Genomic DNA, 56981 nt, shown 5'->3' with positions numbered 1-56981 from the left:
TTACGCCGTGGCCGGCGCGAAGCCCGCCAGGAAAGCGTCAAGACCGCGCCCGATCGCCTCGACCTCGTAGCCGCCCTCCTGCACGACGACCGTGGGCAGGCCCAGCGCGTGGATGCGCTCGCCGATGCCGCGGTAACCGTCCATGCTCACCTTCAGCACGCTGATGGGGTCGTTCTCGTAGGTGTCGAAGCCCAGCGCCAGGACCACCGCCTGCGGACGGTAGTCGCGCAGCGCGTCGAGCGCGCCGTCCAGCGCCGCCAGGAACGCGTCGTCGCCGCTGCCATGCGGCAACGGGAAATTGAGGTTGTAGCCATACCCCGCGCCATAGCCGCGTTCGGTGGCATAGCCCGTGTAGAAAGGGTAATAGCCGGCCGGATCGGCATGCAGCGAGATCGTCATCACGTCGCAGCGGTGATAGAAGATCTGCTGCGTGCCGTCGCCGTGGTGCGCGTCGACGTCCAGCACCGCCACCTTGCCGAAGCGGTTCAGCAGCGTCTGCGCCGCGATGGCCGAGTTGTTGACGTAGCAGAAACCCGCAGCGCGGTCGCTGTGGGCGTGGTGGCCGGACGGACGGCACAGTGCATAGGCCATGCCCGCCCCGTCCTGCCGCTCGCATACATGGCGCGCGGCAGCCACCGCGCTGTGCGCGCCGCGCAGGATCGCGCGCCAGCTGTCCGGCCCGAGCGGACAACTGAGGTCGCCCAGGTAGTAGCCGGCCTGCGCGATGACCGAATCGGTCGGACACACGGGCCTGCGCGGTTCGCCCACCTTGCCGTTGTGGTATGGGGAAAGATTGGGCAGCACCTCGATGCCAGGCTCGAAGCCCGGACGTGCCAGTTCCTGCCAGCGCGCATACGCGCCGGCGAGGAAATCCAGGTAGCCCGGACTGTGCACCGCCTCGAGCGGCGCGCGCCCGCAATCGGGCGGCTCGGCCAGCCCGATGCCGCGCGCGGCCAGCGCGTGCTGCAGCGCCGCCGCGCGGGCCGGCACGTCGGTCGGCTTGCACAGCCGGCCCGCGCGCATGAACTGGCGGGGTTCATGCAGCAACTGTTCATCCGAGAAGAAGGCACGCATGGTCTTGGTATGGTGGTAGAGGGAAGCCCGGCTTATCCGGCACTCATCCGGCACTCATCCGGCGCTCATCCGGCAGCCTGACGCGCCAGCGCCGCGGCGCGGATGCCCGACAGCGTCATGCCCGGCGCAATGCCGTCCGGGTCGTAGCGCAGTTCGAGCAGCGCCGGCATGCTGTGCGTGGCCGCGAAGTCGAGCGCGCGGTCCAGCGCGGGGCCGAATTCGGCGTCGCTGGCCACCACCTCGCCATAACCGCGGTACGCGCGCGCCAGTTCCGCGAATTCCGGGTTCTCGAAGCCCAGCGCAATGGTGCGGCCCGGGAACTCGCGCTCCTGGTGCGCGCGGATGGTGCCCCAGATGCCGTTGTTGAACACCAGCACCACGATGCCAAGGCGGTATTGCATGGCCACGCCCAGCTCCTGCAGGTTCATCTGGAAGCAACCGTCGCCGGCGTAGCAGACCACGGTGCGTTGCGGATGCTCGAGCTTGGCCGAGATGGCCGCCGGCAGGCCGTAGCCCATCGAGCCCACGGTCGGCGCCAGGCTGGTGCCAAGGCCCTTGTAGCGGTAATAGGTATGCGGGAAGACGGCGTAGTTGCCGGCGCCGACGGTGATGCAGGCATCCTCGGGCAGGCGTTCGCGCACATGGCAGGCGGCCTGGTTCAGGTTCAGTGGCCCGGGCGCGGCCTGCGCCGTCTGGCTGTCGAGGTAATCGCGGCGCGCGCGTTCCACCAGCGCCGCGCGGTGGTGAGCCCGCGCCGGGCGCAGTCCATCCACGGCGGCCGCGAACGAGACCACGTCCGCGACGACCGGCAGCTCCGCGCGGAACACCCGGCCCAGTTCCTCGGGGTCCGGATAGACGTGCACCAGCCGCTGGCGCGGCAGCGGGCTTTCCACCACGGTATAGCCTTCGGTGGTGGCCTCGCCCATGCGGGTGCCCACGGCAATCAGCAGGTCGGACTCGCGGATGCGCGCGCGCAGCGCTTCGCCCATGCCCCAGCCGACGTGGCCGGCGTAGTTGGGATGGTGGTTGTCGAAGCACTCCAGGCGGCGCCACGCCAGCCCCACCGGCAGGCCGAAACGTTCGGCAAAGCCCTCCATCTGGCGCTGCGCTTGCGCAGTCCAGCCGGAGCCGCCGATCATCAGGAACGGGCGCTCGGCCTGTTCCAGCAGGCCCGCCAGCGACGCCAGCGCCTGCGGCGTCGGGGCGGCGTGGCTGCGCACGTAGCGCGGCATGTCGGGCACGGTGGCCTTGCCCCACAGCGTGTCCTCGGGCAACGCCAGCACCACCGGGCCCGGACGGCCGCTGGTGGCGACCGCGAACGCACGTGCGATGAACTCGGGAATGCGGTCGGTACGGTCGATCTGCGCGACCCACTTGGCCATCTGGCCGAACATGCGGCGGTAGTCGATTTCCTGGAACGCCTCGCGTTCGTAGAAATCGTTGCCCACCTGCCCCACGAACAGGATCATCGGCGTCGAGTCCTGGAACGCGGTATGCACGGCGATGCTGGCATTGGTGGCGCCCGGGCCGCGCGTGACGAAGCACACGCCGGGCTCGCCGGTCAGCTTGCCGTGGGCCTCGGCCATGTAGCCGGCACCGCTTTCCTGGCGGCAGACGATCGGTGTGATGGCGTCCTGGTGGTCATACAGCGCGTCGATGCACGGCAAGTAGCTTTCGCCCGGAACCAGGAACACGCGCCGCACGCCCTGGATGCGCAGCTGCTCGACCAGGATCTGCCCGCCATTACGCTCGCGCAGGGCGGGATTGGCTTGACTCGTGGCGCTCATTGGCAACTTCCTCCGCCCGCGGCGCCCGCCGCCGGCTTGATCTCGATCTCCACGAACACGCATTCGCCTTCGTGGGCATTGATGACGTTGTGTTCGACCCCGGCCGCACGGTAGTAGGCCTGCCCGGCGACCAACTGGCTGACCGCCTCGCCAGCCGGCGTCTGCAGGCGCAACGCGCCAGTGGTCATCGGCACCACCACGTAGTCGTAGCCGTGGCGGTGGTGCCCGGTCTGCGCACCGGGCGCGAAGCGCCACTCGGTGACGACGACGCGTTCATTGTCGACCTGCACCGTGCCGACGGCCCTGGGCCGGTCTTGCGCTTGTGTGTCGCTCACCGGTCCACGCCCCCCATGCACAGGTATTTGATCTCCAGGTATTCGTCGAGGCCGTACTTCGAGCCTTCACGGCCCAGGCCCGACTGCTTGACGCCGCCGAACGGCGCCACCTCGTTGGAGATCAGGCCAGTGTTGATGCCGACCATGCCGTATTCGAGCGCCTCGGCCACGCGCCAGACGCGGCCGATGTCGCGGCTGTAGAAGTACGAGGCCAGGCCGAACTCGGTATCGTTGGCCATGGCGATCGCCTCTGCGTCGCTGGAGAAGCGAAACAGCGGCGCCAGCGGGCCGAAGGTCTCCTCGCGAGCCACGCGCATCGCGGGCGTGACGTCGGCCAGCACGGTGGGCTCGAAGAAGGTGCCGCCCAGCGCGTGGCGCTTGCCGCCGCTCAGCAGGCGCGCGCCCTTGCCGAGCGCGTCGGCAATATGCGCCTCGACCTTGGCCACCGCCTCCGCGTTGATCAGCGGGCCCTGCAGCACGCCCGGCTCGACGCCATGGCCGACCTTCAGCCTGGCGACCGCTGCCACCAGTTTCGCGGCGAACGCGTCGTAGACCTTGTCGTGGACGTAGAGCCGGTTGGCGCAGACACAGGTCTGGCCGGCATTACGGTACTTGGAGGCAATGGCGCCCTCCACCGCCGCGTCGAGGTCGGCGTCGTCGAACACGATAAAGGGCGCGTTGCCGCCAAGTTCGAGCGACAGTTTCTTGATGGTGTCGGCGGACTGCCGCATCAGGATGCGACCGACCTCGGTCGAGCCGGTAAAGCTGAGCTTGCGCACCACCGGGTTCGCGGTCAGCTCGCCCCCGATGGCAATGGCGTTGCCGGTGATCACGCTGAACAGGCCCGCGGGCAGGCCGGCGCGCTCGGCCAGCACCGCCAGCGCCAGCGCCGACAGCGGCGTGTCCTCGGCCGGCTTGAGTACCATGGCGCAACCGGCGGCGAGCGCCGGCCCGGCCTTGCGCGTGATCATGGCGAGCGGGAAATTCCACGGCGTGATCGCCGCGCACACGCCTACCGGCTCCCGCACCACCACGAGCCGCTTGTCGCTGGCCGGCGTGGCCAGCACGTCGCCGCTGACGCGCTTGGCTTCCTCCGCGAACCATTCAAGGAAGGACGCGGCATACACGACCTCGCCTTTGGCCTCGGCCAGCGGCTTGCCTTGCTCGGTGGTCATCAGCAGCGCGAGATCGTCGGCATGCGCGAGCATCAGTTCGTACCACGCACGCAGCACGGTGGCGCGCTCGCGCGCCGTCTTGCGGCGCCAGCCGGCCTGAGCGGCCTGTGCGGCGTCAATCGCGCGCCGGGTCTCGGCCGCGCCCATGTCGGGCACGGTACCGACCAGGGCGCCGCTGGCGGGGTCGGTGACGGCAAAGGCGGCGCCGCTGTCGGCGTCCTGCCAGCTGCCGGCGAGATAGGCCTGCGCGCGCAGCAGGCCGGGATCCTTGAGTTGCATGGGTAGCCTCGTCGATGTCGGTGAAATGGGCTATCGGTGAAATGGGCGCGGGATGGGTCAGCGGGTCAGTGACTCGGCCAGAATTTCCAGGCCCTCGTTCATCACCTCGTCCTGGATCGTCAGCGGGAACAGGAAGCGGATCACGTTGCCATGAACGCCGCACGACAGCAGCAGCAGGCCATTTTCCAGCGCCCGGTTCTGCACCGTGCGCGTAAAGTCGGCATCGGGGCTGCCGTCGGCCTGGCGGAATTCCACCGCCACCATCGCGCCCACGCCGCGCACCTCGGCAATCTGCGGCACGCGCGTGCGCAGGCTTTCCAGGCGCGCCATCAGGCGCTGGCCCAGTTCGGCACCGCGCTCGACCAGCCTCTCGCCTTCCAGCACGTCCAGCACCGCCAGCGCCGAAGCCACCGCCAGCGGGTTGCCGGCGTAAGTGCCGCCGAGCCCGCCGGGCGCGGGGGCGTCCATCACCTCGGCGCGGCCGCACACGGCCGACAGCGGCATGCCGCCGGCCAGGCTCTTGGCCATGGTGGTCAGGTCCGGCGCCACGTCGTAGTGCTCCATCGCGAACAGCTTGCCGGTGCGGCCAAAGCCGGTCTGCACTTCATCGGCGATCAGCAGGATGCCGTGCTCGTCGCACACCGCGCGCAGCGCGCGCACGAATTCGGCCGGCGCCACGTTGAAGCCGCCCTCGCCCTGCACGGGCTCGAAGATGATGGCGGCGACGCGCTTGGGATCGATGTCCGCCTTGAACAGGTGCTGCAGCACCTTGAGCGAGTCCTCGGTGCTGATGCCATGCAGCGGGCACGGGAACGGCGCGTGGTAGACCTCGCCCGGGAACGGGCCGAAGCCGATCTTGTACGGCGCGACCTTGCCGGTCAGCGCCATGCCCATCATGGTCCGGCCGTGGAAGCCGCCAGAGAAGGCGATCACGCCGGGACGGCCGGTCGAGGCGCGGGCGATCTTGATCGCGTTCTCTACCGCTTCGGCCCCCGTGGTGAAGAAGGCCGTCTTCTTGGCGGAACGGCCCGGCGCGCGCTGGTTGATCTTCTCGGCCAGCTCGATATAGCTGGCGTAAGGCACGATCTGGTAGGCGGTATGCGTGAAGCGGCCAAGCTGCTTCTCGATGGCCTCGACCAGGCGCGGATGGCGGTGGCCGGTATTGAGCACGGCAATGCCGGCGGCGAAGTCGATATAGCGCTTGCCTTCGACATCCCAGATCTCCGAGTTCAGCGCACGCTCGGCGTAGAAATTGCACATCACGCCCACGCCGCGCGGGGTGGCGGCATCCTTGCGGCGGACCAGTTCGGCGTTCTTCATCACTTCTCTCCAGTTTTCTTGGCTTTGGCTACGGTAGAGGCCCGCGCCGCTCAGGCAGCGGCGCGGATCAGCGTCGGGTCCCAATCCTTGCCGGGAATTGCCCCGATCAGGCGCTGGGTGTAGGTGTGCTGCGGGGCGTCGAAGATCTGCCCGGGCGGCCCGGACTCCACCACGCGGCCCTTGTGCATCACGATCACGTGGTGGCAGATCTGTGCCGCCACGCGCAGGTCATGGGTAATGAAGATCAGCCCGATGTTCAGGCGCTTCTGCAGGTCGTCCAGCAGCTCGAGCACCTGCGCCTGCACCGAGACGTCGAGTGCCGAGACCGATTCGTCAGCCACCAGCAGCTTCGGTTCGAGCGCCAGTGCGCGCGCGATGCCGATGCGCTGGCGCTGTCCGCCCGAGAACTGGTTGGGATAGCGGTCGAAAGCCGAAGCCTCCAGCCCCACCAGTTGCAGCAGTTCGCGTGCGCGTGCCTGCGCCGCGGCCAGCGGCACGCCGCTGGCGACGGGGCCGTCGGTGATGATGCGGCCGACGGTATGGCGCGGGTTGAGCGAGGCGAACGGGTCCTGGAAGATCATCTGCACGTCGCGGCGCAGCGGGCGGAACTGCCGCTCGGACAGCTTCGCGATGTCCTGGCCGTCGAACAGCAATTCGCCGCCATCGATGTCGGTCAGGCGCAGCAGGCACTTGCCGATGGTGGACTTGCCAGACCCGGATTCGCCGACGATGCCCAGCGTCTCGCCACGCCGCACGGTGAAGCTCACGCCGTCCACCGCATGCACCACGCGCTTCTTCGTGAACAGGCCGCCGCCGGTGACATAGGTCTTGCGCAGCTCGCGCACCTCCAGCACGGTCTCGGCCCGGTTGCGCGCGCGCTCGCCAGCGCGGCCGTGCGGCACGGCGCCGATCAGGCGGCGCGTGTACGGATGCTGGGGATGGTTCAATACCTGGTCGGCGCTGCCCATCTCGACCAGCACGCCCTTTTCCATCACCGCGACGCGGTCCGCGATCTCGGCCACCACGCCGAAGTCGTGGGTGACGAACATCACCCCCATGCCCTTCGCGGCCTGGATGCGGCGGATCAGTTCCAGGATCTGCGACTGCGTGGTGACATCGAGCGCCGTGGTCGGTTCATCCGCGATCAGCAGCGACGGTTCGAGCGCCAGCGCCATCGCGATCACCACGCGCTGGCGCTGCCCGCCCGACAGGCGGAACGGATAGGCGTGCATCAGCGTGGCCGGATCGGGCAGGCCCACGAACTCCAGCAGCTCCAGCACGCGGCGCGCGCGGGCCTCGCCGGGATAGGCGCGGTGCACGCGCATGACCTCGGCGATCTGGTCGCCCACGGTCATCACCGGGTTGAGCGCGGACAACGGCTCCTGGAACACCATGGCCATGTCCTTGCCGCGCATGCCGAGCAGCGTGGGCTCGTCCTGCGCCAGCAGGTCGCGGCCCTTGAACAGGATCTTGCCGGTCTCGGGCTTCAGGTAGGAAGGCAGCAGGCCCATGATGGCGTTCGCGCTCATCGACTTGCCCGAGCCCGATTCGCCGACGATGCAGAGGATCTCGCCGGCATGCAGGTCATAAGAGATATCGCGCACCGCGTAGGGGCGGTCGCCGCCCGCGGGGAGCGCGATCGAGAGCTCGCGGATCGACAGCAGGGGCGCTTGGTCACTGGCTTTCATCACGGTTTTCCTTGGCTAGTCCGGACGGGCGCTCACTCGCCGCGGCGGCGAAGCTGCGGGTTCATGGCGTCGTTCAGGCCCTCGCCGATCAGGTTGATCGACAGCACCGTGAGCAGGATGGCCACGCCTGGCCACACGCTCATCCACCAGGCTTCGCGGATCATGGTGCGCGCCGCGCCGATCATGAAGCCCCAGCTCATCATGTTGCGGTCGCCCAGGCCCAGGAACGACAGCGCGGATTCCGTCAGGATCGCGGTGGCCACCATGAACGAGGCGGACACGATGATCGGCGACATGGCGTTGGGCAGGATCTGCGTGGCGATGATGCGTACCGGCTTCTGCCCGATCACGACCGCGGCCTGCACGAACTCGCGCTGCTTGAGCAACAGGAATTCACCACGCACCAGGCGCGCCACCGGCGGCCACGACACCACCGAAATGGCGGCGACGATGGAGTAGATCGATGGGTTGAAGATCGCCACGATCACCACTGCCATCGCGAGTTGCGGGATGGTCTGGAAGAACTCGGTCACGCGCATCAGCACATCGTCGATGCGGCCGCCGCAATAGCCGGCCACCGCGCCCACGGCGATCCCCACGGCCAGCGCCACCGCGGTGGAGATCACGCCGACCAGCAGCGAGACGCGGGCGCCGTACAGCATGCCGGCGGTGATGTCGCGGCCCAGCATGTCGGTGCCGAATGGCATGGACGGGTCGGTGAATGGACGCACCAGCGGGTCGGCCACCATCAGCCACGGCGACTCCTGGTAGAACACGGGCGCCAGCAGCGCCAGTGCCAGCACCGCCAGCAACACCAGCAGGCCGATCACGGCGCCGTAGTTGCGGCAATAACGTTGCAGGAAGGCTTTCATGCTGCGGCTCCCGTGGCGCCCGCGGCGATGCGGGGGTCGATAAAGCGGTAGATCACGTCCGTCACCAGGTTGAAGAACACCACCAGGGTCGAAGTCACGAAGAAAATGCCGAGCAGCAGCTGGTAGTCGCGCTGCAGCAGCGCATCGAACATCAGGCGGCCGATGCCGGGCCACGAGAACACGGTTTCGGTCAGCACGGCGCCACCGGCCATCTGGCCGAGCTGGATGCCGGCGAAGGTGATCACCGGCAGCAGCGCGTTGCGCAGCACGTGGACGCGGATCACCCGGCCGGCCGGCACGCCCTTGGCGCGCGCGGTCTTGACGTAGTCCATGCCCATCACCTCCAGCATGGAAGCGCGCGTCAGGCGCACGTACACGGCCATGAAGAAGCAGCCCAGCGACACGGTCGGCAGGACCAGGTGCAGCGCCACGTCCTCGACGCGGTCGAGCCCGGTGTAGCCCGCGCCGATGGTTTCCATGCCGAACGCGGGCAGCCAGCCCAGCACCACCGAGAACAGGATGATGGCCATCAGCGACAACCAGAACAGCGGCGTGGCATACAGCAGCAGCGCGCCCGACATCACCGCGCTGTCGATCCAGCGGCGGCGGTTCTCGTAGCGGGTGCGCGCCGAGATCACGCCGAGCAGCACGCCCAGCACGATCGAAAAGAGAAAGGCACCGCTCATCAGCAGGAAGGTCGCGGGCAGCCGGTCGACGATCAGGTCCAGTACCGGCAAGTGGTTGCGGTAGGAGTAGCCCAGGTCAAGCTGCGCCACGCCCTTGAGGTAGATGCCGAGCTGGGTCAGCACGGGCTGGTCCAGGCCGAACTGCTCGCGCAGCTGGCTGACGAAGGCGGCGTCGCCGGCACCGGCCTCGCCCGCCATCACGGTGGCCGGGTCGCCCGGGGCCATCCGGATCAGGAAGAAGTTGATGACGACCACGCCGAGGACGACCACCACGGCCTTGCCGAGACGGGCGCCAAGAAAGGATAGAAAATTCACGGCTTGCTCCACGCTGGCGGCCGGCGCTGGCGACCACGACACTGGGATGCGGCTGCCATCGCCGCCCCCCGTGCAGGGGCTGCGGCGATGGCAGCAGTCTGGGGCGGACCGCCCGGCCGGTTCAGGCGCGGGCGGTATCGGTCGTCTCGCTCAGTTCTTCTCGATCGAGACGTTGTCGAAAGACTCGTTCAGGCCAATCGCGGTGGTCACGAGGTTCTTGACGTGCTTGCGATACAGCGTCGGGAATTCGACCTCGAACAGGTTGGCGTTGGCCACGTCGGTCACAAGGATCTTCTGCAGTTCGCTGTACAACTTCTGGCGTTCCGCAGGATCCATGGTCGAACCGGCCTTGGACCACAATTCGTCCGCCTTCGCGTTGCTGTAGCCCTGCACATTGGCAAACGGCGTGCCCTTGACGATATTGCGCGTCACGTACAGCCGCTCCACGCCCAGCGCGGGGTCGCCGTACTGGTAGGTGTAGGTCGATGTCAGGTCGAAGTCCCAGTTGCTGACGCGCGCCGACCAGGTGCCGGCGTCGGCGGACTCGATGCTGATCTTGAAGCCCAGCTGCTCGAGCATCTGCTTGACGTACTCGTCCAGGCGGTCCCAGTTGGCGCCGTAGGAGGTCGACAGGATCTTGACCGGATACTTGCCCACGTCCACGCCCGACTCCTTGATCAGGTCGCGGGCCTTCTTCAGGTTGAAGTCGTAGTCCGGCATGTTCTTGTCGAAGAACAGCGTGGTGGACGAGAACGGGCTGACCGCGGGCTTGCCCATGCCGAAGAAGATGTTGTTGACGATCATCTTGCGGTTGAGCGCATGCATGACCGCCTGGCGCACCTTGACGTTGTCGAACGGCGGCTTGCGCTCGTTGAGCAGCATGCTGGCCATGGGCGAAAACATCTCCCAGCCCTTGGTGGTGTATTCCACGTTGGGGAGCGCGCGCAGGCGCTTGACGTCGACATTGTCGACATCGCCGCCGCGCAGCACCTGCACGTCGCCCTTCTCGAAGGCCACGGCGCGCGAGGCCGAATCCGGGATCACGTAGAACACCAGCTCATCCAGGTAGGGCTTGCCCTTCTTCCAGTAGTTCGGGTTCCTGGCCAGCTTGATGTAGGCGCCCTTCTTCCACTCCTTGAACATGAAAGGCCCCGTGCCGATCGGCTTCTGGTTGGCCGGGTTGTTGCGGTAGTCCGTGCCGTCGTAGATGTGCTTGGGCATCATTGGCATGGTGCCGGTCTCGAACATCGAGATGAACGGCGGGAACGGCTCCTTGAGCTTGATCTCGACCGTGCCGTCGTTGACCGCGCGGATCGAGGCCATGTACTTGTTGAGGACCGCGCGCGTGCGCACGTGCACGTCGCGCAGCATCTTGTCGATCGAGAACACCACGTCCGCCGAGGTGAAGGGCTTGCCGTCGTGCCACTTGACGCCCTTCTGCAGCTCGAAGGTATAGGTCAGGCCGTCCGGCGAGATGGTCCACGATTTGGCCAGTTCCGGCTGCGGCTTCAGGTCCGCCGTGTAAGTCAGCAGGCCCTGGTAGATCTTGCCGGCGATGTACTGGGTCGGCGCCTGCGAGTTCATGGCGCTCACCAGGATCGGCGGCTCGGGCTGGACGATGCCGGACAGCGTACCGCCCCTGGTCTGGGCAATGGCGTTGCCGGCGGGCACGGCCAGGGGCAGCAGCGAAAGGCCGGCGGCGGCCAACGCCATCGAACATGCGCTCCGCGTCAGGCGCATCGTGAATCGGTTCATCGGGCAGTTCCTCAGTTTGGTGTGGACATCGGGATGGCAATGCCGGTTGTGCTTGCGCACGGCTTCTTCAGGCCGCGTCGCCGGCCGGTTCCACGCCGCACCAGTCCACCAGGAACTGGGCCAGCGTCGTGGTCACGCGCACCATGCTCTCCAGCGACACCGATTCGTCGATGCCGTGGATATTGCGGGCCTCGGGGCCGTAGCAGGTCACGGGGGTTTCCAGGCCGATGCGGAAATGCCGGGCATCGGTGGTCGCCGTAGTCGCCGCGCGGCGGATCGGCACGCCGTTGACCTTGCGGTGCGCTTCGCCCAGCGCCTGCATGCTGGGCACGTCGAGATCGAATTCGCAGCCGGGGGCATGAAAGCCCTCATAGCGGATGCGCAGTTCGAGGTTGCTGGCCAGGCGCTCGACGGTGGCGCGAATGCGCGCTTCGACGGTGGCCTTGGCCTCGTTGATGTCCATGTCGGGGAAGAAACCGATGCGCACGCCCAGCGTGCAGGTGCACGGCACCGACGAATTCCACTCGCCGCCCTGGATCTGGCCGAGATTGAAGTTGATCGGGTGCGCATGGTCGCGGTACGCGGCCGGCCGGCGTTCGGGGCGGTTCCATTCGGCTTCGAGCTGGCGCAGGTCTTCCATCACCGCGATGCCGGCTTCGACCGGGTTGACACCGCTGGTCATGTAAGCGGCATGGGCGGGCTTGCCAGTCAGGTCGATGAACATCCAGAACACGCCCACCTGCGCGCTCATCAGGCTCTCGCCCAGCGGCTCGGGGATGATCACGGTGTCAAAGGAAGCCAGCTTGCCGGCGCCCACCGCGCTGCGCAACGCCGCCACCGTGGCCAGCGCGCCGTTGCCGGTGTTCTCCTCTTCCAGCACGGCATTGAAGCCGACCGCGCCGGCCGGCTGCAGGCCCAGGCTGGCCAGCGCCTTGAACGCCGCCAGCGTGCAGACGATGCCGCCCTTCATGTCGCCGGCGCCGCGGCCGTACAGCCATCCGTCGCGCACTACCGGCTCGAACGGCGGCTGGCTCCACATCGACGCCGGCCCGGTCGGCACTACGTCGAGATGGCCATTGAACAGCACCGAGCGCCCGCCCTTGCGGCCTGGCCGGTGCGTGGCCAGCAGGTTGTAGCGGCCGCCATCGGGGCAGCACGCCGGCGAATACATCGGCAGATGGCGGATGTCCTCGGTCCTCAGCGCGATGCGCTCGGATTGCAGGCCCAGGTCCGCCAGCGCCGCTTCGATGAATTCCGCGGCGGGCTGCTCTTCGCCCGACGGGCTCCTGGCCGCCACGAAGCCTGACAGCGTCTCGACCATATAGGGCACGAGCGCGCGCACGGCGCCGGAGAGTTCGTCGGTGGTCGGCACGGCGACCTGCTTGGCGGACGGGCTGAAGGAATCAAGACCTGACACGGGAGCTCCTGGCGAGGGGGACGCACGAGGCGCCAGGCATTACTGCCCGCTGGCGCCATCCATGAGTGGAAAATTAAACGATCGTTGGTACCATACATAGGTCCAAGTTCGAGACCATTGCTGGAGCCACTTTGAAGGAAGTCATTCTGTCCGAGCTGTTGCTGCAGCGCCTGGAACGTCCGGCGGGAGCCAAGGCGGATAGCGGCGGCGCGCATATGAATCGCCAGCTCTACGAAATCATCCGCCAGGAAATCCTTGCGGGATCTATGCCGGCAGGCTGCAAGCTGCCGGCGTCGCGCCTGCTCGCCAAGGAACTAGGGGTTTCCCGCAATACCGTTCTTTACGCTTACGAGCAATTGCTGGCAGAGGGCTATGTCACGGCATCCACCGGAAGTGGCACCTTTGTGTCGCAGACTTTTCCCGACCATAGTGCGTTGCACAAGCCCGGGGCCCGAAGTGGCACCATGGCAGTGCCCGCGGTGCAGCAAAGCCTGAACCGCTTCGACCTGTCACGGCGCGGCATGCACCTTGTCGCGAACGCCGGGGCCTCGGACCGGCAATGGGGGGCATTCATGGCAGGCGTGCCCGATGTCTCGCTGTTCCCGCATGCGGTCTGGGCGCGGCTGCTGAACAAGCACTGGCGCAACCCGCGCCCGGAGTTGCTGACCTATGCCCACCATGGCGGCTATCTGCCGCTGCGGCGCGTGCTGGCCGAGCACCTGCGGCTCGCACGTTCGGTGCGCTGCGAGCCGGAGCAGATCATCCTGACCACCGGGATCCACCAGGCCATCGACCTGATCGCACGCCTGCTGGCCGATCCGGGCGACAAGGCCTGGATGGAAGACCCCGGCTACTGGGGCACGCGCAGCCTGCTGACCAATGCCGGCGTGGACGTAATCCCGGTGCCGGTCGACGACGAAGGCATCGCGCCCGACGCTGCCACGCTGCAGAACCCGCCGCGCTTCATCTTCGCCACGCCGTCGCACCAATACCCGCTGGGCACGGTCATGAGCCTGACGCGCCGGCGCATGCTGCTCGAGTACGCGCGCCAGCGCGGCGCGTGGATCGTCGAGGACGACTACGACAGCGAATTCCGCTTTGAAGGCCGTCCGCTGGCTTCGCTGCAGGGCCTTGACGAGCACGACCGCGTCATTTACATGGGGACCTTTTCCAAGACGCTCTTCCCCGGGCTGCGCATGGGCTTCATGGTGCTGCCAAAACCGCTGGCACCGCATTTCGCAACCGGCCTGTCCGAGTTGTTCCGCGAAGGCCAGCTCATCCAGCAGGCGGTGCTGGCGGACTTTATCGAGGAAGGCCACTACGCCACGCACCTGCGCCGCATGCGGCTGCGCTATGCGCAGCGCCAGGGCCTGCTGCGCGAAGCCATTGCCGCGCGCTTCGGCCAGGACTGGCCAACCTCCACCCATGAAGCCGGGCTGCACCTGGTGATGCACCTGCCGCCGGGCGCCGATGACCTCGGCATCAGCATGGCCGCGCGCACGCAGGGCCTGTCGGCACGGCCGCTCTCGCGCTACTACGCTGACGAAGTCCGCGCGCGGCAGGGCCTGTTGCTGGGCTATGCCTGCGTACCCGAAGACGATATCAGCCCCGCCTTCCACAAGCTGGCCGAGGTCATCGAACCGGCCATGGAGCACCTGGCCCGCACGCGCCAGCCGCCGCGCGAGTTCCGCGCGCGCATCAACACCGAAGCATGGAGCGGCGCATGAGCCTGGCGCCCGGCGTGGCGCCACCGTGCGGGCGCCGATTGGCTCTTATCATCCGCCGCCGGCTTGCATAGGATTCCTGGCTTGCCTGCCGCGGCCCCACGCGAGGTCCACTCGGCTCCCACGCGGCTCCCTCTTCACGCAAACGGAAAGGTCCCCCAATGGCAACACCGCTAAGTACCCCGCCCCTGCTGGACGAACTGGCAGCCGTCCTGGACGCCGCTGGCCTGCAGACCGGCGACGCCATCGAGACCCGCTTCCGCAAGGACTGGTACGCGCCGCTGGATGCCGAGTCTCCGCTGGCCGTGGCGCGGCCGCGCAGCACGGCCGAGGTATCGGCGGTGCTGGCCATCTGCAATCGCCACCGCCAGCCCGTGGTGCCGCAAGGCGGCCTGACCGGCCTTGCGGGTGCGGCCACGCCCGCCGGCGGCGAGCTGGTCCTGTCGCTCGAGCGCATGCGCGGCGTGGAGGAGATCGACCCGCAGGCAGGGACCATGACCGTGCTTGCCGGCACCACGCTGCAAGCCGCGCAGGAAGCGGCGCGCGCCGCCGACTGGCTGTTCCCCGTGGACCTGGGCGCGCGCGGCAGCTGCCAGATCGGCGGCAACATTGCCACCAACGCGGGCGGCAACCGGGTAATCCGCTACGGCATGATGCGCGACCAGGTGCTCGGCCTCGAAGCGGTACTGGCCGACGGGACCGTGGTCAGTTCGCTCAACAAGATGCAGAAGAACAACGCCGGCTATGACCTGCGCCAGCTCTTCATCGGCAGCGAAGGCACGCTGGGCGTGATCACGCGCGCGGTCCTGCGGCTCGCGCCGCTTCCCGCCGCCACGCAGACCGCGCTATGCGCGCTGGGCAGCTACGACGATGTGGTAGCACTGCTGCGCCATGCGCAACGCCGATTGTCGGGGCGTGTTTCAGCGTTCGAGGCAATGTGGGCGGACTTTTATGAACTGGTGACGACCCGCGTGGCTGGCGTGCGCGCGCCACTGCCGGCCGGAGCGCCCTTCTATGTACTGATCGACCTGCAAGGCAATGACGCTCGCCTGGATGGCGCAGCCTTCGAGTCGATGCTCGAAAGCGCGATGGAAGCGGGCCTTGTCACAGACGCCGCGGTGGCATCCAGCGAGAAGGAAGCCGAGAGCTTCTGGAAGCTGCGCGACGCCGTCGCCGAGTTCCCGGTAATGTGGGCACCGAATGCCGCCTACGACGTGAGCCTGCCGATCGGCCGGATCGGTCGCTTCGCCGAGAGCCTGCGCAGTGCCGTGCTCGCGCGCTGGCCGCATGCCGAACTCGTCAACTTCGGCCATGTGGGCGACAGCAACCTGCACGTCAGCGTGTATCTTCCTGGCGCGACCGCCGCCGACTTCCCCGAGCACGAGATCAGTGAAGTGCTCTACCCGAAAGTCAGCGAGTTCGAAGGCAGCATTTCCGCCGAGCACGGTATCGGCACGCACAAGAAGCCATTCCTCGGCCACTCCCGCACGCCGGATGCGCTCGCGCTGATGCGCCTGCTCAAGCGCTCGCTTGATCCCGGCAATATCCTATGCCCGGGGCGCGTGATCGACGTGGATTGACCTGAGACACCGCTAGCCGCCCAGCACCTCCGCCGCCAGTTCGCTCTCCAGCCATTCGCGAAAGCGCCGCACGCCGCTGCGCGCGCCGGGCGACTCCACGATGCGATAGGACATGCCATCGGACACGTGCTGCGGCAGCACCACCTCGAGCCGTCCGCTGCCGAGCAGCGGCAGCACCAGCGGCGTGCGCCCGATGGCCACGCCCGCGCCCTGCGCCGCGGCGTTGAGCACGTGCTCGTATTGCGAAAAATACAGGCATGGCTGCCGCGCCGACTGCGCCAGGCCTAGCCGCCCATACCACTGCGGCCACGACATCCACGGGAAGCGCCCGGCCGGGTCATGGAACACCAGCAGCGGCTGGCGCACGAGGTCCCCCACCTCGCGCACACGGGCCGCCACGGCCGGCGCCGCCACCAGCATCAGGCGTTCGCGCAGCAATGGGGTTTCGTCCGGAGTGGGCGGCGCCAGGCGGATCGCCAGGTCGAAGCCTTCCCGCTCAAGGTTGGCGTTGGCTTCCGATGCATCCACGCGCACGTCGATCCCTGGCGCCACGGCCTGGAAGCGCGCGAGCTTGGGCACCAGCCACAGCGACGCGAACGACGGCGTGGTGGTCACGGCGATCGACACGCGCTCCGTGGACAGCAGGCGGTCGACCGCGTCGCCAAGCTGCGCGATCGCGGCCCGCGCGGCCTCATAGAGCTGGCGGCCTTCGCCGGTCAGGGCGAGCCCCTTGCCACCCCGTACGAACAGGGCCACCCCGAGCACGTCCTCCAGGCTCTTGACCTGCTTGCTCACGGCCGACTGGGTCAGGCACAGCTCCTGCGCGGCGGCGGTAAAACTCAGATGGCGCGCGCTGCTTTCGAAGCCGCGGATGGCATCGAGCGAGATCGCACGCAAGGCGTTGGCACTGGCCTGGCTCAAAAGGGTCATGACGGGCAGGAATACCTCGGATGAAAACACTTCCGGCCACGCCGGCCGGATCGCGCCAACAATGATGTCACGGACTTGCCTGCTCGTCAGGCTGCAAGGAGATCGCCGTGACCACGATGCAAATGTGGCGCCTGGCCGGCGCCGCGACCTACACGATCACGCTGCGCGAAGGCGACTGCCTGCGTTGCCTGGACGGGCAGGTCTGGATCACGCGCGAATGCGCGAACCGCGACGAATCGGCGCGCGACATCGTGCTCGACACCGGCGAGCGCTTGTGCGCCAGGACCACCATCACCTGTTTCGTTTCAGCGTTGCGCCGCCGGCCCGCCTGTATTGCGGTCAACGCCGAAGCACCAGCCGGGCGCTCGCCCGGCGCTGTCATCCATCGCTTCCTGGAGGAAATCTGCATATGACGGACCTGATTGAAGCCGAACGCCATGGCCAGCACACGCTGCTGGTCCTGAACCGGCCCGACAAGCTCAATGCCCTCAGCTATGCGCTGATCGATGCGCTGATGGCGCGGCTCGACGCCGCCGAGGACGACGACACCGTGCGCACCGTGATCCTGACCGGCAAGGGCACGCGCGCGTTCAGCGCGGGCGCCGACATCGCCGGTTTTGCGCCGGACCTGGAGGCCTCGCCGGAACAGGCGCTGCGCCGCTTCCTGATGCGCGGACAGGCACTGACGCGCCGGATCGAGAACTTCCCCAAGCCGGTGATCGCCGCCATCAACGGACTGGCGTTCGGTGGCGGCTGCGAGGTGATGGAGGCCTGCAGCCTGGCGGTGGCGGCCGAGCACGCGACCTTCGCCAAGCCGGAGATCCGGCTCGGCTTTCCGCCGACGTTCGGCGGCACGCAGCGGCTGCCGCGGCATGTGGGACGCAAGCGTGCCAACGAGATGATCCTGACGGGCGACGCCATCGGCGCCGACGAGGCAGCGCGCATCGGGCTGGTCAACCGCGTGGTGCCTGCCGATGCGCTGCTGCAGGCATGCATCGATCTCGCGGAGCGCATCGCCCGGCATTCGCCGATCGCCGTGACCGCCTGCCTGCGGGCGGTCACACGCGGCATCAATGTGCCGGTCGATGAGGGGCTGGCGATCGAAGCCATGCAGTTCCGCGCCGCCGCGGCCAGCGCGGACGCGCGCGAAGGCACGCGCGCGTTCCTGGAGAAACGCGAGCCGGCTTTCGCCGGCCGCTGAATCCCGATCGCTTCAGGCCTCGAGCTTTGCCGCAGCGTCGCGCAAGGCCGTACGCAGCCCCTCTTCCACCACCGGATGGTAGAACGGCATGGTCAGCATCTGCGCAATGGTCAGGCCCTGCTGGTAAGACCACGCCAGCAGGTGCGCGATATTCTCCGCGCGCGGACCGGTCCATTCGGCGCCCAGGAAGCGGCCCGTCGCCTTGTCGGCATACACATGCATCAGGCCGCGGTTCTTCAGCATGACGCGGCTGCGCCCCTGGTCCTCGAAGCTGACCTCGCCGGTGACGAAACTGCCTTCGGCCAGGTCGGCAAAGCGCTGGCCGACCATGGCGATCTGCGGGTCCGAGAACACCACCGCGATGGGCGCGCGGCGCGCGAGCGGCTTCACCTGCGGATACGCGGCAGCGTTCTCGCCGGCCGCCTTGCCTTCATCGGCGGCTTCATGCAAGAGCGGCAGGATGTTGTTGGCATCGCCGGCAATGAACACCGGCGATGCGCCGCACTGCAGCGTGGCCGGGTCGAACACCGGCACGCCGCGCCCATCGAGTTCCAGGCCGGTGTTCTCCAGCCCCAGGCCGCGCACATTGGGCTCGCGGCCGGTCGCGGCCAGCACGTAGTCGAAGGTCTCCGTGACGGACTTTCCGTCGCCGTCGGTGTAGGTGATGCGGGCCAGGTCGCCATCGCGCGCCATGTCCGTGACATTGGCTGCGGTATCGAGGAAGAACTCCTTGCGGAAGGTCTCGTCCGCATAGCTGCGCACGACCGGGTCGGTCAGCGGGCCCAGCGAGCCCCGCACGCCGAATACGCGGACCCGCACGCCAAGGCGCGACAGCGCCTGGCCCAGCTCCAGTCCGATCACGCCGGGGCCGAACACGACCACGCTGCGCGGCAGGTCGTCCCAGGCAAACACGTCGTCGTTGACGATCAGGCGATCGCCGAACACCTTGAACGGTGCCGGCACCACCGGACGCGAACCGGTGGCAATCACCACACGGCTGGCACGCACGGTGACGTCGCCATCGGCGGCAGCCACCTCCAGCGTGGTGTTGTCGATGAAGCGCGCATAGCCTCGGACGCGGTCCGCCTCGGGGATCGTCTCCACGCCGCGTACGACGAAGCCGACAAAGCGGTCGCGTTCGCTGCGCACGCGGGCCATGACCTCGCGGCCGTCGATGCGGATATTTCCATCCACGTGTACGCCGAACGGGGCCGTGTGGCGCAGCTCGTGCGCGGCTTCGGCGGCGGCGATCAGCAGCTTGGACGGCATGCAGCCCACGCGGGCGCAGGTGGTGCCATACGGGCCGCCTTCGATGATCACGGCGCGCTTTCCGGCCGCGATGGCGGCGCGGTAGGCAGCGAGGCCGGCGGTGCCTGCTCCGATGACGGCGACGTCGGTCTGGATGGTCTTCATGGTGTACGGTTCCTTCCCTTCAGTGATGGTTCGAGATCGATCTGGCATCAATCGGCGGACTGGATGGCGCCACGCGGACAGCGAGGCGCCATCGGGTCCGGCGACTGCCGGACCGCGCAATGGCGGTCTTGAGCTACGCGGAATTACTGGCCCAGGTACTGCTCGAGCGCGGCGGCGCCGCCGACCAGCTTGCCGTTGATGAACACCTGCGGCGCGGTCATTTCACCGGACACGGCGCCCAGCACCCTGCCGCGCACCTTGTTGTCCAGCGGCACCTCGATGTATTCGTAGCCGGCATCCGAGAGTTGCTGCTTGGCCTTGGCGCAGAACGAGCAGCCCACCTTCGAGAACACCACCACCTGGTCCGGACGCTTGGCGCCGGGGGCAATGTGGTTCAGCATGGTGTCGGCGTCGGAGACCTTGAACGGGTCGCCCGGCTCTTCCGGCTCGATGAACATCTTCTCGACCACGCCGTCGCGGACCAGCATCGAATAGCGCCAGCTGCGCTTGCCGAAGCCCAGGTCGGCCTTGTCCACCAGCATGCCCATGCCTTCGGTGAACTCGCCGTTGCCGTCGGGGATCATGGTGATGTTCCCGGACTCCTGGTCCTTGGCCCACTCGTTCATCACGAAGGTGTCGTTGACCGACACGCACAGGATCGCGTCCACGCCCTGCTTCGCGAACGCCGGTGCCAGTTCGTTGTAGCGCGGCAGGTGGGTCGACGAACAGGTCGGCGTGAAGGCGCCGGGCAACGAGAACACGACGACGGTCTTGCCGTCGAACAGTTCGCCGGTGGTCACGGTCTTCCACTCGTTGTCCTGGCGGATACGGAAAGCGACATTGGGAACGCGTTGGCCTTCACGGGATTGCAGCATCGGGATCACTCCTTGGTTTCGGTGGTTGCTGCGTGCAGCAGCGATGAACCACATTCTGTCGATCCGGATGTGATTTGTACAATTCATCATTTAAACCATTTCGATTAGCAATTACTATCGAATGGTGGTCAGGCTCTCCTTCCGGACGGTCATAAAGCGTCTCAAAGATCACCCTTAATCTACAACGCAAGCCAAAAGTGCCCTATCATGCTGCCATCTCCCGATATCACTCGGAATCACCCATAGGCGCCGATGACCCGCCCTGTCTCTCTTAGCTCCCGCCGCCACGGCCGGTTGGTCTCCCTGCTTGTGTTGTCGCTGGCACTGGCCTGCCCGGCCGCCGCCGAAACGCTGCGCAAGCCCGCCCTCGACATGCTGATCGCCGCCCACAAGTCCGGTGCGCCAGGGAGCCTGGAAACGTTCCTGGCCAACGCGGCCAGGGCCGAGCCCACTGTGGCGCCCGCCGTGGCCGCGTGGCAGGCGGGAACGCCGCTCAGTGGCGACAACCTCGTCAACATGGGCCGCCTGCTTGGCGTCTATAACCGGTTGCACAACGAGGCGGCAGTCATTGACGTCCTTGGCAAGATGGTCGCGCTGCGCACCGTTCGCGATGAAAAGATCCCGCAGCACGAGAACCCCGCCATCATCGAATTCGGCAAGCTCGTCGAAGGCAAGGCGAAGTCCTTCGGGCTGGTCTACCGCAATATCGACAACCGCGTGTTCGAAGTCACGCTGCCGGGCACCGGCCTGGACACCTTCGGCATCCTGACCCATGCGGACGTGGTGCCCGCGGTCGCCGACGAATGGGTGCTGGAGGATGGCACGAAACTCGATCCGTTTGCCGTCACGCGCGTGGGCGGCTACCTGTACGGGCGCGGCACCATCGACGACAAGGGCTCGATTGCGGCGGCGCTCTACGCCATGAAGACCGTCAAGGAAAGCGGCATTGCGCTGGAGCGCAGCCTGCGCCTGATGATCGAGACCACCGAGGAAACCGGTGGCGACGGCATGAAGTACTACCGCGAACACAACGCGCTGCCGGACTACAACATCGTGCTCGACAGCAAGTACCCGGCCGTGGTGGCGGAGAAGGGCGCGGGCGCGCTGCGCGTCAAGTTCCCGGCGCTTGGCACGAACACCAAGCGGCCGGCCATCGTGAGCATGCGCGGCGCGGCATCGGCCAGTACCGTGCCCGAGACTGCCGTCGCGCGCATCGCCGGCGGCGATCCGGCATCCGTCATGGCGGCGCTCGAAGGCGCCCGCGCGGCCTTCATCCGCAAGTACACGCCGCAGGGCGGGAAATTCGCGATCGACGTCAGGCGTGACGGCAACGACGTCGAGGTCAAGGTAACCGGCGTATCGGCGCACGGATCGCGCCCCGAAGAAGGCGTCAACCCGCTGCCCAGGCTCGCGCTGTTCCTGCAGTCATCCGGCCTCCAGCTCGCCGACAACCAGTACGTGCGCGCCGCGCGCTATATCGGCGACCTGTATGGCGTGGGCTATCTCGGCGAGAAGATGGGGCTGGCCTATCGCGATCCGTTCATGGGCCCGCTGACGATGTCGCCAACCCAGGTCCGCGAGCTGGGCGATTTCGTCGAGGTCACCACCAATGTGCGCATGCCGCGCGGCAGCACGCCGGAGGCGCTCAGCGGCAAGGCCGTGCAGCGCATCTACAAGTGGGCGGCGTCCTCGGGTTCCACGGTCGAGATCAAGTACGACCAGGACAACTGGATGGCGCGCGAGTCCAAGGGTGCCTGGATTTCCACCTTGCTAAACATCTTCGGCGAAACCACCGGTCTGGAGGCCAAGCCCGTGGCCACGGCCGGCAGCACGACTGCCAAGCTGCTGCCCAATGCCATCAACTTCGGGCCGGCGATGCCGGGCAAGAAATACACCGCCCACAACGCGAAGGAGTACAAGGAAATCATCGACCTGGACCTGGATCTGCAGATGTTCACGGAGATGATGGTGCGGATCGGGAATCTCGGAAAGATGCAGTAGGCGCAGGCCGGATGCCGGCAGCAGCGGGATAGCCATTGTCGCCTTTTGCCGCTGTCCCAGGCTGTGCAGCCAGTTCCCGGGTCGGGGAACGCCTTGGCGTGCGCCTGACCCAGCGCTCGACGCGACGCTTCGCCGTCACCGGGATCGGGCGCATCTACTACGAGCACTGCAAGGCCATGCTGGTACAGGCGGAGGCCGCGCAGGAAGCCATCGAGGTCACGCGCGCCGAGCCGGTCAGGATGCTGATCGACCACCTGGCCGACCGCTTTGGACACATGGACGAGGAGTAAGAGTAGCTGCGGCCGTCTGCATGGGCAGGCGAGCCGTTCAGGCCGCCTGCGTTGCCGGCAGCCCGGCCAGGTAGCTGTGGATCTGCGCGACCACGGCTGCGCCCTCGCCTACCGCCGCGGCCACGCGCTTGGTCGAACCCGAACGCACATCGCCAATCGCGAACACGCCCGGCACGCTGGTCTGCAAGGGATATGGCACCGCCGAAGCGCAGCCCAGCGTGCCCCCACCCGTGCGCACGAAGCCTTTGTCGTCGGTCTCCACATGGCAGGTACGCAGCCACGACGCATTCGGGTCGGCGCCGATGAACAGGAACAGGTGGCGCACCGGCAATGAAACCAGCGCGTCGCTCTCCGCGGGCGCGTGATAGCTCACGCCGGAAAGCCAGCCGTCGCCGTGCAGCGCACGGATTTCCGCATGGCTGTGAAGCTGTACGTTGGGCAGCCCTTCGATCCGGTCGATCAGGTAGCGCGACATGGTGGCGGCCAGCCCCGGGCCGCGCACCAGCATATGCACCTGCGCCGCATGCGTCGCCAGGTAGACCGCGGCCTGCCCCGCCGAATTGCCGCCGCCCACGAGCATGACAGGCTCGTTCCGGCACAGCTTGGCTTCCACGGGCGAGGCCCAGTAGTACACCCCGCATCCCTCGAAGCGTTCCAGCGCTGGAATCGCCGGCCGCCGGTATTGGGCCCCAGTGGCGATCACCACGGTGTGGGTGGGGATCATGCGGCCATCGGCCAGTTCCAGGCGGATCGGGTCCGCGCCGCATTGCAGTGCCTTTACTTCGAGCGGAATGGCAATATGGGCGCCGAACTTGAGCGCCTGCACAAACGCTCGCCCGGCCAGCGCCTGGCCCGAAATGCCGGTGGGAAAGCCAAGGTAGTTTTCGATCCGCGCACTGGCACCGGCCTGCCCGCCCGGCGAGCGGCAATCGATCACCGCCACCGACAGGCCTTCCGACGCGGCATAGACGGCCGTGGCCAGGCCGGCGGGACCCGCCCCCACCACGATCACGTCATACACGTGCGCCGGGTCGAATTCGGGCAGCAGCCCGAGGCAGGAGGCAAGCTGTCCCTCGTCGGGCGCGCGCAGCACGCGGCCGTCCGGGCAGATCACGAGTGGGAAATCCGAGGCCGGCGCGTTGGCGAACTCGCTCAGGCAGGAGCAGTCGCGCTCGGTGTCCATGTCGATCACCGTATAAGGGTGACCATTGCGGCGCAGGAAGGCCTGCAGCGCCAGCAGCAGCGGCTCCGTGCCGTGTCCGACCAGCACCGGGCCGCTGCCGGACTCGATCAGCCCGACGCGGCGCAGGATCAGTGCGCGCATGATGCGCTCGCCCAGCTCGGCCTCCGCCACCAGCAGCGCGCGCAGCCGGTCGGGCGGAATGACAAACCCCTCGGAATCCGTCAGCGCGCGGCCGTCCACCAGCGACGGGCGCCCGGTCAGGGTGCCGACTTCGGCCGAGAACATGCCCGGCCCGAGATCGGTGACCAGGTGCTCGCGCCCGAGCCCATCGCGGCGAATGATCCGGATACAGCCGCTCACCACCACGCACATGCCCCGACCCACCTGCCCGACCGAAAACAGCTGCTCGCCCGCGCTCCAGCGTTGCGGCTCGCCGAAGCGGCGCATCCGCACGACCTCATCGGCACTCAGCGTCGGGAACATCTGGTGCGCCCGGGTTTCCAGCGTGGAATATGGCGCGTCGAGGCTGGCTGCCGCTTCCGTGCCCTGCCCTTCAACGCCCGCCGTCAGTTCCGCCTGCGCCATTGCTTGCCTCCGGTCATCAAGAAGGGATGTGTCGGTTGCTTCGCACACCCGTAGCTGCCCGCCATCACACCTCATCGATAGTAGTCTGCGGCGACACGAATGCGAGGGAGAGGCCGCGCGGCGGCCAAAGGCAGTTGCGCATTGGGCCAGCTTGCGCTTGAATGTCCGCCTTGCCGGCTCCGGCCCAATACAACTCGACACGAACCTCCTGATGAGCTCCACGTCCGAATCCCCTTCGCGCCCGCCAATCCGCACCCTGACGCCGATCGAAGGACGCGTGCTCGGCGTACTGCTGGAAAAGCAGCACACCGTGCCCGACACCTACCCGCTCTCGCTCAACGCGCTGACCGCGGGCTGCAACCAGAAGACGGCCCGTTCGCCGGTCATGAACGTTACGGAAGCGGAAGTGGTGGTGGCCATCGACGGCCTGAAAGGCCTGAGCCTGGTATTTGAAGGCAGCAGCAGTCGCGTGCCGCGCTTTGAACACAATATGGGCCGCGTGCTGGGCGTGCCATCGCAATCCGCGGCGCTGCTCGCCATGCTGCTCCTGCGCGGGCCGCAGACCGCGGCCGAACTGCGCCTGAACACGGTGCGCCTGCATGCCTTCGCGGATGTCTCGTCGGTCGAAGCCTTCCTTGACGAGCTGGCGGAACACGAGCCGCCATATGTCGTGAGGCTGCCCCGCGCTCCGGGCGAGCGCGAGCATCGCTGGATGCACCTGCTTGGCGGTGAAATCAGCGTGGAAAGCCTTGCGGCGAGCGCGCCAGGCGCTAGCGAAGAGTCCGTCTCGCCGTCTGAACTGGAGCGGCTGCGCGCCGAGCAGCGCGAGCTTGCCAACCGGGTCCAAAGGCTGGAGGCGCTGGTCGAGCACATGGCCAGCCAGCTCGGCATCGACCCGGATGCGCTGACCAGCTGACCATGGATAGTCCGGGCCGCGGGGGCCTGGCCCCGGCAATCGCAGGGGCTTAGCCGACGAACTCAGCGGTCCGAACTGCGGGGTCACGTAGCTGCCGTATTCATCCTTTGCCGCGATACGACCGTAGGTCGCTTCAAAGGTCAGGCAGCTTGTCGGTTAATTGCGCAATTGCGCAATTGGGGCACCCAGGCCCGGGATGCCTCGATGAGGGACGAACCGAACACCGCTTACTCCAGCGTGATATTGGCGGCCTTGGCCACGCGGCTCCACTTGGCGATGTCAGCCCTCTGGACCTCGGTCAACTTCTCGGGCGGACCACCCACGATCCTGATGCCGAGCTTTCCTAGCTGCGCCTTGACCTCCGGGTCCTGCAACGCACGATTGATCTCGGCATTCAGCCGCCGCACGATGGCGGGCGGTGTGCCCGCGGGTGCGAATACGCCCTGCCATTGCTCGGCCTCGAAATTCGGCACGCCCGCCTCGGCCATTGTCGGCACATCCGGCAGGCTCGGCACGCGCGCAGCCGTGGCTACCGCCAGCGCACGCAGCTTGCCGGCCTTTACATGCGGCAGGATCGGCGCCGTAGGTGCAAACATGAAATCGACATGGCCGGCCATCACGTCCTGGATCGCCGGAACATCGCCCTTGTAGGGCACGTGGGTCATCCGCACGCCCTGCTGCTCCTTGAGCAGTTCGGCGGACATCTGCAGGATGGTGCCGCTTCCACCCGACGCGTAGCTGACGGCGTCGGGCTTGCGCTTTGCGGCCGCGATCAGGTCGCTGACGTTCTGATAGGAGCTGTTCGGCCCGACGATCAGCACACTCGGGATCGTTCCATACAGCGCCACCGGCGTGAACGCCTTTACAGCGTCATACGGCAGCTTCGGGTTCAGCGCCGGATTGATCGCGTGCGATGCGGTGGACGCGCCCAGCAGCGTGTAGCCATCTGGCGCGGAGCGCGCGACGAATGCCGAGCCAATGGCACCCGTGGCACCAGGGCGGTTCTCCACGACGATGGTCGTATGGAGCGCCTGTCCGACTTTCTGTGCGATCAGTCGCGCCAGGATGTCGGTCGTGCCGCCCGCCGGATATGGCACGATGTAGTTGATCACCTTGTTGGGCCAGTCCGTCTGTGCACGCGCGGTCGTTGCGCACAGCGATGCGGCGGCGATGAGCGCGACGGCACAGAACGTTTGCATGCGCATCGGCTGGAACAGCTTGTGGAACATATCTTTGTCTCCAATACTTTCTTGCTATCTGAATTGGCCGCACTCTGGCCGACCGAAGTCATGCAGGTTTGGCGTCGGGGAACCCGTAGAGCACCTGCGGATTGCTGACCAGCACGCGCTGGGCGGCGGCCTCTATCGAATCGCACCAACGCAAGAACGTTTGCAGCACCGTCCGGTCGTCGATCGGTTCCCCTCCTTTTGCATGCACGGAGGGGTGCGGCCAGTCCGATCCCCAGACCACGCGCTCTGGTGCCAGCGCCATGTAGCGCACGGCCAACGTACGCATATCGCCGTAATCCGGCGCCCCTTCGCGGGACTCAAGGTACGGCCCGGACAACTTGACCCACGCCTTGCCCGCCGACACCAGGTCGGCAATCACGCGGTATGCCGGTTCGGCTCGTGGCGTACCCAGCGGCAGATGACCGTAGTGATCGAAGACGAGCGGCACCGGCAGGCTGGCCAGTTTTCCGCCGATGTCGGGCAACCATTCCGCCGGCAAGTTGAGCTGGACATGCCATCCAAAGGCAGCGATCCGGGCGGCGAGCGTTGGCAGATCATCCAGCGTAAGCGGAGCCGGCAGCCTCAGGTTCAGGCGAATGCCGCGAATGCCTGACCGATGCAGGCGATCGAGTTCTGCATCGGTCACGCTTGCCGGGACGACCGCCACACCGCGCGCGCAGTCGCCAAACGCCGAGATGGCATCGACGGTGCTGGTGTTGTCCGTCCCGTAGGTCGACGGCGTGACGACGACGACCCGTTCAGTGCCGAGCACACGCTGAAGTTGGCGGTAGTCGTCCACTGAAGCATCGGGGGGGCGCAGCTGCGCCCCCGGCGCCACCGGATAGTGGCTGCCATAGACGTGCATGTGGCAGTCGCATGCGCCTTCGAAGCCGAGGACAGGGAGGACAGGCCTGCGCGTCGCGCTCATGCCGGTTGTCCTTCGTACACCGGCGCACCGCGTTCATCCATCTCTGCGCACAGGATCGTGCCCGTGGTGGATTCTGTCATCAGCAGCGTCTTGCCATCGACACCGCCAAAGCACAGGTTGGTCAGGGACGCCCCGCTCGGGCTGCGCAGCACTTCGACCGGCTCCGCGCGATGGTTGAGCACCCATACGTAACCCAGCCCCGGATTGGCGACCAGCAGGAAGCCGTCGGCACGCATGGCCAGCCCGTCGGGACCGCTCGGTCCGTACGACGTGAAGAACTGGCCGACCTTGCTGACCGAGCCGTCGGCCTGCAGCGGCACGCGCCACACGCAGTTGCCGCGCGTCATGGCGACGAACAGTACTTTCTCGTCGGGCGACAGCACGAGCCCGTTCGGGCTGGGGCAGTTGTCCAGCAACAGGTCAAGCTTGCCCGCCGGCGCCAGGCGATAGACGCGGCCGGAGGGGTCATGCATGCCGGTCTGCCCCTGGTCCGTGAAGTACAGGTTGCCGGCCGAATCGAATGTCAGGTCGTTGACGCCACGAAAGCGCTCGGAATTCCGGCGCTCGAGGAAAGGCGTGACCGCACCGGTCCTGGCGTCCAGCCGCATCAGCCCGTTGCGGTAGTCGGTGATCAGGAAGTCGCCGCCGGCCAGGTGCTTCATGCCGTTCGGCTCGCCGTCGTACTCGGCCACGAGTTCCCAGTCGCCCTGCAGCGATACGCGGAACACGCGGCCGTATGGAATATCGGTCACCCACAGATGGCCGTCCGCCCACACGGGGCCTTCCAGGAACGAGTCGGTTACCGCGCCACCACGGTTGGCCAGCGACCAGGCATTGTCCAAATCCCTGCGACGAAACGATTCCGGCAGCCGGGTGAGCATCTTGGCGTCACGGACGGTGGGTTGCTGAAGCAGCAGCATCATGGCTCTCCGCGAGGCATCCGGTTATTGCTTTTCAATATTGGCCTTCATTGCAACGGTAGCCCACTGCGCGGTTTCTCGCTGGATCAGTTGTGCAAACGCGGGACTGTCCAGATTGCCCGGCTGCGCACCCATCTGCGCCAGGAATTCCTTCATGTCGGGCGCCTGGAGGGCCCTCTGGATTTCAGCCTGCAGACGAGCGACGACCTCCTTGGGCGTGCCCTTCGGCGCGGCCAGACCCGACCAGTTGAACAGGCTGAAAGCCGGTACGCCCGCTTCGGCAAATGTCGGCACGCTCGGGAACACACCGACGCGGCTCTTGCCGCTGATGGCCAGCAGGCGCATCTGATTGCCCTTCACCGACGCCAGTGCGGTCGGCGTGGAGACCACCAGCAGATCGACGCTGCCGCCCAGCAGCCCAACCATGGCTTCGCCGGCGCCCTTGTACGGCACGTGCATCAGCTTGATACCGGCCGCTTGCTGAAAGGCCTCGGCGGCAAAGTGCGGCGAGCTGCCGGGGCCGCCCGTGCCGAACGTCACTTCACCGGGATGCGCCTTGGCGTAGCTCACCAGCGAGGCCAGGTCCTTGAAGCGCGAATCGGCCTTGACCCCTAGCACGACCGGCGAGAATGCGAATGGCGCGATGGGAACCAGCGCGCTCTGGTGATCCCAGTTCAGCTTCTTGAACACATAAGGCAGCGTCGCGTACGAGTTGTCGTTCGCCAGCAGCGTGTAGCCGTCAGCCGCTGCGTTGACCACTTGCGTGGTACCGATGGTGCCCGACGCACCCGGCTTGTTCTCGACGACAAAGCTCTGCCCCATCTGCACGGTAAGCTTCTGCGCGATCTTGCGCGTCACCACATCGACGGCGCCGCCGGGCGGGTTGGGCACGACGATGCGGACGGGCTTGTCGGGATAGGCCGCGAACGCGGGTAGCGTGCCAGCGCCCAGCAGCGTCGCGACGGCGGCAAACAGAGGGATTGCGCGATGAAACATCGTTGTCTCCTGCTGTCGCGGTGGTTGCCTGGGCCAGACCACCAGGTCGGACCAGCCCCGCGACGATCGTTATCTCAATTCAAGCGGGCGCCGCAGCACCCTGCAGCACCGCGATCACGTTCTTCGCCGCGCCCACGCCCATGTTCACGTAGGCCGCGTCGCTGACGCCACCGATGTGCGGCGACAGGATCAGGTTGGGCACCTGCTGGAACGGATGCGGCACGGGCATCGGTTCGACCGCAAAGCTGTCCAGCCCCGCGGCGTACAGCTTGCCGTTCTGCAACGCCTCAACGAGCGCTGGTTCATCGATCAGGCCGCCACGCGCGGTGTTGACCAGGATGGCGCCGTCCTTGAACGTGGCGAGCGTTTCGCGGTTCAGCATGCCGCGGTTCTCGTCGGTCAGCGGGCAATGCAGCGACACGACATCCGACTCGCGGAACAGTTGCGCCAGATCGACCAGCGTGACGCCTTCGGGTACCGTCTTCGCAAACGGATCGAAAGCGATCACGTGCATGCCCAGTGCCACACCGGTCATCGCCGCCCGACGCCCAATCTCGCCGAGGCCGACGACGCCCAGCGTGCGGCCGTTCAGCTCGATGGTCTTGTGCGTCGACTTATCCCAATGGCCGCCGCGCATGCGGTCGTTCAGGTGAGGCACGGCCTTCGCGCACGCCAGGATGAGCGCCCAGGCGTGCTCGGCCACGGCTGCGGCGTTGGCGCCAACCGCGGCTTTCACCGCGATGCCACGCTCGGCCGCGGCCTTCTGGTCGATCACGTCGATGCCGCTGCCATGCTTGGAGATGACCCTCAGCGACGGTGCGGCGTCCATCACGCTGGGGCCGACCTTGCCGTAGCGCACGATGATGGCGACAGGGTCCTTTGCCTTCGCCATGGCCACCACCGTGTCTTCGCTGCACTGCCTGCCCGCGAAGCACACTTCGAAGTCCTGGAGCAGTTCAAGCGCCTGCGGTGCAAGGTCATTGCCCGTGACCAGCAGAGCGGGTTTCTTCACGGCATTCACAGCGTTTCACCCTCGGCCAGCACACCGGCGGCGCGCAGCTCCTTGTCCAGCCAGCCCGGGCGCAGGTCGCCACCCTTGATGGCGGCAATGCGCTTGGCTTCCGCATCCACCTTCTTTTGCGCCAGGTCGAGGATCGCGGGCACCTCTTCACGCGGAATCACCACCACGCCGTCGGCATCGCCCACGATCAGGTCGCCCGGGTTGACCGCGACGCCAGCCACCGACGCCGGCCAGTTCACCAGGCCGCCGATCGCCTTGGTCGGGCCGCACGGATTGGTGCCCGCTGAAAACACCGGAAACGCGCCGCCGGCCAGCTCGTGCGAATCGCGCACGGCGGCATCGATCACGAAACCCGCCACGCCGGATGCCTGGGCCTGCGTCGCCATGATTTCGCCGCACAGCGCGGCGGTCTGGTCGCCCTTGCCGTCGACGACGATCACATCGCCTGGCTTGGCCAGCGCCAGGCCGACGTGGAACATCAGGTTATCGCCGGGACGCACTTCCACGGTCAGCGCGGGGCCGACCACCTTCATCGACGGTGACAGCCCTTGCACGCGTGCATTCAGCGTGCCGCGACGGCCCACGACGTCCGCGAGGATGGCGGCCTGGAACTTCGATGCACGCTCCACCAGTTCAGGAGAGACGCGCTCGAAATCGCGACGTATCGCGGGGGATGCTTTGGGGGTGCTCATGTACGACTCCAGATATGACGGACAAACAAAGGGGATTTACTCAAGGGGTCACTTCGTGGAAGCGATCTTCCAGAGGCTTTCGAACTTTCCGCGCTGCGTGGCCATGTGCTCGGTCCACGCAGCGCCAGACAGATAGGAGATGCCGCGCGCCTCGTTGACGGCACGGGCCAGGAATTCCGGGTCCTTCGTCGTGGCTTCGACGGCGGCCTGCAGACGCCTGGCGATGTCCGGCGGCAAGCCGCGCGGCGCCGCGAAGCCACGCTCCGACGAGATCGTGATGTCGAGCTTCTGCTCGCGTGCCGTGGGCACGCCGGCCACCACGCCCGGGCGCCGTTCATCGCCCAGTTGCGCCAGCACTTTCACGTCCTTCGAAGCGCGATCGGCCTCGGTGTATTCGGTGGTGCTCATTGCCATCACGTCGATGTGATGGCCCAGCAGGCTGGTTTTAGTCTGCGACGTTCCGGCAAAGGGAATGTGGTTGACCCTGGCGCCCGTCGCCTGCTGCAACGCCAGGGCGGCCATGTGCCCGTTCGTGCCAATGCCGTTGCTGCCCATCGACAAGCCCTCCGGGTTGGCCTTGAGCTGCTTGACCAGGTCCGCCATGGAAGCGAGCTTGCTGTCGCCCGCGACCACGAACATGGTCGGGTCATCGATCACGCGCGCCAGTGGGACGATGGCCGCGGGGTCGTACTTGGGCTTGCGCTGGATGGGGATGGTCAGGAACGACGGCGTGGACACGATGCCGATGGTGTAGCCGTCCGCCGCCGCACGCGAGAGCGCCGAATAGGCGATTTCACCCGATGCGCCGGGCTTGTTCACGACCACGATGCGGGCCTTGCCTCCGACATGCTTCTGAAGAAACGGGGCCATGGCCCGCGCCAGCAAATCGGTCCCTCCCCCTGCGGCGAACCCGACGTACACCTCGATGGGCCGGTCATCGGGCCAGGCCGCATGGGCCGACATCGCGGTCGTAGCCAGAGCCGCCAGGAGGAGGGATCGGATTGGACGCATTCGTTGTCTCCGTTTTGCGTTGTACGTTGTACAACGACGTTTCATAAATATGAGGCAACTATAGTCCGTTAAGGTCGTCGTTCCACTTGGCGTTTACCCCTGTACTCTGCAAAATGACGTTGTACACAGTACAATCATCGAAATTCGTACGAGGACAAACGATGAGTAACCATGGGGTGGCCGCAGTCGAAAAGGCGCTCGGCTTGCTGGACTGCTTCCGACTTGGCGCCGAGATTCAGTCGCTTGCGCAACTCTCCAATGCCTCCGGCATGCACAAGACGACAGTCTTCCGTCTGCTGAATTCGCTTGAGCGGATGAGCTATGTGGTGCGCACGGCCGATGGCCGCTACGCACTTGGGCCGCGCCTGCTCTATCTCGGCAAGCTTTACGAGCAGTCGTTCCAGCTCGGCTCGATCATCGAGCCCGTGCTGCAAGAGCTGGCATTGGCGACCAAGGAAAGCGCGTCGTACTACGTGCTCCACGGCGACGAGCAGCGCATGTGCCTCTATCGCGCCGAGCCCAGCGAAGGTTTGCGGGAGACGCGATTGCCCGGCACGATCCTGCCATTGGACGACACCGCAATCGGTTCCGTGCTCAAGTACTGGGGAAAGGAAGAGCAAGCGGCAAAACGCGACGAGGCGCTGCCATGGTTTACCGCTGGTGTGCGGGACCTCTACACCGCCGCTTTCGCGACACCGCTGTTCGGCGCCGGCGACAAGTTCATGGCCTCGCTCACACTATCTGGCCCCGCCACGCGTTTGCAGGCCGCGGATCGCACCGAGATCGCACGGGTGCAATTGGTCGCGGCCGCAAAGCTGTCCAGGCTTCTCGGTGCAAGTTCCGGATGGTGCGAGAAGGTCTACGGCACAGGCAATTACGTCCACGACTAAAGCATCCGCGCTGCACCGTCGTTGTCCCCCCCTGCCGAACTGACTTCTCCTGGTTCTCCGTAACTTTGGCGTCGGATCAGTGCGGCGACTTTACTGTCGTGCGGTGCATAAGGTCAGGCGTTCGCCCCACGGGCTGCAGCGACCTCGCACAAGAGGTCGCCTTAAAGGTGGAAGTACAGTCACGTCAGTTAATTGCACAATCGGCCCGGACGCGGTTTCCCGACCAGCATCCGCTAAGCAGATGCGAGCCACCTGCCGTGGGATTTTCGAGCGGCCAGTCGCGCCACCCGCTTCGGTGTCGCCTAAGCTTTGCTCAGGACGACTTCCACCAACCAGCGCGGATATGCGCCGGACCCATATCATGGAAAAAACCGCTTTCGTCTTTGCCGGCGGCGGCAGCCTGGGCGCGATCCAGGTCGGCATGCTGCGTGAACTGGTAGCGTCGGGCCTGACTCCCGACCTGGTGATCGGTGCTTCGGCCGGTGCCATCAATGGCGCCTACTTCGCCTGCAATCCCGGGCGCGATGGCGCGGCACGGCTGGAACAACTCTGGCGCGCAATCCGCCGCACGGAAATCATGCCGTGGTCATGGCGCAGCGTACTGGGCATGCTCGGCGGCAGCCGCGGCTACCTGGTGGACGCATTCGGCCTGCGTGCGCTGCTAAGCCGGAATTTCGGCGATGCACGCGTGGAAAATGCCGCGCTGCCGCTGCACGTCGTGGCCACCGACATGCAGAGCGGCGCGGAGGTCCTGCTCTCCAGTGGCGCCATTGTCGACGCGGTGCTGGCCAGTGCAGCCATTCCCGGCGTCTTCCCGCCGGTGCAGTTCGAGGGACGCACGCTGATCGATGGCGGCGTGGCGAACAACACCCCGGTTTCGACTGCGGTGCGGCTCGGCGCCACGCGCGTGATCGTGCTGCCGGCAGGCTTCACGTGTTCCGAGCGGCGCCCGCCGCGCGGGGCATTGGAGCACGCGTTTAACGCGCTCTCCCTGCTCGTCGCGCGCCAGCTCGTGCACGACCTGCAGCACTGGGGCAGCTACGCGCATATTTCTGTGGTGCCCCCGCTTTGCCCGCTCGATATCTCGCCCTATGACTACTCGCGCTGCGGCGAACTGATCGACCGCGCGGCCAGCACCACCGCGCTGTGGCTGTCGCACAACGGCCTGGAAAGCCAGAACGTGCCAGGGGCGCTTCATCCGCATACGCATACGCACGATGCGGAATCGCCGAGCTGCAGTGCCGACCTCACGCCGCCACCGCCTCCGCAGGCATCGTCCGGCACGCATCACCACTTATAGCGGCCCGGCCTTTACTCCACTTTCACGCCGCCCTTCCTTACCACCTCGCCCCAGCGCACCGACTCCTCCCTGATGAAGGCCTGGAACTGATCGGCCTTGCCGCCGACGGGGTTGATGCCGTATTCGATCAAGCGGGTCCGGACCTCCGGCTGGCGCAGCACGGCATCCATCTCCGCGGAGATCTTCGCCAGCACCGCAGGCGGCGTTTTGGCCGGCGCGATCAGGCCGATCCAGCTGCTGGCCGTCACGGACGGATAACCGGCCTCGGCCATGGTCGGCACGTCCGGCGCGGCCGGCCAGCGCGTCGGGCTGGAGATCGCCAGCGCGCGCACCTTGCCGGCCTTCACCTGCGGCATCATGGTCTGCACCGAGTCGAAGATGATGGCAACCTGCCCCGAGAACAGGTCAGGCAGGGCCGGGGAGATGCCCTTGTACGGGACATGGACCATCTTCACGCCCGTGGCCTGCGCGAACAGTTCGCCGGCCAGATGGGCACCCGAGCCGTTGCCGCTCGAAGCAAAGGTCATCTTATCCGGATGAGCCTTGCCCCAGCTCACGAGTTCCTTCACGCTGGCAGGCGGCAGTTGCGCGCTCGACACCAGCAGCAGCGGAATGCGGCCGATCAGGCTGACGCCGGTCAGGTCCCTGACCGGGTCATAGCTCATGCGCGGATACAGGCTCGGGTTGATCGCGTGCGCCGCCACCACGACCAGCAGCGAGTAGCCATCCGGCGCGGACTTGGCTACGTTGTCCGAGCCGATCATGCCATTGGCGCCGGGGCGGTTCTCCACCACCACCGGCTGGCCGATGCGCTCGGCCAGCTTCTGCATCACGAGCCGCGTGACGGCATCGGAAACGCCGCCCGGCGTGTAGGGCACGACCACGCGCACCGGATGATTCGGCCAGTTGTCGCCCTGCGCAAAGGCCGGCATCGCGCCGGCGACCAGGCCGGCGAACAGGCCAAGCCCCAGCAGCCTGCGGATGCGCCCGTTGGGCTTGTGTTGCGTCATGTCTCCTCCTTGTCGGATGGGCGCCTGTTGCCGGCGCGTCGGTTCAGTCAGTCAGTGGCCCGCATCCTGTACCCAGCCCTGCGGCACGGAAATCGGGAAATCGAGCAGCATCTGCGCGTAGCTCTTGCCAAGCGGGTCGGAGCGCAGGCTTGCGACACCGCCGCCGGCCAGCGCGCCATGCATCAGGAAGTTCAGCGCATGCAGGCCGGGCACTTCGAAACGCTCGACCTCCCCATGCACGAGGTGGGCGAAGTACGCCTGCACGGCCTGCGGCGTCATCTGTTCGCGCAGCAGCGCCAGGTACTCCGGCCGCCGCGCGATCACGCCGATGTTTTCGTCGTCGCCCTTGTCGCCACTGCGTGCGTAGGCCAGCGCGACCAGCGGGCGCTCGACGCGCGGTCCGGCGGGCAGCGGCTGCGGCACGGGCATGTCGATGGCCGCGGGCGGCCCGGCATCGCCGCTTTGCGCGGCATTGGCCAGCACGACCTCGCCACCCTCGAAACCCACGCGCATCGGCACATCGGCCTTCGGTACGAGGAAGGAAAAGACCTTGACCACCGGCTGGATGTCGACCCGCCCCGAAAACGACGAGCGTGTGCCCGCCGCCATCGACGTGCCGGCCGACGAGCATTCGCGCTGCAGGAAGCCCAGTGCCCTGGCCTGTTGATGGCGTGCGCCGATACGCAGGACCACCTCGCGCGTCGGCAGGTCGCGCGCATGAGGCCCGTACTGCGACTCACAGCCAAGCAACTCGACAATGGTCTCGCTGTAGTCCGGCAGCCCGCGCGCGGCCAGCATGTCGCGCGTGCGCTTCAGCAGCGCATCGGCCGTGCGGCGCGCCTTGGCGGGGGCATCGATGCCGCGGATCGCCATCATCAGGCTGATCTGGTAGCCGTCCTGCCAGGTCGCGTTGCCCTTGTAGTGGCTGCCCGGCGCACGGCCGCGCGCGCCCCACACGCGCACCTGGCCCGGTGCCGCCAGTTCGGTGCGCACCGCGCGGAAGTCGCAGGTGACGTCGGGCATCAGGTAGTTGGCGGGATCGCCCACCTCATACAAGACCTGCTCCGCCACGGCCGCCGGATCGACCAGCCCGCCGGTGCCTTCCGGCTTGCCGAGCATGAAGCTGCCGTCGTGCGCGCAATCGATGACCGGATAGCCCATGCGATCCCAGTCGGGCACGCGCTGCCAGTCGGTGAAGAGCCCGGCCGTGGCCTGGGCACCGCACTCGATGACATGGCCGGCCAGCGTGCCTGCCGCCAGGCGGTCCCAGTCGGTCCAGTCCCATTCGAACTCGTGGGCCAGCACGCCGACCACCACGGCGCTGTCCACGCAGCGTCCGGCGATGACGATGTCCGCGCCAAGCGCCAGCGCGCGCGCGATGGCCTGCGCGCCGGTGTAGACGTTCGCGGACCACGGCTCCGTGGTCGGCACCGGCTGGCCGTCCAGGTCCGTCAGGCCCTGCCCGCACCATTGCGCGAACTGCGCCTGCACGTCGTCGCCCGTGATCACGGCGATGCGCGGCGACAAACCCTGCTGGGCGGCTGCCTTCAGCAGAGCGTCGCGGCAGGCTTGCGGATTCAGGCCACCGGCGTTGGCGACCACACGGATGCCGCGGCGCAGGATCTCGCCAAGGTTCGGGGCCATCGCGGCGTTCACGAAGTCCGTGGCGTAGCCCAGCGCCGCATCCCTCGCGCGGGCGCGCGCCAGGATGGACATGGTGGTCTCGGCCAGGTAGTCATAGACCAGGTACTGCATGCCCGGCACTGTCAGCAGTTGCGGCGTGGCAATCGCGGAATCGCCCCAAAAGCCCGAGGCGCCGCCAATGCGGATGGTCCTGGCGGTATCGGTCATGCGGCCTCCTTGTCAGCATCCGCTTCGACACGGGCCAGCAGCGCCCCGGCGCTGGCCTGCCCGCCCGTGCGCGCCGCCAGTTCAGCCACCACGCCCGCAAACGGCGCGGCAATGATGTGCTCCATCTTCATGGCTTCCAGCACCACCAGCGGCTGGCCGGCCGCCACGCGCTCGCCTTCGGCGACGTGCACGGCCACGATGCGCGCGGTCAGCGGCGCCTGCAGCAGGCCATCGGCATCGCCGGCGTCGCGGCGGCGGCGCGGGTCATGGCGCTGGAACTTCCACGCGCGGCCGGCCTGGAACAGGTGCAGCGCATGCTTGTCCGCGGCGAACACCAGCGGGTACGCGACGCCGTCGCACTCCACCAGCGCGGTGCCGGCCTGCGGATCGGCACGCAGCACGCGCACCATGCAGGCTTCGGCCGGCGCATCGCCGTCGCGCTCGCGCAGGCTGACATGCCAGCCGTCGCCCGCGGCACGCAGCATGGCCTGCCATCCTTGCCCCGCCGCATCCAGCGCAACGCTGGCCGCTGTGCGTGCCAGCGCAGCCGGCTGGCTGCCGCCGTCCAGCACTCCTGCGACGGCCAGCGCGGCGCTCGCCGCCACGTGCCGCGGCGGCACCGTGGCCTGCAGCGCGGCCTGCATATGCGTCTCGACAAAGCCGGTGTGGACGTCGTTGCCGGCAAAGGCCGGACTTGCCAGGCAGTCGGCCAGGAACGCCTGGTTGGACGGCACGCCCAGCAGCACACAGTCTTCCACCGCGCGCAGCAGCTTGCGCCGCGCTTCTTCGCGGTCGGCGCCGTGCGCCACGAGCTTGGCCACCATCGAGTCGTAGTGGGTGGGAATCGCGCCGCCCTCTTCCAGCGCGTGATCCACGCGCACATCGCGGCCCGAAGCCGGCGGGCGCCAGCGCATCAACGGCCCGCCCTGCGGCAGGAAGCCGGCGGGCACGTCTTCGGCCGTGAGCCGGACTTCGATCGCGTGGCCCTTCAGCCGCACTTCGTCCTGCGTGACCGGCAGCGGCTCGCCAGCCGCCACGCGCAGTTGCCACTCGACCAGGTCGAAACCGGTGATCGCTTCGGTGACCGCATGCTCGACCTGCAGGCGCGTGTTCATCTCCATGAAGTAGAAATTGCCATCGCCATCGAGCAGGAACTCCATGGTGCCCGCACCGACGTAGCCGATCGAACGCGCGGCGCGCACGGCGGCGTCGCCCATGCGCGCGCGCAGCGCAGAGCCCACTGCCGGCGACGGCGCCTCTTCGATGACCTTCTGGTGCCGTCGCTGCACCGAGCAGTCGCGTTCGCCAAGGTGGATCACGTTGCCGTGGGTGTCGGCGAACACCTGGATTTCCACGTGGCGCGGCGCCATTACCGCACGCTCCAGGATCAGCTCGCCCGAGCCGAACGCGGTCTGCGCTTCGGAGCGGGCGCTGGCCAGCGCGGCGGGCAACGCCGCGGCATCGCGCACCAGCCGCATGCCGCGCCCGCCCCCGCCGGCGGCAGCCTTCACCATCATCGGGAAGCCGATCTGGCCAGCCTGGGCGAGCAGCGTGGCATCGTCCTGCGCGCTGCCCTGGTAGCCGGGCACGCACGGCATGTCGGCGGCCAGCATCAGGCGCTTGGCCTCGGCCTTGTTGCCCATGGCACGAATCGCCTGCCCCGGCGGACCGACAAAGACCAGGCCCGCGGCCACCACGGCTTCGGCGAATTCGGCGTTCTCGGCCAGGAAGCCGTAGCCGGGGTGCACGGCGTCCGCGCCGCTCCTGCGCGCGGCGTCGATGATCGCCGCGATATTCAGGTACGACTCGCGCGGTGCGGAGGGACCAATGCATACGGCGCGGTCGGCGCAGGCCACGTGCGGGCTGTGCCGGTCGGCCTCGGAATAGACTGCCACCGTGGCCAGGCCGAGGCGGCGCGCGGTACGCATGATGCGCACGGCAATCTCGCCGCGGTTGGCGACAAGCAGCGTATGGAAGGGTCGGCAGTTAGCAGACATGAGGAAATCCCGTGAATCTCTTTGAAGTCTCAGGCGATGGCCTGCGCGGCGCGCACGGTATCGGCATCAAAGCGCGCCACCCAGTTCGCGTCGCGCTTCTCGCGGAAAGCCGCCACGCCTTCGGCGCCTTCGCGCCGCATGCATTGCGCGAACAGGCGCGAGGCCTCGTCCAGCAGCGGCGAGAGTGACGAGAGTGGCTGGCCACAGCGGCCCACCAGCGTCTTGAACACGCGGTTGGCCTGCGGCCCGCAGCGGCCAATGCGCGTCAGCCATTCGGCAATCAGCGCGTCCAGCTCGGCGCTGTCGTCCGCAAGCTGGTCGACCAGACCGATGGCCACCGCCGACTGGCCACTGACCCGCTCGCCGGTCAACCCGAGCCGCCGCGCGGCCACGGCGCCCAGGCGCTGCACCACGAACGGCGCAATCTGCGCGGCGATGATGCCCAGCGTCGTCTCCGACAGCGCGAAACGCGCATCGCGCGTAGCCAGCACGATGTCCGCCGCGCACGCCAGGCCCATGCCGCCGCCCATGGCCGCGCCGTCCACGGCGGCGATCACGGGTACCGGCAGCACCGACAGGCGCTCCATGAAATAGCCGAACTGGCGGTTGCGCGTGGCGACCGGGTCTTCCTGGCTGGCGTCCGCCTGCAGGCGCGCCTGGAAATTGCCGACGTTGCCGCCGGCGCTGAAGATGCCGCCGGCGCCGCGCAGCACCAGTGCACGGATTTCAGGGTCGGACTCCGCCTGTTCCATGGCGCCGGCCAGCGCCGCCACGACTTCGGGCGCGAGCGCGTTGCGCGTGGCGGGGATGTTCAGCGTGGCGAACAGGACGCCGCCGGCGCGGCGCACGATCACGCCGTCGTTCTGCGAGGTATCTGGCATGGCAGTATGTCGTTGAGGATGGTCGGAGCTGCGCTCAGCCGCGCGACATCAGGCCCATCTGCTTGGCGATGACCTGCAGCATGACCTCGTCGGCGCCGCCGCCAATCGAACCGAGGCGGAAGTCGCGATAAGCGCGCGAGGCATGGTTGTCCCAGGTGTAGCCCATGCCGCCCTGGAACTGCATGCACCAGTCCGCGACCTCGCGCGACAGGCGCCCGGCCTTGAGCTTGGCCATCGACGCCAGCTCGGTGACCTCGCCGCCGTCGATATAGGTCTGCGTGGCCACGTAGACCAGCGCGCGCAGCGCCTCCATCTCGGTCTTGAGTTCGGCCAGCTTGAACTGGATGAACTGGTTGTCCAGCAGCGGCTTGCCGAAGGCGATGCGCTGGCGCAGGTAGTCGGCGGTTTCCTCGATCAGCGCGGTGCAGGCCAGGCGGCGCGCGGCGCCGTTCAGGCGTTCCTCCTGGAACTGCTTCATCTGGTAGATGAAGCCCATGCCCTCTTCGCCGATGCGGTTGCGCACCGGCACGCGCACTTCGTCGAAGAAGATCTGCGCGGTGTCCGAGCACCACATGCCGAACTTCTTGATCTTCTGCACTTCCACGCCCTTCGCGCGCTTGCCATCTTCCTTGAGCGGCACCACGATCAGGGACTTGTTCTTGTGCGCCGGGCCGTCGGAGGTGTTGCACAGCAGGCAGATCCAGTCGGACTGGGTGCCGTTGGTGATCCACATCTTCGAGCCGCTGATGACGTAGTCGTCGCCATCGCGGCGCGCGCGCGTCTTGAGCGAGGCCACATCGGAGCCCGCCCCCGCTTCCGATACGCCGATCGAGCACACCATGTCGCCGGAAATGGCGGGCGCCAGGAATTCGCGCTTGAGCGCATCGGAGCCGAACGCGGTCAGGGCGGGCGTGGCCATGTCGGTCTGCACGCCCACGCCCATGCCGACGCCCTGGGCGCGTGCATAGCCGAGCGCTTCGGCCGCGGCGATGGCGTAGGAGAAATCCAGGCCCAGGCCGCCATACTCGACCGGCTTGGTAATGCCCAGGAAGCCGAGGTTGCCCATCTTCTTGAACAGCTCATGCGCCGGAAAAATCTCCGCGGCTTCCCACTCGTCGACGTGCGGATCGATCTCCGCCGTCACGAAGCGGCGGATGCTGTCCATGATGTTGCGGTGGTCTTCGGTGTAAAGCATGCTGGTCTCCAGGAATTCTTGTTGGCTTGATTTCGTTGCAGTGTCGCAGGGTCGTGGTGTCGCTGCAGGCCGCTTACAAGCGGGCTACGCCGAACTGCACGGCGCGCGGCTGGCGCAGGTTCGCTTCACGCGCGGTGGCCAGCACGAAGGCCAGCACGGCACGCGTATCGCGCGGGTCGATCACGCCATCGTCCAGCAGCAGGCCGCTGGTGACGAAGGCGCTGGCCTGGCGTTCGAAGTTGGCGACGATCTCGGCGGTCTGCGCCGCGAGCTGGGCTTCATCGACCGTCGTCCCCTTGCGCTCGGCCTGCTGGCGCGCCACGATCTCCAGCGTCATGGCAGCCTGCTCGCCGCCCATCACCGCGGTGCGCGCATTGGGCCACGAGAAGCAGAAGCGCGGGTGAAAGCCGCGGCCGCACATGCCGAAGTTGCCCGCGCCGAACGACGAGCCGCAGTAGATCGTGACCTGCGGCACGCTCGAGTTGGACAGGGCCTGGATCATCTTCGCGCCATGCTTGATCATGCCCGCCTCTTCCGATGCGCGGCCGACGATGAAGCCGGTGGTGTTCTGCAGGAACACGATCGGCGTGCCCGACTGGTTGCATAGCTGGATGAACTGCGCGGCCTTGGTCGCGCCGGCCGGGTCGATCGGGCCGTTGTTGGTGATGAAGCCGACGGCGTGGCCTTCGATGCGCGCGTGGCCGCACACGGTGCCAGGGCCGTAGTCGGGCTTGAACGGCAGCCACGCGGAATCGTCGACGATGCGCGCGATCACCTCGCGCATGTCGACGGGGCGCTTCATGTCCAGCGTCATCACGCCATCCAGCTCGGCCGGGTCCTGGCGCGGCGCACGCACCGGCTGTGCCGGCGCCGGCGACACGTCCGGCCAGTCGAGGCTGGCCACGATGTCGCGCGCCGTGGCAATCGCGTGCTCGTCGTCCTCGGCCAGGTATTCGGCCAGGCCGCTGACGGTGGCGTGCAGCTCGGCACCGCCCAGTTCCTCATCCGTCGCGACCTCGCCGGTGGCGGCCTTGAGCAGCGGCGGGCCGGCCAGGAATGCGCGGGCACGATTGCGCACCATGACCACGTAGTCCGACAGGCCTGGCATGTAGGCGCCGCCTGCGGTGGACGAGCCGTGCACCACGGTGATCACCGGCAGCCCTGCCGCCGACAGGCGCGCCAGGTTGTAGAAGATGCTGCCGCCGCGGATGAACTTGTCCACGCGGTACTTGCGCAGGTTGGCGCCGGCCGACTCGACCAGGTGGATGAACGGCAGCCGGTTCTCCAGCGCGATCTCCTGGCAGCGCATCAGCTTCATATTGCCGGCCTCGGTCATGGCCCCGGCGTCGATGCCGGAATCGGTGGCCAGCACCATGCAGCGTACGCCGCAGACGATGCCGATGCCGGCCACGAGCGAACCGCCCGGGATCGACGTGTCGGGGTTCGGGTCGTCCATGCCGAAGCCTGCCAGGCTGGCGATCGGCAAGAAGGGCGCGCCGGCGTCGAGCAGGCGGCCGATGCGCTCGCGCGGCAGCAGCGCGCCACGTTTGGCAAAGGCCGCACCGGCGCGCTCGGAGGCGACCACCGCACGCTGCTCCAGGCTGCGCAGACGCTCGATCAGGGCCTGTGTGCCGGTGCGCTGGCTGGCAAACGAGTCGGAAGACGGGTCGATGCGGGTCTCGATGGGAATCATGGCGCTGGCTTGGTTGGCTTGATTTGCTCGGTTTGCATGATGGGCCGATTGCAAACCACCGCGTCGCGCGGGACAACCTCAACCGCTCAGTTTGTGCATAATGTGCACGCCCAACCCAATGCTCCGCCGCCGGGAGCCCGCCGCGCATGCCTGCCAAGCCATCCACGCCCAACGGCGTCCAGAGCCTCACACGTGCCTTCGCCCTGCTGGAACTGCTGGCCGAGCATCACGACACGGGGTTAACCCTGGCGGACCTGGCCATCAAGGCGGAGATCGACCGCACCACGGCGCACCGCATGGCGCGCTTCCTGGAGGCTGCCGGCTACATCGAACGGGAATCGGGCAGCAAACGCCTGTTCCTGGGCACCACGGCCATGTCGCTCGGCCTGCGCGCGATGAACCGCCCCCCGCCCGGCAGCGCACTCGTGACCAAGATGAAGGCGCTCGCGCGCCTGACCGGCGACGCGGTCTTCCTGATCGTGCGCATCGGCGACCATGGCCACTGCCTGCATACCGAACAAGGCAGCCACCGCATCAAGTCCTTCCATATGCTGACCGGCAGCTCGCGCCTGCTGGGCCAGGGTACCGGCAGCATGGCCTTGCTCGCGCGGCTGGACGATGACGCTGTCCGTGCGCACTACGAACGTCACCGCGCCGAGTACGAAGCCGGCGGCCTGAGCCTGATGAAGCTGATGCGGGGCGTGGAACGCAGCCGCACGTGCGGCTCCGCGCTCGCCGGCGCCGACGGCGTGGCCGGCGTGGGCTATGCGCTGCCCATGGCCATGCACGCCGAGGCTGCCATCAGCATTGTGTCGGCCGCTTCACGCATGCCGGTGGCGCGCCGGCACGAGATGGGACGCATCATCGGCGGGATGTTTGCGGGGGACTGACGGCACCCGCGCTGCATTGCGATCCCATCGTTCCTGCGGCAACAAGCGAACGCCCGGCTTGAACGAAAAGGCTGCGGAATCAGCCTCTTCGTTCAAGCGCCGGGGAGCACGCGTGCGGAAAAATCTGCGGACCGAAACACTCTTTTCAGGAACGCATGATGGTTCGCACGTTAGCAATGTTCTCCATCCTTCTTGCCGGCTACGGCTGCACCACCCCGCCCCAGGACCTCGACCTGTCCCGCGACAAGTCCTCCGACGGCGGCCGCTACCAGGTCGCGATCGTCGCGCCGACGCCGTCCCCCGCGGTCAACCAGATGCATAGCTGGAAGGTCCGGTTGACGACGCCCGACGGCCATCCCGTGCGAGGCGCGCAATTCTCGGTGGCAGGCGGCATGCCGCAGCACGGCCACGGCTACCCGACGCAGCCGCGGGTGACGCACGAAGTCGACGACGGCACCTACCTGCTCGAAGGCATGAAGTTCAGCATGAGCGGCTGGTGGGACCTCAAGCTTGGCATTCGCGCGGAGCCCGGACCGGATCAGGTCGCCTTCAATATTGTCATCGACCCCCGGTCGCAGCGCCCGTGAAGACGCTCGGCATCAAGGCCGGCATGGCACTCGCGGGCGTGCCGGTGGCCATGGCTATCGCGGCGGGCGTGTCGACGCCGGCACCGCAGGCGGCACTGCGCGACGCCTGGGTGCCGGAAGACCTGCAGACACTGGCCACCATGCAGCTCGCACAAGCGGGGCCGCGCCCTGCCGACCCATCCAATATCCACGAGCGCAGCGGCAACGCGGCCAGTCTGGGCCGGGCATTGTTCAATGATCCGCGCCTGAGCCGCAATGGCCATGTCTCGTGCGCAAGCTGCCACGCGCCCGCCGCGCAGTTCGAAGATGGACGGCCACTGGGCCAGGGCCTCGGGACCGGCAAACGGCGGACCATGCCGGTGATGGGTGCGGCGGGAGCGCCGTTCCTGTTCTGGGATGGCCGCAAGGACAGCCTGTGGTCGCAGGCGCTGGGGCCGATGGAGGACGCCGCCGAACACGGCGGCAACCGGGTACGGTTTGTCCGGATCATGCAGGCGCACTACGCCGCGCAGTATGAGCAGGTCTTCGGGCCGCTGCCGGCAATGCCAGCGCTTGCGCCGGACGCCTCGCCGCTCGGCACGGAGGACGAGCGTGCGGCCTGGGCGGCCCTGCCGCCCGCCACACAGCAGCAGGTGAACCGCGTCTTCGCCAATATGGGCAAGGCCATTGCCGCCTATGAAAGCCGCGTGCAATATGGCCCTTCGCGCTTCGACCGCTATGTCGGGTCCACCCTCGCCGCGGACCCGCGCGGCCAGGATGTGCTGACTGTCCAGGAGGTACGCGGACTGCGGCTCTTCCTGGGCAAGGGCCAGTGCATCACCTGCCACAACGGCCCGATGCTCAGCGACCATGCCTTCCACAACACGGGCGTCCCGCCGCTGGATCCGGGGCATCCCGACCGCGGGCGTGCCGACGCGATTACAAAGCTGCTCCGTGACGAGTTCAATTGCCTTGGCCCATACAGCGACGCAAAGCCCGAACAATGTGGCGAGCTGAATTTCCTGGCGAAAGACGACCCTGCGCATCTTGGCGCGTTCCGCACGCCGAGCCTGCGCAACGTCGCGGAGCGCGCGCCGTACATGCACGCCGGGCAGATCACAACGCTGCGGGACGTGGTCCGGCACTATGTGGAAGCGCCAGACGCCGTGGTCGGGCGAAGCGAACTGGCGCGCCCTGGCGAGGCACCGGGACAGCGCCAGGCTGTGCGGCTGTCACCGCGCGACGTCGAGGACCTGGTGGCATTTCTCGGCACCCTGTCCGGCGCGGTCGATCAGCCGAGGTAGGAGGACGAGGCGCGCAGCCGCTCGCTCAGCGGCCCCCTCATCTGCATGGCCGAGGGGGCCAGGCCGAACATGGTGCGGCAGGTGCGCGACAGGTGCGCCGAGTCCGCAAACCCCGCAGCGTGGGCGGCATTCGCGAGGTTGTCGCCCTCCATGAGGATTTCCCAGGCCTTCAGCAACCGGCGCCAGAGCTGGTAGGTCCGCAGCGGCATCCCGGTCTGCTCGACAAAGACATGGCGAAACCGGCTGGCCGACAGGTGCACGACCGCAGCCACGTCCTCCAGGCTCGGTGGCTCGCCGCGATGCGCCCGGAGATGCTCGATCGCCTTCAGCACGCGTGGATCCGACGGCACGTGCGGGATGGTCCGCGACAGCGAGCCCACCAATGCCCGCGCGACGTCCTGTACCGCCTCCACGGTCCTGGTCATTCGCCAGGCGTGCTCCAGCCGGGACAGCACGCCCGCCAGCACCGCTTCGCCCAACAGCTCCACTTGCCCGTCCATCCGCGCCGACAGCGCGCGACCCTCGCGTGTCTCCGGCTCGATGAACAGCACCGCGCTCCAGTCGCACGACGAGACATCTATGCTGTGCACCGCGCGGGATGGCACGAGCGCGCCCTGGCAAAGCATCGGTTGCCCGCGATGGCCGGACTGGACCCGAAGACCCGACGGGGCCCCGATCACCAGCTGGATCGCGTAATGCGCGTGCGGCGCCACGGGGCCGCCCCCTGAACCGATGAACAGGCAGCCACCGGTCCAGGCGACGTAGTCGCCCTGGTATCGCTGCGGCTTGCCACTCACCGGGCGGCTCCCGGCAGCCGGTGGCCGGGCGACGCCGCCGCCCTGTCCCGCACGCGTTTGATGCCGCGGCCCGCCGCAAGGCCAGCGCTTGCCCGACCCTGATTCAGGATCGGCGCCCTGATCGTCCCGCAGAGCAGCGCACCGCCCTGCCTGTTTGCCCTGACGATCGGGTCACGTCCGGAATCGCGTCGATGCATGCCTTGTCCTGATGTGAAGTTTTCGTGTTCCAGCCGTGCCCGGCCGCGAGGGCACAAAGCCGCCAACGCAGGCAGAAGCCTCTGCTCCGATATTGGGAAGCCGCACGCGGCCAGGCGAAGTGCCCGCAAGTGTCGCATGCCCAGGCTTCCAAAGCGCTATCCGATGCCGCGATCCCGCAGCACCGGGCTGACGGCGGTACTCAGCGAGTCGCCCGCTGCTGGTAGGCAAAGGTGGCGGCAAAGACCTCGTCCACGCCGATCAACTCGCCCACGGTTCCGCCCCCGGCACGCAGCTTTTCCTGGAGCACATGCTCGGTCTCAAGCAACTGCTCGGCCTTTTGCAGGATCTCCTGCGCACGCGCCTGCGGCACCACGACCACGCCGTTCTCGTCCCCCACCACGATGTCGCCCGGGTTCAGCGCGATGCCGCCGCATTGCACCGGCACGTTCACCTCGCCATATCCGGCCACTGCCGCCACGTTGGGCACGATACCGCGGCATACCACCGGGAAGCGAAGCCGGCGGATCTCCGTGACATCGCGACAGGCACCATCGACGACGGCGGCGACCACGCCGCGGTTCATCGCCGACAGGGTCATGTTCTCGCCCCAGAATGCCGTGCTGGCAGCCATATGCGCATCGACCACGACCACGTCGCCGGCCTCGCTCACGTCAATGGCCTTGAGCGGCGCGGCCAGGTCGGAAGCCAGCGTGCGCGCGGTGATCGCAGGCCCGGCGAACGACACGGGTTCGAAGACCGGCCGCATGGCCGCCGACATGGCGCCGAAGCGCCCCATGCAGTCAGACAATGCGCAGGTGACAGAGTCGTACATCTGCAGCAGCCCCCGGTACGCCTCGATGACTTCGCGGGCGGGACGTTGCACGGTTGGAATCAGCATGGCGGCCCCCTTCTTGCTACCGCCGGGCGGCAGTAGCGGCTGTGATCCTGTCATCCAGCATAGGCAAATAGCCGCGCCTTGATAGCGCCAGGTACCGCTCAGGGGAGGCGGGCCAGCAAGCGCTCACGCAAGGTCGGCGGCAGCACCAGCCTGCCCTTGCCGTCGACAGCGCCGGGATCGAAGATCTCAGCACGCCGCGCTCCCAGTGCAGGCGCACCGGGCCGGAATGCGCGAACGTGCGCCGGGCCAGCAGGATGTTGCGGCGCGCGCTGTACACGCGCATCAGTACCTTGTGCTCGGAAAGGTAGCAGTACTCTGCCTTGCAGGATTCCGGTTATCCACCTGCTCCGGCAACCAGCATGGCGTGGAATTCGCGGGCGGTCGGCGTGAAAATCGCGGCCACCGCCCCTGCCAGCCCGGCATCGCCGCTGCGGGCTGCGTTCTCCATCCTTTGCGAGAGCCGCTGAAAGCCCTGGCAGTCGGCAAGGTGTGCCGCTGCCTTGACGCGGTGCGCCACGCTGCCCAGGCTTTCCAGGCTGTCGCCTTCCGCCTGCAGCCTCTCGAGGTCGGATTCCGTTGCGGTCGCCAACGCCTGCACCAGTTCGGCGGCAAGTGCGGGGTCGCCAAAGGTCTGGCGCGCAATGGCATCGGCCAGGCCAGCGCGCTCGCTGCCTGAAATGGCCACGTAGCCGTGCCTGGCCAACAGGCGGAATACGGCTTCCTCGGTGACTGGCTCGGCCAGAACATCGTCGCAGAAGTCCGGCTGCGCCTGGCCTACGCAGACCAGCAGCGCTCCATCCCGGCGTGCGCGCTGCAGCAACGACGTGGCGACTATGTCCGGCGCGCCGACGATCAGGCGCGGCACGGCGGCGGCGAGTACCGCATCGGCCTCGGCAGCCGTCACGCATTGCGCCGACAAGCCCGCGTCGCCAAGCCATTGCGCCAGCAACTCGCTCCAGGCGCTGCCCGACTGGGCCAGGACGAATGCATCAGGCATGGCAGTCCTTTGTCACCCGATGGCGATATGGTGCCGCCGGGCGAAATCGATCACATCGACCAGCGAACGCGCGCCCAGCTTTTCCATGATGCGGGTCTTGTGCGTACTGACGGTCTTGTTGGAAATGAACAGCACCTCGCCAATCTGCTTGTTGGACATGCCCTTGGCCAGCATCTGCATGATCACCAGCTCCTTGTCGGACAGGCTGCCCAGCCGGCGCGCCTCGTCCAGGTCTTCGGCGCGTCCGTTGCCAACCTCCGGCATGACCGAGTAGCCGGCCAGCACGGATTCCACGCAGCGGACGATCTCCGGCAGCTCCTGGGTCTTGCTGACATAACCATTCGCGCCGGCCTGCCGGGCACGCGGGGCAAAGGTGCTCTGGTCCTGGCCCGAGATCACCAGGACGCGTACGTTCGGCTGGATGGCCTTGAGCCGCGGGATGACGTCCAGACCGTTGATGCGCGGAATGTCCAGGTCGAGGATCACGACATCGGGCGCATACTGGCGCACTATCTCGATGGCAGCCTGCCCATTGTCCGCCTCCAGGACATGCGTCACGCCGAGGACCTGCGACAGGTGCGTCTTCAGCACGACCCGCACTGCGGGGTGGTCGTCGACGATAAGGATTGTGACCACGCAAGCACTCCATCTCTAATGGCATTGCCCGCTGATGGCATTCGCAGGCATTTATTGTCTGGCGCATTATTGTGTTCAGCATTTTTCCTCACGGGGGCAGGAAATTTCCGAGTGCCAGTACGACTTTTCCCGATTCGGCGCCAAAAGCGCGGTAGGTACCGCGACGCGCACCTGTGCATCATGTGGGCCGGCGATGCCCTGCGCACGGTCACCTCATGATGCGCCCTAACGCGCCCACCGGGCAATGCAGGCACGCAGGTCCTCCACGTGCACAGGCTTGAACAGGCATGCGTCCATGCCCGCCTCCAGACATTGCCGGGCGACATCGGTACCGACCGATGCCGTCAGCGCGACGATCGGCACATCGGCATTGGCGTCCGGCCCCGCGGCCCGGATCCGGCGCGCCAGCTCGAAACCGTCCATGCCGGGTAGCTGGCAATCCGTGAGCACTAGTGCAAACGATTGCTGCCTCAGCAGTTCCAGCGCTGATTCTGCGCCAGGCGCCACGGTACAGTCCTGGCCCAGCATTTCCAGCTGGCGGCGCATGATGACCTGGAATGGCAGGTAATCCTCCACCACCAGAATGGCCTTTCGCGCGCCGAGCGGGTCGATCGGCGCAGGCTGCGGCACGGCCGCTTCTCCGGTCGCAGGCGCTGGTACGGGCTCAGCCACCGGCAACGTCACGCACAGCGAGACGGTGGTACCCGTGCCAGGCGCGCTGTCGAGCGTAAGCGTGCCGCCCATGCCCTGAGCCAGACGCCGGCAGATCGCCAGGCCCAGCCCGCTGCCGCCGAAGCGGCGCGAAATGGAGCTGTCCGCCTGGGAAAACGGTGCAAACAGCTGTTCCTGCTGCGCGGGCGGGATGCCGACACCGGTATCGGCAACGCTGAGCGCCACGCGCTGGCGCTCGCCCAGGTCTTCCAGCAATGCCAGCCGCACCGTGATGCCGCCCTGTGCCGTGAACTTGACCGCATTGCCGATCAGGTTGAGCAGGATCTCCTTGAGCCGCGTGGGATCGCCGTGCAAGGCCGGGGCGATGCGCGGATCGGCGTCGAACTCGAACGCCAGCCCCTTGGCTGTGACGGCGGGCCGGTGTACCGCCATCACGGATTCCACAAGCGCGCGCGGCTCGACCGGCAGCGATTCCAGCTCCAGTTGCCCGGCCTCCAGCCGGGAGTAATCGAGGATGCCGCCAAGGATCTCCATCAGCAAACGCGCGGCATTGTCGGCCAGGGTGACCTCCGCGGCTTGCTGCGCGCTCATCGGGCTGCCGCGCAGCAATTCCAGCGCACCGATGACGGCGGCGAGCGGGGTGCGGATCTCATGCGTCATGGCGGCCAGGAAGCGCGCCTTGGCCTGTGCCGCCTCTTCCGCCGTGGCACGTGCCGCCGCCAGCGCGGCGAGCTGGCGGTGTTCGTCCGTGGCATCGCCGGCATAGCCACTCCAGCGCAGCTGGCCCGATGCGCTGCGCACGGGTGCGCCCACGAACAGCCTCAGCCAGCGGGTTTCACCCTCGACCAGGATGCGCAGCTCGAACTGGGCCGCCGACTGCGCGGCCGCGGAGCGGCGCAGAGCCTCCGCCATTTTCAGCCTGTCGTCGGGCAGTACCGACGCATACTGCCCGTCGACCACGGCAAGCAGCCGCTCGGCGGACCAGCCGCGGTACCGCTCGGCCTTGGCAGAGAAGTACGAGAACCAGTGCCGGCCGTCGGGATCGGCGCAGAGCTGGAACGACGCCACCGGCAAGGCATCGGCGATTTCGTCGAGCATGCGCTTGGCATCGTGTGCGGCCTGTTCCGCGGCGAGCCGGTCCGTGATGTCGATCGTTGCGGAGACGGTGCCGGCCTGGGCGCCATCCGGCAGGCGCAGCGGCTGGGTGGCGAACAGCAGGTCGTGCCAGACGCCGGCGGCATCCCGCACGCGCAAGGTGGCGTCGACACGCTGGCCGGACGCCCGGGCTTGCTCGATCGGCGGCGTCACGGCCGCGATGATATTGCCCGCCACGCCGGCCTCTGCCATGGTCCGCTCCAGCATTTGCGCGCGGCCGGTTCCAAGAAATGTCTCCAGCGCCGCGTTGATCACGACAAAACGCCCACCCTCGTCGCGCGCGGCGATCGGGCAGGGCGCGGCGTCGACAATGGCGGCCAGCACATCGCGCTGGCCGCCTAATGATCGCAGGCGCCGGTACATATGGAGCAGGCAGGCACCCATCAGCACCAGGCAGGCTGCCAGCAGGCCGGTCAACGCAGTCGGCATCGGAAGCTCCATCGCGGAAGGAACACGCAGGACAATGATAGCGTTGTGCGGTGCTTTTCCCGACGCACCGGCGACCGGCAGGCACTCGCCTCGGCATGGGCGGCTCACAAATAAATAGGAAATTTCCGCATATAAACTCAGACGATTCAGAAACAGCAGCGAGTCAGGCATCCATAGAGTGTGTAGAGATCGCGCACCGCGGCGGCAACGCCATGCAGCGCGGTCCTCCATGCCCGTTGCCTGCACCCTCGATGCTGTCCGCCCTGCCCCCGCCAATCTTCTGGCTGGCCGTGTGCCTGCCACTGCTGCTCGCGTCCGCGCTGCTTGCTGCGCGCCTGCGCGTGCTGCGGCGCCGGCTTGCACGCAGCCAGGCGTGCGCGGCAAGGCTGCGGCAGCGGCTGGCGCTTCATACGGCAGTGCTGGACAGCATCCCGCAGCCCGTCTACGTGCGCGACGCCGATCAGCGGCTCATTACGTGCAACCGTCGCTACGAGGAACTGGTCGGGGCTTCGCTGGCCTCGCTGCGCGGCCAGCCTCCGGACGCCCCCGAACAGCTGGCAGGCGTGATCGAGGACATCGAGGCGCTGTCGGAAGACTATCGCGACGTCATTGCTTCGGGCCGCCCGCTCAACAAGGACCGCTGCCTGCACATCCACGGAGCAAAACGGCACGTGCTGAACTGGGTCGCGCCATTGCCCGGCCCCGGCGAGGCGGTGACCGCGCTGGCGGGCGGCTGGGTGGACCTGACCGAGCGCCACGACATGCTGGCGCAACTGGCCGAAGCCAAGGCCCGTGCCGAAGCGGCCAGCCGTGCCAAGTCCACCTTCCTCGCTTCGGTCAGCCATGAAATCCGGACGCCGATGAATGCCGTGGCCGGCATGCTCGAGCTGACCCTGGAACGGCCTGGTTTGTCCCCCGACGACCGCCGCATGCTTTCCATCGCGCATGATTCAGCGCTGGCACTGCTGGCGCTGATCGATGACATTCTCGATCTGTCGAAGATGGAAGCCGGCAAATTGCGCATCCATCCCGTCCCCACAAGCCTGCCGGGACTGGTGGACGAAGTGCTGCAGATGCTCGGGCCAGTGGCCGCGCAGAAGCCATTGCCGCTGGTGCCGGTGATCGATGCGGGCATCGCGCCCGCGCACAAGATCGACCCGCTTCGCTTCCGGCAGATTCTCGGCAATCTGGTTGCCAACGCTATCCGCTTTACCGACCAGGGCGAGGTACGCGTGCGCCTGCGGGGCGGCCCGGTGCACGCGGGCCGGCAGGAAATCGAACTGACAGTCTCCGATACCGGCATCGGCATTGCCCGGGCCGACCAGGCCCGCCTGTTCCAGGCGTTCGAGCAGGCGCACGACCGCTCGCGTCGCCAATCCGGCGGTACCGGACTGGGCCTGGCGATCTGCCGCCGCCTGGTCGCGGCCATGGGAGGCCGCATCCGCCTGGACAGTGAGCCCGGCTCCGGCACGCGCGTGCAGGTCAACTTGCGGCTACCCACGGCCTGCGCGCCAGCGGCACGTGCACCTTCCGCGCCGCCTGACTGCGCTGCGGCCACCGCTTCCCTGCATGTCCTGGTTGTCGACGACCATGTCCCCAACCGCCTGCTGCTGAAGTGGCAGCTCGAACACCTGGGCCATCGTGTCGACACGGCCGCCGACGGTTGCGAAGCGTTGGCACGGCTGGTCACGCCCGAGCCCGGGCAGGCCGATCCGTTCGACCTGGTGGTCTGCGACTGCGCCATGCCTGTCATGGATGGACTCGCGTTTGCACGGGCGCTGCGCGAGCGCAACGACACACTCGCACGCGTGCCGTTGATCGGCTGCACCGCCAGTGCCGTGCCCGAGGATCACCACGCCGCGCTACAGGCCGGCATGGATGGTGTACTGGTGAAACCCGTCGGACTGCAGGCGTTGGGCGAGGCTGTACGCACTTATGCGTGCGCAGGCCGCCGCCCTGACGCTTCCACGACTGTGCCGCTGCCCTGGCCTGCCAGCCAGGCGGACCCGCTGCCCCCGGCACCCGGGTCCGACGGATGGTGCGAGGTCTGCCACGCCATGAATGTGCAGTGCGACCGGTTCCGGCAGTAGGTCCCGTGGCCGGCAACTCTCCTGCGGCAAAGCGCTCCCAGGAAGTGGATGTGCCAACAGTGGTATCATTGGTCCTCATTGCCATTCATCGACAGGTGTCGACCTGAATGTGCTGGCCGCCAGACCTCATGGGTCGAACAATATCGGCGGCCTGTCGGGCGTACACCCGAATTCTTCAGGGCAACCCGCCCAGAACCCTACCCGACCGGCGGCACGTCCGCTCCGCAATGCTCGCGCATGTACCAGGTGCGCCGGCTTGCGCAAGCACGGTCCTCCAGCGCCAGTTCTGCCGCCCGTGCCATTGCGCGGGACGCGACACTGACGCTTCATCAACGGCACCCGGTTCGCCAGGCAGGCATGCGCGGCACAAGGCCGTGCAAGATGCTGCCCCAGGATCGAACGCGCCCAAGCAGGAGACAATATGAACCCAAGCATCACGCCCTTCACCGTTTCGGTGTATCCAATCCAACAGCAACCGGGTGTCTGGTTTGCGAACTACATGATCGCCGAATACCGGAATGGCGCCGAGCGCATCGTGGCCAACGTCTCGATGCGGCATTGCACGCACCGCTCTGAAGCCGAAGCCCGAAAGGCCGCCCGCCGCGCCGGGGAAAGCGCCGCCGCGCGAATGCGCGCGCAGCGCTCGCCGCACCGGCAAGCACAGGCAACTTGAATCACCGACTGACACACGGGCGCAGCGTGGCCTCATGCCGGCACGCTGCACCCACCTTCACCAAACCCGTCCACTGGAGAGCAGATAGATCATGGCGAATAGCGAAGAATGGGAAGAATTGCACCTGACTCCCGCAGGCTGGATTGCCGGCAGTTACCGGCACACGCCCTGGGCGCCGGTTGAGGTCGCGCCGCCCGATGCTGGCGTCTTGACGGTGCGCCGCCACGTGACCGCAACCTACTGCGGTCCGTCGCGCGCCATCGAGGACCGCACGCCGCAAACGCAGGATATGGCACTGATCGAGTCGTTGCTGACGCGCTACGGCGGTCCTGAATTCAGCATCTGAAGGGCAGCCCCAGCGCTGAAAAGCGCAACGCATGGCTGCATGGGAAGGCCCTATCGTGCGCGGCCCGGTGCACCGCCACCTACCGGCCTGAGTTCGCCTTCCCATGGCACGGCTTGCAGATCCAGCACGGACTCACCCTCTCGCGTCTTCTCGTAGAGATGGTCCCGGATCGCCTGCCCGATTGCCAGGCGGCATAGTGTCTCGCAATTCTGTGGGATCGCGTCCGGAGACGAATCCGCCGCGACCATCACCCCGAACGAACGCCTGCCATCTCCGACAAAGCTGGCGAACCTGACGCCGGTCGGATGTCCCGCTGACGCAAAACACGCGGCAACATGGTAGGCAATCCCTTTGCCTGCGCCTGGCAGCGTGCACAGGAAGCTCGACGATACCGCGACATTGTTCATGGTTGTACCGGCGCTCCAGGCGGCTTCGCGCCGCTGTTGCCCTGTGACCTCTTGGGCGCGATTGACAACACCCGTCGACTACGCTCAGAGCGAGACGACGGATTGACCGGGAATGGCACCGTTGATGATGTCTTCGGCATAGCGAAGCACTGCGCGCCGTGCCGCGCCAACGTTGTCCCAGGGTGTTGCATCAAGACGGAAGGTGCGCGCCGTCTCGCCTTCGGGCTGTCCGCCCTCGCGACAGATCACAACTGCAGCGTTGAAGGATCGATCTGGCCTGGGCTCCAGCCAGGCGCGTTCCGCGGTATGCCTGTAGACCAGAGGGTAAAGGTCATACCCCTTGTAAGTGGCAGTCGGGTAAGCATCCATGACACGCTCCGGGGCGTTTGCGGTGTATCGCCCACTCTACTCCTCTTGTGAGGCCGGGAGTGCCTTTATTTACCGGGGATAGCAACCGTACGACAGTACTTGCGAAAAGCCTTTGCAATACGAAGCCATCTGTGGCCATCCTCACGCGATCCCGCGAGGCCGGATGTGCAAGCGAAGCCGGTGATGCGTGCTACAGTGAGCCTCCCCCAATGCAAGAGGGGCAGTATGTCGCTCTGTGCAAACTGTCTCGCACTGATCCCTGACACACCCGGCATCGCTGGCCACCGCGCACTGCGCATCGTGGATACCCAGCGACGCAGGATGCCGCGGGCGGCCACGGTCACCCTGAGCACATTCCGCTGCGCGGACTGCGGTGCCATCTGGCGGTACCGCGAGGCGAAGGACGACGGCCCGCAAGGCTGGGCGCTTCTCACGACAGAAGCTGCTGGCGAGGGCCCCTGACTGCCCGGCGCCAGAGTCGCCAGCCTCAATCCGAGAACAGGCCGACGAACTCCTTGCGCAACCACTGGTTCGCGGGATCGCGATGATATCGGGCGTGCCAGAACAGGTTGATCTGGATTTCGGGCAGGTCGATCGGATGCGGGATGTGCCGCAATCCAAAGTATGCGGCGCTGCGCCGGGCAAAGGTCTCGGTGACCGTCGCGACGAGGTCCGTGCTCGCGACAATGTCAGCCAGCGCGGCAAAGTGCGGCACGCGCAAGCGGATCTTCCGCTGCACGCCGCGCTGAGCCAGGATTTCGTCGACGCGCGCATGCCCGGTGCCTGCCGCGGTCACCACCACGTGCTCCGCTTGCTCGAAGTCGCTGCGGCTGACGGTGCCCTGGTCCAGCGCATGGCCTGGCCGGAACATGCATACGTAGCGCTGGCGGAACAGCCGCCGCTGGAAGAACTCCGAACCCAGTTCCGGCAGCGGCCCCACTGCCAGATCGATCTTGCCGAGGCTCATTTCCGATGCAAGGTCGACGGCCGTGTTGCGCACCGTTGCCACCGAGACACCCGGCGCACGCTCCCGCAGCGCTCCCATCAGCCGCGGAATGAAGTGCACCTCGCCGATATCGGTCATCGCAATCCGGAAGGACCGGTCACTGCGCAACGGGTCGAACGAGACCTTCTGGCTCAGCGCAACCTGCAAGGACTCGAGTGCGTAAGCAACCGGCTCCGCCAAGTCCTGCGCGAGCGGCGTCGGCAGCATGCCCTTGCTGCTCCGCACAAACAACTCGTCGTCGAACATGCGCCGCAGCCGCGCCAAGGCGTTGCTGACGGCGGGCTGGCTCAGGTTCAGTGTCCTGGCCGCGCCCGAGACCGTCCGCTCGCGCAACAGGTGCTCGAATACGACCAGCAGGTTCAGGTCCACATCCTTCAGTTCCACGGCGCACCTTTATTGATTTGGTGAATATTCGATATTGCCGTGATTCTATTGGTTAATTTTGCCCGCTGCACCATGATTCCCCCAAGCCAGAACACAAGCACTTGCCGGAGACATCATGGAAGTCCTCATCCAGCCACTGGGCAAACGCC

General features: G+C 67.2%; 50 protein-coding genes and 1 pseudogene (1 of these 51 cut by a window edge). 16 read left to right on the top strand and 35 right to left on the bottom strand.

All coding sequences use genetic code 11. From position 1 onward, the window contains the following. The 10 genes from AC3FNH_RS16175 to AC3FNH_RS16130 all read right to left on the bottom strand — a co-directional run bounded on the left by AC3FNH_RS16175 (window position 1) and on the right by AC3FNH_RS16130 (window position 12703). On the bottom strand, window positions 1-1074 hold the full coding sequence (locus AC3FNH_RS16175; protein WP_488720751.1) for a histone deacetylase family protein: 1074 nt from the start codon (window positions 1072-1074) through the stop codon (window positions 1-3). Window positions 1075-1139: 65 nt separating this feature from the next. Further along, window positions 1140-2861 (bottom strand): thiamine pyrophosphate-binding protein, encoded by a 1722-nt coding sequence (locus AC3FNH_RS16170; protein WP_488720750.1) that lies wholly within the window; start codon window positions 2859-2861, stop codon window positions 1140-1142. Beyond that, window positions 2858-3196 carry a cupin domain-containing protein gene (locus tag AC3FNH_RS16165; RefSeq protein ID WP_488720749.1) on the bottom strand — a complete coding sequence of 113 codons (339 nt, stop codon included), beginning with the start codon at window positions 3194-3196 and terminating at the stop codon, window positions 2858-2860. Before AC3FNH_RS16165 ends, AC3FNH_RS16170 begins: the two co-directional genes overlap by 4 nt. Beyond that, window positions 3193-4650: an NADP-dependent succinate-semialdehyde dehydrogenase gene (gene gabD, locus AC3FNH_RS16160; RefSeq protein WP_488720748.1), complete on the bottom strand. Its 1458-nt coding sequence runs from the start codon at window positions 4648-4650 to the stop codon at window positions 3193-3195. The genes AC3FNH_RS16165 and gabD overlap by 4 nt, the downstream gene beginning before the upstream one ends. 57 nt (window positions 4651-4707) lie before the next feature. Beyond that, window positions 4708-5970, bottom strand: a complete 1263-nt coding sequence (gene gabT / locus AC3FNH_RS16155) for a 4-aminobutyrate--2-oxoglutarate transaminase (RefSeq protein ID WP_488720747.1) — start codon at window positions 5968-5970, stop codon at window positions 4708-4710. A 50-nt stretch (window positions 5971-6020) separates the two neighbouring features. After that, window positions 6021-7658 (bottom strand): ABC transporter ATP-binding protein, encoded by a 1638-nt coding sequence (locus AC3FNH_RS16150; RefSeq protein WP_488720746.1) that lies wholly within the window; start codon window positions 7656-7658, stop codon window positions 6021-6023. 32 nt (window positions 7659-7690) lie between these two features. Next, the gene (locus AC3FNH_RS16145) at window positions 7691-8530 is read right to left on the bottom strand and encodes an ABC transporter permease (RefSeq protein ID WP_488720745.1); all 840 of its coding nucleotides are present in this window, start codon (window positions 8528-8530) and stop codon (window positions 7691-7693) included. After that, window positions 8527-9531 carry an ABC transporter permease gene (locus AC3FNH_RS16140; protein WP_488720744.1) on the bottom strand — a complete coding sequence of 335 codons (1005 nt, stop codon included), beginning with the start codon at window positions 9529-9531 and terminating at the stop codon, window positions 8527-8529. The genes AC3FNH_RS16145 and AC3FNH_RS16140 overlap by 4 nt, the downstream gene beginning before the upstream one ends. A 150-nt stretch (window positions 9532-9681) precedes the next feature. Continuing rightward, window positions 9682-11286, bottom strand: a complete 1605-nt coding sequence (locus AC3FNH_RS16135; protein WP_488720743.1) for an ABC transporter substrate-binding protein — start codon at window positions 11284-11286, stop codon at window positions 9682-9684. A 67-nt stretch (window positions 11287-11353) separates the two neighbouring features. After that, complete coding sequence (locus tag AC3FNH_RS16130) at window positions 11354-12703, bottom strand: ArgE/DapE family deacylase (protein WP_488720742.1); 1350 nt, start codon at window positions 12701-12703, stop codon at window positions 11354-11356. Window positions 12704-12834: 131 nt separating this feature from the next. On the opposite strand from AC3FNH_RS16130, the gene pdxR reads away from it, so the two are divergent. Together pdxR and AC3FNH_RS16120 are read left to right on the top strand one after the other, a co-directional pair. Further along, entirely contained in the window at window positions 12835-14430 is a 1596-nt protein-coding gene (gene pdxR, locus AC3FNH_RS16125) for a MocR-like pyridoxine biosynthesis transcription factor PdxR (protein ID WP_488720741.1), read from the top strand. 158 nt (window positions 14431-14588) lie between these two features. Beyond that, on the top strand, window positions 14589-16007 hold the full coding sequence (locus tag AC3FNH_RS16120; RefSeq protein ID WP_488720740.1) for an FAD-binding oxidoreductase: 1419 nt from the start codon (window positions 14589-14591) through the stop codon (window positions 16005-16007). A 12-nt stretch (window positions 16008-16019) separates the two neighbouring features. Here AC3FNH_RS16120 and AC3FNH_RS16115 read toward each other — a convergent pair whose 3' ends face one another. Continuing rightward, a complete protein-coding gene (locus AC3FNH_RS16115) occupies window positions 16020-16937 on the bottom strand; it encodes a LysR substrate-binding domain-containing protein (RefSeq protein WP_488720739.1) in 918 nt (305 codons plus the stop codon). A gap of 116 nt (window positions 16938-17053) precedes the next feature. On the opposite strand from AC3FNH_RS16115, the gene AC3FNH_RS16110 reads away from it, so the two are divergent. Together AC3FNH_RS16110 and AC3FNH_RS16105 are read left to right on the top strand one after the other, a co-directional pair. Beyond that, window positions 17054-17350: a DUF2917 domain-containing protein gene (locus AC3FNH_RS16110; RefSeq protein WP_488720783.1), complete on the top strand. Its 297-nt coding sequence runs from the start codon at window positions 17054-17056 to the stop codon at window positions 17348-17350. Beyond that, window positions 17347-18138, top strand: coding sequence for a crotonase/enoyl-CoA hydratase family protein (locus tag AC3FNH_RS16105; protein WP_488720738.1), 792 nt, complete (start codon window positions 17347-17349; stop codon window positions 18136-18138). The genes AC3FNH_RS16110 and AC3FNH_RS16105 overlap by 4 nt, the downstream gene beginning before the upstream one ends. Before the next feature lie 12 nt (window positions 18139-18150). On the opposite strand, the gene AC3FNH_RS16100 is transcribed toward AC3FNH_RS16105, so the two are convergent. After that, window positions 18151-19551 (bottom strand): dihydrolipoyl dehydrogenase, encoded by a 1401-nt coding sequence (locus AC3FNH_RS16100; RefSeq protein WP_488720737.1) that lies wholly within the window; start codon window positions 19549-19551, stop codon window positions 18151-18153. A 143-nt stretch (window positions 19552-19694) separates the two neighbouring features. Further along, the gene (locus AC3FNH_RS16095; RefSeq protein ID WP_488720736.1) at window positions 19695-20426 is read right to left on the bottom strand and encodes a glutathione peroxidase; all 732 of its coding nucleotides are present in this window, start codon (window positions 20424-20426) and stop codon (window positions 19695-19697) included. 252 nt (window positions 20427-20678) lie between these two features. Here AC3FNH_RS16095 and AC3FNH_RS16090 point away from each other — a divergent pair, with 252 nt between their 5' ends. Together AC3FNH_RS16090 and AC3FNH_RS16085 are read left to right on the top strand one after the other, a co-directional pair. Next, window positions 20679-22427, top strand: a complete 1749-nt coding sequence (locus AC3FNH_RS16090; RefSeq protein WP_488720735.1) for a dipeptidase — start codon at window positions 20679-20681, stop codon at window positions 22425-22427. Between the two features lie 86 nt (window positions 22428-22513). Continuing rightward, a pseudogene (locus AC3FNH_RS16085) lies at window positions 22514-22660 on the top strand (LysR family transcriptional regulator); the annotation flags it as partial. Between the two features lie 94 nt (window positions 22661-22754). On the opposite strand, the gene AC3FNH_RS16080 reads toward AC3FNH_RS16085, so the two are convergent. Next, window positions 22755-24485, bottom strand: a complete 1731-nt coding sequence (locus tag AC3FNH_RS16080) for an FAD-dependent oxidoreductase (protein WP_276101756.1) — start codon at window positions 24483-24485, stop codon at window positions 22755-22757. A gap of 211 nt (window positions 24486-24696) precedes the next feature. Between AC3FNH_RS16080 and AC3FNH_RS16075 the strand changes: the two genes are divergently transcribed. Continuing rightward, a complete protein-coding gene (locus tag AC3FNH_RS16075) occupies window positions 24697-25401 on the top strand; it encodes a YceH family protein (protein ID WP_276101757.1) in 705 nt (234 codons plus the stop codon). A 227-nt stretch (window positions 25402-25628) separates the two neighbouring features. Here the strand turns inward: AC3FNH_RS16075 and AC3FNH_RS16070 are convergent, their stop codons facing one another. The 7 genes from AC3FNH_RS16070 to AC3FNH_RS16040 all read right to left on the bottom strand — a co-directional run bounded on the left by AC3FNH_RS16070 (window position 25629) and on the right by AC3FNH_RS16040 (window position 32198). Beyond that, window positions 25629-26630 carry a Bug family tripartite tricarboxylate transporter substrate binding protein gene (locus AC3FNH_RS16070; RefSeq protein WP_488720734.1) on the bottom strand — a complete coding sequence of 334 codons (1002 nt, stop codon included), beginning with the start codon at window positions 26628-26630 and terminating at the stop codon, window positions 25629-25631. A 58-nt stretch (window positions 26631-26688) separates the two neighbouring features. After that, a complete protein-coding gene (locus tag AC3FNH_RS16065; protein ID WP_488720733.1) occupies window positions 26689-27558 on the bottom strand; it encodes an amidohydrolase family protein in 870 nt (289 codons plus the stop codon). Further along, window positions 27555-28478: an SMP-30/gluconolactonase/LRE family protein gene (locus AC3FNH_RS16060; protein ID WP_488720782.1), complete on the bottom strand. Its 924-nt coding sequence runs from the start codon at window positions 28476-28478 to the stop codon at window positions 27555-27557. Before AC3FNH_RS16060 ends, AC3FNH_RS16065 begins: the two co-directional genes overlap by 4 nt. A 24-nt stretch (window positions 28479-28502) precedes the next feature. Next, window positions 28503-29474: a Bug family tripartite tricarboxylate transporter substrate binding protein gene (locus AC3FNH_RS16055; protein WP_488720732.1), complete on the bottom strand. Its 972-nt coding sequence runs from the start codon at window positions 29472-29474 to the stop codon at window positions 28503-28505. A 79-nt stretch (window positions 29475-29553) separates the two neighbouring features. Then, window positions 29554-30486 carry a hydroxyacid dehydrogenase gene (locus tag AC3FNH_RS16050; RefSeq protein ID WP_488720731.1) on the bottom strand — a complete coding sequence of 311 codons (933 nt, stop codon included), beginning with the start codon at window positions 30484-30486 and terminating at the stop codon, window positions 29554-29556. Between the two features lie 5 nt (window positions 30487-30491). Then, window positions 30492-31187 carry an RraA family protein gene (locus tag AC3FNH_RS16045; protein ID WP_488720730.1) on the bottom strand — a complete coding sequence of 232 codons (696 nt, stop codon included), beginning with the start codon at window positions 31185-31187 and terminating at the stop codon, window positions 30492-30494. A gap of 48 nt (window positions 31188-31235) precedes the next feature. Further along, entirely contained in the window at window positions 31236-32198 is a 963-nt protein-coding gene (locus AC3FNH_RS16040) for a tripartite tricarboxylate transporter substrate binding protein (RefSeq protein ID WP_488720729.1), read from the bottom strand. Window positions 32199-32359: 161 nt separating this feature from the next. On the opposite strand from AC3FNH_RS16040, the gene AC3FNH_RS16035 reads away from it, so the two are divergent. Then, window positions 32360-33088, top strand: coding sequence for an IclR family transcriptional regulator (locus AC3FNH_RS16035; protein ID WP_276101764.1), 729 nt, complete (start codon window positions 32360-32362; stop codon window positions 33086-33088). 361 nt (window positions 33089-33449) lie between these two features. Then, the gene (locus AC3FNH_RS16030) at window positions 33450-34388 is read left to right on the top strand and encodes a patatin-like phospholipase family protein (RefSeq protein WP_276101765.1); all 939 of its coding nucleotides are present in this window, start codon (window positions 33450-33452) and stop codon (window positions 34386-34388) included. Window positions 34389-34399: 11 nt separating this feature from the next. Here AC3FNH_RS16030 and AC3FNH_RS16025 read toward each other — a convergent pair whose 3' ends face one another. The 6 genes from AC3FNH_RS16025 to AC3FNH_RS16000 form a co-directional block, all read right to left on the bottom strand. Continuing rightward, the gene (locus AC3FNH_RS16025; RefSeq protein WP_488720728.1) at window positions 34400-35398 is read right to left on the bottom strand and encodes a tripartite tricarboxylate transporter substrate binding protein; all 999 of its coding nucleotides are present in this window, start codon (window positions 35396-35398) and stop codon (window positions 34400-34402) included. Between the two features lie 51 nt (window positions 35399-35449). After that, window positions 35450-37249 carry an acyclic terpene utilization AtuA family protein gene (locus AC3FNH_RS16020; protein ID WP_488720727.1) on the bottom strand — a complete coding sequence of 600 codons (1800 nt, stop codon included), beginning with the start codon at window positions 37247-37249 and terminating at the stop codon, window positions 35450-35452. Then, complete coding sequence (locus AC3FNH_RS16015) at window positions 37246-39246, bottom strand: acetyl/propionyl/methylcrotonyl-CoA carboxylase subunit alpha (RefSeq protein ID WP_488720726.1); 2001 nt, start codon at window positions 39244-39246, stop codon at window positions 37246-37248. The genes AC3FNH_RS16020 and AC3FNH_RS16015 overlap by 4 nt, the downstream gene beginning before the upstream one ends. Before the next feature lie 29 nt (window positions 39247-39275). Then, window positions 39276-40127 carry an enoyl-CoA hydratase/isomerase family protein gene (locus AC3FNH_RS16010; protein WP_488720725.1) on the bottom strand — a complete coding sequence of 284 codons (852 nt, stop codon included), beginning with the start codon at window positions 40125-40127 and terminating at the stop codon, window positions 39276-39278. Between the two features lie 34 nt (window positions 40128-40161). After that, a complete protein-coding gene (locus AC3FNH_RS16005; RefSeq protein WP_488720724.1) occupies window positions 40162-41322 on the bottom strand; it encodes an acyl-CoA dehydrogenase family protein in 1161 nt (386 codons plus the stop codon). Window positions 41323-41395: 73 nt separating this feature from the next. Then, window positions 41396-43015, bottom strand: a complete 1620-nt coding sequence (locus AC3FNH_RS16000) for an acyl-CoA carboxylase subunit beta (RefSeq protein WP_488720723.1) — start codon at window positions 43013-43015, stop codon at window positions 41396-41398. Between the two features lie 146 nt (window positions 43016-43161). On the opposite strand from AC3FNH_RS16000, the gene AC3FNH_RS15995 reads away from it, so the two are divergent. The 3 genes from AC3FNH_RS15995 (at window position 43162) to AC3FNH_RS15985 (ending at window position 45775) form a co-directional block, all read left to right on the top strand. Then, window positions 43162-43905 (top strand): IclR family transcriptional regulator, encoded by a 744-nt coding sequence (locus AC3FNH_RS15995; protein WP_488720722.1) that lies wholly within the window; start codon window positions 43162-43164, stop codon window positions 43903-43905. Between the two features lie 176 nt (window positions 43906-44081). Next, window positions 44082-44492 carry a FixH family protein gene (locus tag AC3FNH_RS15990; protein ID WP_488720721.1) on the top strand — a complete coding sequence of 137 codons (411 nt, stop codon included), beginning with the start codon at window positions 44082-44084 and terminating at the stop codon, window positions 44490-44492. Then, entirely contained in the window at window positions 44489-45775 is a 1287-nt protein-coding gene (locus AC3FNH_RS15985) for a cytochrome-c peroxidase (RefSeq protein WP_488720720.1), read from the top strand. Before AC3FNH_RS15990 ends, AC3FNH_RS15985 begins: the two co-directional genes overlap by 4 nt. Here the strand turns inward: AC3FNH_RS15985 and AC3FNH_RS15980 are convergent. The 5 genes from AC3FNH_RS15980 to AC3FNH_RS15960 form a co-directional block, all read right to left on the bottom strand. Then, entirely contained in the window at window positions 45763-46572 is an 810-nt protein-coding gene (locus AC3FNH_RS15980) for a helix-turn-helix domain-containing protein (RefSeq protein WP_488720719.1), read from the bottom strand. The two genes, AC3FNH_RS15985 and AC3FNH_RS15980, sit on opposite strands and share 13 nt — an antisense overlap. Window positions 46573-46969: 397 nt before the next feature. Next, window positions 46970-47668: an RraA family protein gene (locus AC3FNH_RS15975; protein WP_276101776.1), complete on the bottom strand. Its 699-nt coding sequence runs from the start codon at window positions 47666-47668 to the stop codon at window positions 46970-46972. Between the two features lie 334 nt (window positions 47669-48002). Next, window positions 48003-48665 carry an Hpt domain-containing protein gene (locus tag AC3FNH_RS15970; protein WP_488720718.1) on the bottom strand — a complete coding sequence of 221 codons (663 nt, stop codon included), beginning with the start codon at window positions 48663-48665 and terminating at the stop codon, window positions 48003-48005. Between the two features lie 12 nt (window positions 48666-48677). After that, entirely contained in the window at window positions 48678-49301 is a 624-nt protein-coding gene (locus AC3FNH_RS15965) for a response regulator (protein ID WP_488720717.1), read from the bottom strand. A gap of 225 nt (window positions 49302-49526) precedes the next feature. Beyond that, the gene (locus tag AC3FNH_RS15960; RefSeq protein WP_488720716.1) at window positions 49527-51557 is read right to left on the bottom strand and encodes a hybrid sensor histidine kinase/response regulator; all 2031 of its coding nucleotides are present in this window, start codon (window positions 51555-51557) and stop codon (window positions 49527-49529) included. A 251-nt stretch (window positions 51558-51808) separates the two neighbouring features. Between AC3FNH_RS15960 and AC3FNH_RS15955 the strand changes: the two genes are divergently transcribed. The 3 genes from AC3FNH_RS15955 to AC3FNH_RS15945 all read left to right on the top strand — a co-directional run bounded on the left by AC3FNH_RS15955 (window position 51809) and on the right by AC3FNH_RS15945 (window position 54666). Further along, a complete protein-coding gene (locus AC3FNH_RS15955; protein ID WP_488720715.1) occupies window positions 51809-53647 on the top strand; it encodes an ATP-binding protein in 1839 nt (612 codons plus the stop codon). A 421-nt stretch (window positions 53648-54068) separates the two neighbouring features. Continuing rightward, a complete protein-coding gene (locus tag AC3FNH_RS15950; protein ID WP_488720714.1) occupies window positions 54069-54320 on the top strand; it encodes an isochorismatase in 252 nt (83 codons plus the stop codon). 91 nt (window positions 54321-54411) lie between these two features. After that, on the top strand, window positions 54412-54666 hold the full coding sequence (locus tag AC3FNH_RS15945) for a translation initiation factor 1 (RefSeq protein WP_488720713.1): 255 nt from the start codon (window positions 54412-54414) through the stop codon (window positions 54664-54666). A gap of 50 nt (window positions 54667-54716) precedes the next feature. Here AC3FNH_RS15945 and AC3FNH_RS15940 read toward each other — a convergent pair whose 3' ends face one another. The 3 genes from AC3FNH_RS15940 to AC3FNH_RS15930 form a co-directional block, all read right to left on the bottom strand. Beyond that, window positions 54717-55073, bottom strand: a complete 357-nt coding sequence (locus tag AC3FNH_RS15940; protein WP_276101783.1) for a hypothetical protein — start codon at window positions 55071-55073, stop codon at window positions 54717-54719. Between the two features lie 84 nt (window positions 55074-55157). Continuing rightward, entirely contained in the window at window positions 55158-55442 is a 285-nt protein-coding gene (locus tag AC3FNH_RS15935; RefSeq protein ID WP_276101784.1) for a hypothetical protein, read from the bottom strand. A 487-nt stretch (window positions 55443-55929) separates the two neighbouring features. Next, the gene (locus tag AC3FNH_RS15930) at window positions 55930-56832 is read right to left on the bottom strand and encodes a LysR family transcriptional regulator (RefSeq protein ID WP_276101785.1); all 903 of its coding nucleotides are present in this window, start codon (window positions 56830-56832) and stop codon (window positions 55930-55932) included. Between the two features lie 115 nt (window positions 56833-56947). On the opposite strand from AC3FNH_RS15930, the gene AC3FNH_RS15925 reads away from it, so the two are divergent. Then, window positions 56948-56981, top strand: partial view of a 2Fe-2S iron-sulfur cluster-binding protein gene (locus AC3FNH_RS15925; RefSeq protein ID WP_488720712.1) — the 5' end (the start) only. 956 nt of this gene lie beyond the right edge of the window; 34 of the gene's 990 nt are visible here — the first part of the coding sequence; its start codon is at window positions 56948-56950; its stop codon lies off the right edge, out of view.

The organism is Cupriavidus sp. 22TCCZM01-5 (genome assembly GCF_057798915.1).
This window is presented reverse-complemented; position numbering and strand designations above follow the sequence as displayed.

What these genes read in the sequence shown, in the direction of transcription:
- AC3FNH_RS16100 (WP_488720737.1), bottom strand. Translation starts at nt 19,551, where the DNA reads ATGAAGACCATCCAGACCGACGTCGCCGTCATCGGAGCAGGCACCGCC.
- AC3FNH_RS16120 (WP_488720740.1), top strand. Translation starts at nt 14,589, where the DNA reads ATGGCAACACCGCTAAGTACCCCGCCCCTGCTGGACGAACTGGCAGCC.
- AC3FNH_RS16075 (WP_276101757.1), top strand. Translation starts at nt 24,697, where the DNA reads ATGAGCTCCACGTCCGAATCCCCTTCGCGCCCGCCAATCCGCACCCTG.
- AC3FNH_RS16010 (WP_488720725.1), bottom strand. Translation starts at nt 40,127, where the DNA reads ATGCCAGATACCTCGCAGAACGACGGCGTGATCGTGCGCCGCGCCGGC.
- AC3FNH_RS15960 (WP_488720716.1), bottom strand. Translation starts at nt 51,557, where the DNA reads ATGCCGACTGCGTTGACCGGCCTGCTGGCAGCCTGCCTGGTGCTGATG.
- AC3FNH_RS16025 (WP_488720728.1), bottom strand. Translation starts at nt 35,398, where the DNA reads ATGACGCAACACAAGCCCAACGGGCGCATCCGCAGGCTGCTGGGGCTT.
- AC3FNH_RS15955 (WP_488720715.1), top strand. Translation starts at nt 51,809, where the DNA reads ATGCTGTCCGCCCTGCCCCCGCCAATCTTCTGGCTGGCCGTGTGCCTG.
- AC3FNH_RS16135 (WP_488720743.1), bottom strand. Translation starts at nt 11,286, where the DNA reads ATGAACCGATTCACGATGCGCCTGACGCGGAGCGCATGTTCGATGGCG.
- AC3FNH_RS16175 (WP_488720751.1), bottom strand. Translation starts at nt 1,074, where the DNA reads ATGCGTGCCTTCTTCTCGGATGAACAGTTGCTGCATGAACCCCGCCAG.
- AC3FNH_RS16040 (WP_488720729.1), bottom strand. Translation starts at nt 32,198, where the DNA reads ATGCGTCCAATCCGATCCCTCCTCCTGGCGGCTCTGGCTACGACCGCG.
- AC3FNH_RS15975 (WP_276101776.1), bottom strand. Translation starts at nt 47,668, where the DNA reads ATGCTGATTCCAACCGTGCAACGTCCCGCCCGCGAAGTCATCGAGGCG.
- AC3FNH_RS15995 (WP_488720722.1), top strand. Translation starts at nt 43,162, where the DNA reads ATGCCTGCCAAGCCATCCACGCCCAACGGCGTCCAGAGCCTCACACGT.
- AC3FNH_RS15940 (WP_276101783.1), bottom strand. Translation starts at nt 55,073, where the DNA reads ATGAACAATGTCGCGGTATCGTCGAGCTTCCTGTGCACGCTGCCAGGC.
- AC3FNH_RS16030 (WP_276101765.1), top strand. Translation starts at nt 33,450, where the DNA reads ATGGAAAAAACCGCTTTCGTCTTTGCCGGCGGCGGCAGCCTGGGCGCG.
- AC3FNH_RS16045 (WP_488720730.1), bottom strand. Translation starts at nt 31,187, where the DNA reads ATGAGCACCCCCAAAGCATCCCCCGCGATACGTCGCGATTTCGAGCGC.
- AC3FNH_RS16080 (WP_276101756.1), bottom strand. Translation starts at nt 24,485, where the DNA reads ATGGCGCAGGCGGAACTGACGGCGGGCGTTGAAGGGCAGGGCACGGAA.
- AC3FNH_RS16020 (WP_488720727.1), bottom strand. Translation starts at nt 37,249, where the DNA reads ATGACCGATACCGCCAGGACCATCCGCATTGGCGGCGCCTCGGGCTTT.
- AC3FNH_RS16015 (WP_488720726.1), bottom strand. Translation starts at nt 39,246, where the DNA reads ATGTCTGCTAACTGCCGACCCTTCCATACGCTGCTTGTCGCCAACCGC.
- AC3FNH_RS15950 (WP_488720714.1), top strand. Translation starts at nt 54,069, where the DNA reads ATGAACCCAAGCATCACGCCCTTCACCGTTTCGGTGTATCCAATCCAA.
- AC3FNH_RS16090 (WP_488720735.1), top strand. Translation starts at nt 20,679, where the DNA reads ATGACCCGCCCTGTCTCTCTTAGCTCCCGCCGCCACGGCCGGTTGGTC.
- AC3FNH_RS16065 (WP_488720733.1), bottom strand. Translation starts at nt 27,558, where the DNA reads ATGAGCGCGACGCGCAGGCCTGTCCTCCCTGTCCTCGGCTTCGAAGGC.
- AC3FNH_RS16105 (WP_488720738.1), top strand. Translation starts at nt 17,347, where the DNA reads ATGACGGACCTGATTGAAGCCGAACGCCATGGCCAGCACACGCTGCTG.
- AC3FNH_RS15970 (WP_488720718.1), bottom strand. Translation starts at nt 48,665, where the DNA reads ATGCCTGATGCATTCGTCCTGGCCCAGTCGGGCAGCGCCTGGAGCGAG.
- AC3FNH_RS16035 (WP_276101764.1), top strand. Translation starts at nt 32,360, where the DNA reads ATGAGTAACCATGGGGTGGCCGCAGTCGAAAAGGCGCTCGGCTTGCTG.
- AC3FNH_RS16000 (WP_488720723.1), bottom strand. Translation starts at nt 43,015, where the DNA reads ATGATTCCCATCGAGACCCGCATCGACCCGTCTTCCGACTCGTTTGCC.
- AC3FNH_RS16170 (WP_488720750.1), bottom strand. Translation starts at nt 2,861, where the DNA reads ATGAGCGCCACGAGTCAAGCCAATCCCGCCCTGCGCGAGCGTAATGGC.
- AC3FNH_RS15945 (WP_488720713.1), top strand. Translation starts at nt 54,412, where the DNA reads ATGGCGAATAGCGAAGAATGGGAAGAATTGCACCTGACTCCCGCAGGC.
- AC3FNH_RS16110 (WP_488720783.1), top strand. Translation starts at nt 17,054, where the DNA reads ATGCAAATGTGGCGCCTGGCCGGCGCCGCGACCTACACGATCACGCTG.
- gabD (WP_488720748.1), bottom strand. Translation starts at nt 4,650, where the DNA reads ATGCAACTCAAGGATCCCGGCCTGCTGCGCGCGCAGGCCTATCTCGCC.
- AC3FNH_RS16095 (WP_488720736.1), bottom strand. Translation starts at nt 20,426, where the DNA reads ATGCTGCAATCCCGTGAAGGCCAACGCGTTCCCAATGTCGCTTTCCGT.
- AC3FNH_RS16145 (WP_488720745.1), bottom strand. Translation starts at nt 8,530, where the DNA reads ATGAAAGCCTTCCTGCAACGTTATTGCCGCAACTACGGCGCCGTGATC.
- AC3FNH_RS16055 (WP_488720732.1), bottom strand. Translation starts at nt 29,474, where the DNA reads ATGTTTCATCGCGCAATCCCTCTGTTTGCCGCCGTCGCGACGCTGCTG.
- AC3FNH_RS16115 (WP_488720739.1), bottom strand. Translation starts at nt 16,937, where the DNA reads ATGACCCTTTTGAGCCAGGCCAGTGCCAACGCCTTGCGTGCGATCTCG.
- AC3FNH_RS15990 (WP_488720721.1), top strand. Translation starts at nt 44,082, where the DNA reads ATGTTCTCCATCCTTCTTGCCGGCTACGGCTGCACCACCCCGCCCCAG.
- AC3FNH_RS15935 (WP_276101784.1), bottom strand. Translation starts at nt 55,442, where the DNA reads ATGGATGCTTACCCGACTGCCACTTACAAGGGGTATGACCTTTACCCT.
- gabT (WP_488720747.1), bottom strand. Translation starts at nt 5,970, where the DNA reads ATGAAGAACGCCGAACTGGTCCGCCGCAAGGATGCCGCCACCCCGCGC.
- AC3FNH_RS16070 (WP_488720734.1), bottom strand. Translation starts at nt 26,630, where the DNA reads ATGTTCCACAAGCTGTTCCAGCCGATGCGCATGCAAACGTTCTGTGCC.
- AC3FNH_RS16005 (WP_488720724.1), bottom strand. Translation starts at nt 41,322, where the DNA reads ATGCTTTACACCGAAGACCACCGCAACATCATGGACAGCATCCGCCGC.
- AC3FNH_RS16150 (WP_488720746.1), bottom strand. Translation starts at nt 7,658, where the DNA reads ATGAAAGCCAGTGACCAAGCGCCCCTGCTGTCGATCCGCGAGCTCTCG.
- AC3FNH_RS16060 (WP_488720782.1), bottom strand. Translation starts at nt 28,478, where the DNA reads ATGCTGCTGCTTCAGCAACCCACCGTCCGTGACGCCAAGATGCTCACC.